Origin of the sequence: Streptomyces guryensis (assembly GCF_021261325.1) — a bacterium.
Lineage (GTDB): Bacteria > Actinomycetota > Actinomycetes > Streptomycetales > Streptomycetaceae > Streptomyces > Streptomyces guryensis.
The window spans coordinates 227,627-285,297 of record NZ_JAJSBI010000007.1 but is presented as its reverse complement, the minus strand read 5'-3'; the positions used below and the strand labels follow the sequence as shown (position 1 = coordinate 285,297).

Below are 57,671 nucleotides of genomic sequence, written 5' to 3'. Positions count from 1 at the left end.
TCCAGGCCGTGCATGCCCTCAGCCTGGCGTTCCCCGCCCTCCTCAGCCCGGTCACCTGTTCCGCCTACGTGTACGGCCTTTCGCACCCTGCGGTCGGCGCTTCCGCCCGGCTGCTCTCCAGACTCGGCCTGCCCGACGTGACGGTCATCAACTCCAGCCTCGGCAAGGCGGTCCAGGTCGACGAACTGATCCCCGGAAGCACCGTGCGAGCCTGCCGCATCAACGCCGGCGACGAGGACCTGACCTTCAACGACGAGGTGCGCAAGGGCGCGTCCTCGATGCCGCAGGACCTGATGTCCGTCACCCAGCACGAGGACCCTCGGGAGAACGTCGCCGCGGCGATACGCGTACTGGCAGGCCATGACACCAGTCAGGCGCGGAACGCGGTCGCCCTCAACGCGGCTTTGCTCATGGTGATGTCCGAGGCGGTGCCCACCGTCCAATCCGGCATCGACACGGCACTCACGATCATCGACGCCGGCGCGGGTCTGGACACGTTGCAGCAGTTCGTACGCCTCACCGGCGGTGCCCCGGACAAGCTCCGCTCGCTCCTGCGGCCCGTCTCCCCGACAGCCCTCCTGGTCAGCCCTGGCAACAAGGAGAAGGCCCCATGCTGACGCACGACGAACTCGCGATCGTTCACCTGGTCCTCAACACCGACTGCAACGCCTGGGACCTGGCCCCGACCAGCGCCTCACCGGGTGTGTGCCGGTTCTGCTACCGGGAGCGCAACCGGGTCAAGACAGACCCGGACACCGTCCGGAGGGTCATCGACCAGGTCCGCACCGAGTCCGAAGCCCACCGGGTCGTGTTCACCGGCGGCGACCCCGTGATGCCCTACGACAACCACCTGGAGGTCGCCCTCCGGCACGCACGGGAAGCCGGCTTCGAAACCAATCTGCACACCAACGGGCTGCTCCTGAGCGACCGTTACGCGGGGATGCGCGACCACGTGACCCTCTACTCCCTGGCCATCGACGGTCCGGAGGCGGACTCGGCCGACTGGTTCCGCGGGCAGGGCTACTTCGAACGGTTCCGGTCCAACGTCGAGTTCCTCGTCGCCGACCGGCGCCGACTCGCCTTCAACACGTTCACCACGGCCGCGTCCGTGCGGGAGCTGCCGCGGCTCGCGGAGTTCGTCACGGGCATCGCTGACCGCACGGAGGTCGAGTACTGGCTGATCTCCCAGTACAGGCCCATCGGCCGTGCCAGCGCGGGCAAGGCGGAGCTCTACGGCTTCGAGCGGGATGACTTCGTCCGGGCCGTGGACGGGGTGCGCGACGCCGTCGCCCCGGTGGAGATCTTCGCCCAGCCCACACGGGCGCCCGAGGACCCGTACCCGTTCCGCGTCTGGGTCCTCGCCGACGGAACGGTCACCGCAGACCTTGGCAGCGTGGCCGCGCCCCGCAACGCCGTGATCGGGGACCTGCTGGCCGACGGCTTCGAGCCGCTGGTCCGCCGGGCCTTCGCCCTACGAGAGCAGCCTCAGTTGGAGGGGATCGCATGAAGTTCGACACCGCGTACTACGAGAGCGTCATCGACCAGCACCAGTACGAGCACCTTGGCCTCGGCACCATCGACTTCGCCCTCGCAGGGATGAGCCCCGGCGACCTGCACACGAAGTGGGTGTGCCACACCGGTGCGCGGGAGTTCGCGGACGCCGTCTCTGAAGGTCGGCCGGCGATCGTCACCACTGGCGTCGGGCTCGGCGGCCCGCCGCACGCCGGCACCCTCTTCCAGCTGCTGCGCGCGGTCAAGCTCCAGCAGTGCGGGCTCGACGTGCAGATCGTGCTCGGCGACCTCGACTCCTACAACGCGCGTCGCACGCCGCTGGACGCGGTACGCCGCCTGGCCGACCAGTACGAGGAGTTCGCGCTTGGGCTCGGCTTCGACCCGGGGCGCGGTGTACTGCGTCGGCAGGAGGGCGAGACCGATGTCATGGCCACCGCGTTCCTGCTCTCGCGCCATCTGGACGACGACGACTTCCAGTGGGCCGAGGAGGACCTCGCCGGGCTCTACCGCAACCACGGCGTCTTCGACCACCTCAACTACGGCATGAAGCAGGCCACGTTGCTGATGGCTGCTGACTTCGTGCACCTGCTGCGCGAAGGCCGGCACGTGCTGGTGTCCCTGGGCGTCGACGAGCACAAGTACGTCGCCCTCGCCCGGCGCGGGGCGGAACGCTGGGGTCTGCCCGCAGACCGGCTGGCCGGCATCTACACCAAGATGATCCCGGGCCTCGGGGGCCTGCCGAAGATGAGCAAGAGCATCCCCGGCTCCGGAATCGACGGCTCCATGCCCGCCGAGGACATCAGGGCCCTGCTGGCGGCGGACACCGACTCGGCACCCCCCGACGACGGGTCGGCCCTGCTCCAGATGTACGCGTGTCTGCCCGAGGTCGGCCAGGCGGAGTACGACCGCGCCTCCGCCGCGCGGCGCGCCGGAGACCGGGAGTGGCGTGTGATCCGCGAGGAGCTCGTCGAACGACTGATCACGCTGTTCTCCCACTGGCCGAAGTAACCGGCCCCCTCCGGGGGAGCGCTGAACCCGCGGCCGAAGCAGGCCGTGCGCCCTCTGCTGCACCACACACCCGAGCAAGCAAGGAGACTGATTGTGCACGCGGATACCACGACCACCACACAGCCCCTGACCGGCCCCGATGCCCCGCAGCTGCTGGCCCTCTCCGAGTCCTCGCAGCCGATAGGCGGCCCCGAGACCTTCTTCATTCGCCGCGGCTATCGCAGCCGGAGCGAGGTCGAGTACTTCCTTGACGAGACGGACGACACCGTCACCTGGCAGCCCGACGTGTACCCCTACGCCGCCGAACGGGCCAAGGAGCTCGGCCGTGACGTCGTGATCGACATCGGCTGCGGGCAGGCGGGCAAGCTGGCCTCGCTCGCCGCCGAGCACCCCGACTGGACCTTCGTCGGCGTGGACTTCGGGGACAACCTGCGCTGGTGCCACGACAACCACCCCTTCGGACAGTGGATGGAGGCGGACCTCGAATCGGCAGAGCGGCTGCCGCTCGACCCGGACCTCGTTCGCCGGTCGGTGGTGATCTGCTCCGACGTGATCGAGCACCTGGTGGACCCGGCCCCGGCCCTGTCCCTCATCCTGGCCCTGCTACAGGAGGGCAGCGCCGCTGCCGTCCTGTCCACGCCGGCCCGTGAGTGCCGCAGCGGCTACGACACCCCTGGACCGCCGCGCAACCCCAGCCATGTTCGGGAGTGGGCAAGCGACGAGTTCCAGGCGCTGCTGCGGGCGTCCGGATTCGAGATCCGCTACGCGGGCCTCACCCGAAGCGACGACGCCTCCAACGGTCTGTCCACCCAGCTGCTCCTCGTCGGTGTGGGAGGGACGGAGGTGGGAGAGCAGTGACGGCGGTTCCCCGGTCCCGGGGCCTGCGTGTCGTTCACCTGCCGGCTCGTACCCCGTACGCGTGGAAGCTCCAGAGCCCTGACTTCCACATCCTGAACGGGACAGAGATTCCCACGGGCGAGACTGTGCCAGAGACGGTCAGCGCCGCATGGCTCCTCGAACACGGCCCTCTCACGTGGCTCGACGTCCTGCACCTGCACCACATCGACTTCGAGGACATCGCCACCCTGGAGCGCCTGCTCGACGCGTGCCTGGGCTACGGGGTCAACGTGGTCTTCACCGCCCATGACACCCGGCCCATGGTCGGCAACGCCGAAGGCTTCGTGGAGCGGCTGCGGCTGCTCCGATCTGCCGAGGTCAGCTGGGTCTGTCTCACTGAGGGATCCGTCACGAAGCTGACGGAGGTCCTCGGTGAGCGGGTCACTGCAACGGTCATTCCCCACGGATACGTCGCTGCCCCGGAGTCGCTGGCTGACCTGGAGCGCGAGGCGAGGGGCCCGGGGGCCAGGTACCTCACGTTCGGTGCCTCCCGGGCCAGCCGGGACCAGTTGTCCACCATGGCCAACTGGAGCCTGGGGATCACGGATCCCCACAGCACGCTCCACGTCCTCCTGCGCGCGTTCAGCCCTGCGGACTTCGCTGACGCCGGCCGTGCCCCGCTGCTCCTGGAGACGGCCCGGCACGATCCCCGTATCCGCCTCACCATGCGCCCGTATCCCACGGACGACGAAGTGGTCAGAGCCGGGCTGGCTTCGGACTCCCTGCTGCTGCCGTACCTCTGGGGGAGTCACTCCGGGCAGCTGGAACTGGCCTTCGACCTGAACCTGCTTCCGGTCTGCTCCCTCACAGGGCACTTGCCCGAGCAGTACGAGCGGCACAAGGGGCTCGTCGAGGAACCCGAATGGTTCGATTGGTCGCAGGGGCATCCCAACCTCTTCGGAGAGAAGTTCCTGACCGCGCTGGAGAAAGCGGCAGCACGGCTCGGCTCCAGGCCCCGCCGGCTCGACCGCGAGTTCCTCGACTACAGGACCCAGGAACACAGGACGATCCTGGACGACTACGCCCGCCTGTACGGGGGTGACCGGTGAACGCCACTCCGCGTATTTCGTGCGTGATTCTGTGCCACAACTACGGCCGATATCTCGACCAGGCCATAACAAGCTGTCTAGAACAGGAGCCCGGAAACTTCATCCTTCACGAAATCATCGTCATCGACGACGGATCCAACGACGAAACTGAGGAGGTATGCCGTCGTCACGAAAAGAACGTCAAGGTCATCCGGAGGAGCCAGCAGGGTTTCGGCCAAACCCTGACCGACGCCTTTCTCCTCAGCACAGGCGACTGGGTGGCTCCGCTCGACGCCGATGACTGGTTCCACCCATCGAAGCTCCGTAGATGCGCCGAGGCGATGACGGGTGAAACGCTGTTCATCGAGCACTGGGAGAACGTCGTCGACTCCAACGGAAACCCCAAGCTGAAAGACCCGCACCCGGGCGGAAACACGAGCACGTTGGTGGTCCATCGCGAGGCTGCTCTCAGCCTCCTGCCGGTGAGCAACGAGATCTTCTTCCACGCGCTGCGCGAGGCCGGCCGCGGTGCCGTCCTCCAGGACCCGTTGACCTTCTATCGGGTCCACTCGCACAGCATGACCGACCGAAGTACGCCCGGCCTGTCGCAGGATTATCGGGCCGAGGTGTGTCTGGGGCTCTCGGATCGGCTCCGCATGATGTACGGGAACCCTCCCACCTGGGCGACCTCTCGCCAGCTCAAGAGGATCTCCCAGCATTTCCGCGTACTCGCTTCCGGGCACAGAGTGGAATCCGCCCTGCAGCGAAAGAAGCACGTCCCCGCCATGATCTTCCTTCCGGGGATGCTCATCGCCACGCTCCGAGCCCGAGACCCAATAGCCCCGTGGCTCCGCTCCCTCTCCAGCGCGACCGGGGGCCGGCCGCTGGTACAGCTCTCGACGACCCAGGGAGAGCGGGCTGAATCGTGATCATTTCGGTGATGCGACGGGGGCGACGATGATAAAATCGCCGCTTCCAATCCCTACTGGTCAGGCCAGTTGTCCGACCCAGGAGCGTATAAGCGCCATGAGCCGTTTGAGCGAGTCTGTCACCCGTGTCATGCACATCCTCGATGGAGCGGACCTGGGCGCGGACTATACGGCCGCGCAGCTGCTCAGCGAGACAACAGCACGGCGCTCCCTGGACCTCTCCGACCTCTCCCCCGAGGAGCAGGCCGCACTGGTCGAGGGGCGTGCGAACCACCTGATCCCCTCGGCCGCGGTACTCGCCGAGAAGATCGAAGCCGCGCAGGCCGCCGGACGCCCGTTCGTCGTCAAGTACGGCATCGACCCGACCTCGCCCGACGTCCACCTGGGCCACGCGGTACCGATCATCATCGCCAGCCGGTTCCAGCGGATGGGCCACCACGTCGTCTTCATCATTGGTGACGTGACGGCCAAGATCGGTGACCCGTCGGGACGGTCCTCGGATCGACCGCCCCTCACCGACGAGGACATCGCCCGCAACCTGAGCGGCTACCAGCAGCAGGTCACGCCGTTCATCGACTTCGAGCGTGCCGACCTGCGCTTCAACGGCGAGTGGCTGAACAAGGTCACCCTGCCGGAGCTCGTCGGCGTTCTTGCCCGGGTGCCGGTCTCCATGTCCCTCCAGCGCGAGGACTTCCGCACCCGGCTGGCCGACGGCCATGGGCTGTCCGTCGCCGAGTTCGTCTACTCCGTCGTCATGGCCTGGGACTCGGTGGCCATCGACGCCGATGTCGAACTCGGCGGTGTGGACCAGCTGTTGAACCTCCAGATGTGCCGCAAGGTCATGGAGATCTCGGAGCAGGACCCCGAGGTCGTCATCACCACCCCACTCATCGAAGGCACCGACGGCACGGGCACCAAGATGAGCAAGAGCAAGGGCAACTACGTGGGCCTGACGGCGTCGCCTGATGACGTCTACGGCCGGCTGATGTCCATCCCCGACCACCTGACCGAGCCGTACCTCCAGTTGCTCACCGAGTGGACGGACGACGAGATCCGCGTGGTCACCAAGCGTCTGGAGGAGGGGACCGCGCACCCTATGGCGATCAAGCGCATCCTCGCCGGCGAGGTGGTGGCCGCCCTCCACGGCCTGGACGCTGCTGCCGCCGCTCGCGCGGAGTTCACGGCGCGCTTCTCCAAGCGCTCTTTCGCGGACACCCAGAACCTTCCCGTCATCTCCCTGAAGGACCACGCCGAGGACTCGCTCGGGGCGCTGATCAGCCGCACTCTGGACTTCGCTCCCAGCATCTCCGCGGTGCGCCGCGTGGCTCAGCAGAAGGGCCTCCGTCTGATCCTTGAGGCGGACGGAGAGCAGGCACCTACGCCGCTCACCGAGGCGTCCGTGCAGCAGACGCTCGGTGAGGTCGTGAGCGAGGTAGGGGCACTCGAAGGTGCCGAGCTGTACCTCAAGGTCGGCCGTAAGGTCGCCCGCATCGACGTCTGAGGTCAGGCGCGGCGCCGACTCACCATCGTGAGTCGGCGCCGTTCTGCTTGCGCTCGATGCGACCCGCCAGCCGCGCGATCAGGCCACGGGGCAGGGGTTCTGACTCACCTCGCTGCCAGCGCCAGTTCGGAAGCGAACCCCAGAGCTGGGTCTGTACACGGCTGAGAACGGATAGCACCCTCATCGGCGTCGGCCCCGAGCGAGATCATCGGTGCCATGCTTGGGCCGCTCGAAACGGATCATGAAGCCCAACCGTGGCTCAGGGGAAGCTGGCCGGCCTGGTGCGCGTCGCGCTGCTCGGTGATCCACTGCGCGACCTGGTCTATGGATTTCGTGACTGGTTGGTCGGTGGTGTCGATCCGTTGAGTGCACCATCGGGGGTCATCAGCTTGCCAGCTCGTCCAACGGTGCCAGGCCATCTCGGGCCAGCTGTTGTCGATGATGACGTCGGGCCGGTATTGGAGGTCGAGGGCGTGCTTCCGGTGCCATGCGGCCCAGCCGAGGAAGGCGTCGACTGCCGGAGCATCCCACCGGCCGGGGTCTCGCTCGGCGAGTCGAGTACACCGGACCTCGTCGGCGACATCAACCAGGCACATGGCGATGCCGTCCAGTAGTGGCGCGGAGGGCACGGCGAGGACTTCACCCAAGGGCGACTGCCCGCTGAGCAGAAGGTCAATGCCGCGATCCTGGTACTCCAGCGCGCGTCGCACCCACATCTCGGTCATCCGATGACGCCAGTGCAGATCGGCGCCCTCCGGCACCCCGAGCTCATCGGAGTCGTGCACGACGATCTGCCGGAGCCTGCCGGCCGCAGCGTTGGCGAGCGTCGTCTTGCCCGAGCAACTGGACCCGGTGAGCTTGAACAGCATCGCCCCAGAGTGCCAGTGCCTCAGCGCCTCTCTCGACCCGTTTCTTCGCGCTACTGAACTTGATTGGGCAATGTCGGGTAATCGCCTGACAGTCGAGGGGGGTCCCGTGAGGCCGCCCCTGTGATGGACCTGTGCCGCGCCTCCTGCTCGGTGTGCCAGCAGGGGCCCATACTGGTGAGCTCGCGTATTCAACTGTCGCCAGTTCCCCGAGGAGCCCAGCCCACTGGAGACCGTGTGTGATCTCCGGCGGCGTATCGACTCCGGGTGAGCTGCTTGTGCTGGTCCGGGGGCGGTGGCGTTCAGCGGCGCTCGGCGAGGACCTGCCGCCGAGGTCCTCCGGCGCCGCCGGGGCCGCTTGAGCCTCGACCTCGGGCAGCCGTGATTCAGCGGTACTGCTCCGGAATTTCCATCTCGTCTGAACCATCGGAGATGTACTCCACCCCCGGGTTCGCGACCTCGGCAACGACGATCCAGGGTCTGTGCCCCTCCACTTCGCAGACCGCGTGCAGGCGCAGTTTCGCCTCCCAGTACCCGTCCACCCAGTCTCCCGGGTCTTGGAACCAGCTCGGCGGCTCGGAGTTATCCATCTGCCGGTGCACGAAGTTGCCGCGCTCCAGGCTCCGGATAATGCTCTGGCGGCCGGGCGCGGCAACCCCGTCGGCCCTGGGGCTGAATCGGGCAGGCCCCCAGATCACCGACGGCAGCTCCGTACGCATAGCTTCGTCGTAATGCGGTCTGGCTGAGTGATCCCGTCCGGCCTCGTCGCGCACCGTGAGGGTGATCGTGTCGAGGTGATCCAGACCGACGGGGCCGGCGAGTGTGGTGGTGAGCCTCAGGCGGTTGGATCCCACGCGGATCAGGCTGAAGGTCAGCTCAGGAGTCAGCTCGCGGTGCCAGCGGTCGCGTTCGATCTGCGCCACCTCTCGCGCAGTGTCAGCCGAGTCTGCGGCGGCCGCCGCCGCTTTGCGGGTCGTCCAGTACGCCATGACCGCGGAGACCACCACCCCGACCGCGGCAACAATGGCACCGAACCCCGTCCAGTCGTCAGTGTTCATGGCGCCGGACCGTAGCAGCGGCGGCGGCCGGAGAACTACTGGGACCCCAGCAGAGGCGCGACGGACAGCGGGTCAGCTGGTTCCTGCCGCCTCCGCCGTGAGGCGGGACCGCTTCTCGGCACGGGGTTCGGCTTTCCAGCCGGGCAGGAACGCCGACAGACCTGGGTCGCTTTCGATCTTCTGTTGAGTGGACCGCATGCCTTCGTCGATGAGCGCGTCCCACTTCTCCGTGGCGAACTCGACGCGGCAGGGCAAGTCCTTGATGATCTTCTCGTCCAGGGTCAGGTAGTTCGACGCACGCCCCCTGGCGCCACGGGCCGCAGGCACGTACGCGTCGTCGCCGGCTTGGTCGGGAAGCAGGGAGATGAGGACCGCGTCCCCGTCCTCTGCGATCCTTCGGGCCGCCTTGTTGGCTGCCGAGATTTCTGCCTTGGAAGGATCCCGTTCCAGCATCTCGATCAGAGTGCTGCGAATGCTCACCGTCTTCCGGCTGGCCAGCGCAGTCTGCAGGGCCTGGCGGAAGGTCTGCGTCATCGATGTCATAGCGGCGATTGTTGCGAATGGCTGCCCCAAGGCCGCGCGCTTGAGGACGGCGCTCGGTGCGTGTTCCCCCGTACGGCAGACGCACGGGGCGTGGTCCCAGCGCGCTCACCCCTCACAAGTAGATTCGCTGCCACAAAGGCCGAAACCGCTGGGTTCACTGTCAGACGCGGCGATCGAATGGCCTAGGGAAAGCAAGTTCGCCGGGGGCAGACAGGAAAGATCTCGCAAGGGCTGGTGTGCTGCTGCAAACCATGCCAACGTACAACCTCCAGACGAAACCTTCCCCCTGATCCCACGGAGGCGCCCCTGCACCCGCACCACCCCAGCGAACCCTCCGATCCCGACTCGCCGGACCCGGTGTACTGGGTCACCCCGCGCCATCTGGCGGGTGACGACGGGGCCCTCGCCGAACGGATCGGCGGCACCCTGGCTGGCCTCGGCTGGCGCATGTGGCCTACCTCCCGTCACACCCTGCTGTACGTCAGCCCAGATGAGCTGCGCGGCGCCGAATGGATCCTCGCGGCCTACCCGTTCGAACTGGGCGGTCTCCCGGTTGCCTGGCAGTTGAGCGCCCGCCCGGATGCCACCTCCGTGGTGCCGGCGTGGAACGCGTACTTCACGGCCGGCGTCCCGTACGAGGCGATCACCGATCTCCTTGTGGCGATCGACGCCCGCGAGGCGCCCGACCTCGGCTCCGGGGGGTCGGAGACGGTCCTCAACACCCTGAGTGCCCGAGGCTGGATCCGCGATGTGGACCGCCCCCGCACCACCGCCACGGACCCCGGCTTCTCCTGCAACGTCTCCTTGGAGATGCTGCCGCCGCTCATCCAGGACGCCGACCCGCGCCCCGACCTGGCGGGCTGGCAGGCATGGGCGGAACCCATCGTCAGCGCCCCCTATTTGTGGTGTGCCAGCTTCAGCACCAGCGTCCCCCATGAGCTGGTGGCGGCGTTCGTCGCCTCGCTCGCCTCACCGGCTCCGGTGCCCCGCCGAACCGTACCTGCGAGCGCCGAAGGGCGGCTCACCGTGGTCCGCCGCAGCTAACGGCGCCCGCCCAGAGGAGCCGCTCTTGTAAGCGGCTCGTCGCCAATCTCCCGAGTGGTAGCAGGTCAGACGAGGCGTGCCCCGCGCCCGACAGATGACAGAGAAGGAGAGAGCCTTGTTCTTGTTCCGACGCGCTCGCGAGGACCGCGCGTTCCGTGAAGCCCAACAGGCGGGCCAAGCGCTGCTCCTGCGGCTGCAGGCCACGCAGCCGTGGCCCAACTTCCCCGAGCCGACCCCGCAGGCCCCCGCCGCAGGGGAAGCGGTTGTGCCCGACTTCCTGCCGCCGGAGCTGCGGGTGCCGGCGCGCCAGGAGGTGGCCGGAGTGATGATGCGCTGGCTGCAGCCGCTCGTCGTCGACGGCGAGGTCCGTACATGCCCCGAGTGCGGCATGTACCGGGACTGGATCGTCTTCTGCATGCGCGACGACTCCATATGGCTGCGCTGCCGGGCCGGCCACGAGACGAAGGAGCCCGGCCTGGATGCGGTCTGGTTCAACCGCAACTCCGGTCCCGTCGACCGGTTCCACCCCACCCTCGAAGAGGGCGTGCGCCACCTCGGCCATTGACCTCCCGAAACCCCCGCTCCCCTTCGTACTGCCGGCGCCCGGAGGGCCGGCCTGGTCAGACCGTCCATTTCGCAGGCCACAACAGGCCACAAAGGGGTTTCCTATGCGCCTTCACGCCACGACCGTCCGCGGCCTCAGCGCCCTCGCCATCTTCGCCCTGGCGGGCTGTTCCCAAGGCAGCGCCGCCTCCTCCGGCCCGATGTCCTCCCCGACCGTCCCGGTGCACCCGGACGGCGAGAGTGCATTGGCGCTCGCTCCGTTGTCTTCGACTGCGCTGGCGAAGCTGCTCTTGGACGAGAGCGACCTCGGCGGGGACTACACCCGCATTCCGCAGCGCGCGGCGGCCCACGACGACGTGACCGTGAGCTGCCCGGCGCTGGAGAAGCTCGGCGGCGACGCCGCGACCGGCACAAGCCTCGCCTTCCCCCGCAAGGCGAAGGCGTCCTTCACCTACGCTGGTGGCGGCAACTCCGAGCTGGCCGAGGAGTTGTACAGCGACACCGCGGCGAAGTTGTCCAAGGGCATTGGGGAGATCTTCGATGCGATGGTCTCCTGCCCCACGTACCAGGTGGTGTCGGGCAGCACCGTCGTCACCGTGGGCACGCAGGTGACGCCCGCCCCTGACCTGGGCGACGAGCAGTGGAGCCAGCTGCTCACCTACTCGATCGGTGGGCAGCGCAGCGTTGTCAAGCAGACGGCGATCCGGATCGGCAACGTCCTTGTGCTCGTCTCGGGGGCGCCGGGACTTGTGGATGCCAACCTGGAGAGGGCGCTCGACAAGGCCGAGGCAGCCTTGTGACCTCCCTGTCGGCGTCGTTAGGCGCCGGCGCGCATGACTTTGTCGCCGTGTTCGCCGATTCCCTCAGTCCAGTGCGCTGGTGCTGTGCCGGGTGCTGTCGGAGAGCACATTCGACCGGCTCCTGGACGCTCCAGCAGTTCCAGGGCCTCCCACACGGTGAAGCCGGGCCTCCCAGTTGGGGGAGCCCGGCTTCGTGCTGCGGTGCCTTGTTCTGGCGTCTCCCCGCGCGTCACCGCCCGCAGCTGAGATCGTGATCAGCGCCGCCGTGCCTGTGACGGCTGCGGGGCGGGGGCGGCTGCTGCCGTGTGTTCTGGAGTTTCGGGGCGCCGTGCTGCGCTGTCGGCCCAGGCTGGGCTGTCGGCCCGTGCTGGGCTGTGGGCTTGTGCTGCGCGGGCTTGTGTGCTGGATGCCGGCCTTTTGCTGAGGCGTTGGATGCGCCAGGTCAGGACTCGTGCGGGGCGGCGGGCGTCGTTCAGGGCGCGCTGGTCGGCGACTTGCTGGAGGAGCTGTTCCGGGTCGTGTCCGGCTGCTTCTGCCTCGGCGAGGGCGGTGGTGAGAGCCGCGAAAGCGGGGTCTTCGATGATCTGCTCGGCGTGCTCGGGCACGGCCTGGCGTAGGCGGCGGATCTGCCGTTCCACGGTCTGCTGGGGTGGCTGGCGCTGCGCGAGGGCGGCCAGGGGTGCGGCTGCGGCTTGGTCGTAGGCGGCCTGGAGGTGGAGCAGTGTCTGCTGGGCGGCGGCGACCTGCTGGTCGTGGTGACGGAGCTGGTGCCAGCGGGCAGCGGCAACGACCACGAGGATTGCGGCGTCGAGGAACACGGCCAGGGCGGCGCCGTCCTTGGGGGCGGGCTCGCGGAGCATGGCGCGTACGGCGCCGCGCAGGGCGCGGGCGTGGTGGTGTTCGGCCCGGATGCGAGAGCGGGTGGCACGCTCGAACGCGGTCGCTGCCTCTCGGAGTTGGGGGCGCAGGGTCTGGGGTGCGAGGAGGGGGAGGGCGTCGAGGGCTTCGCCGAAGGCGGCGAGGTGGGCCTGGGAGGCTTCGTCGTCCGTCTGGTCGAGGTGGTGGGGGATGCGTTCGGCGGCGGCGGTGGCCTGGTGGAAGGGGTTGGGCCTGCGCTGGCCTGGCTGGTCGGCGGACTGTGGGTCGATGTTCTCCAGGCGCTTTTGGATCTTGGGGAAGGAGAGGTCCGGGGCGAGTTCGGAGCCGGAGAACCAGACGGGCTCGTGGTCGGCGGTGGTGGTGTCTTCGCTGGCGACCTTGTAGCCGCGCACGTCACCCGAGGGGAAGTGGACGACCTCGACGAGCACGCCGTCGAGGTGGTTGAGCAGGTGGACGAACTCCTCCACGCTGGTGGCGGCGGCCACGGCGGTGCGCACGGTGGCGCGCAGCCGTTCGCGGGCGGGCTTCTCCTGGCCGGCGCGGCGGGCCTTCTCCTGCTCGGCACGGGTGGTCCGCTTTGCAGCGGTGCGGTCACCACGGACGACTTGGAGCAGGCCGTATTCCTTCTCGATGGCGGCGAGTTCACGGTCGGCGGTGTGGTAGTCGTTCCAGTGGCGTGCTGTGCGCAGGTCCGCCCGGACCTTGGTGGCGGCGATGTGGATGTGGTCGGGGGCGTGGCGGACGGCGACCCAGCGGCATCCGTCCGAATCGCCTTGCGGTGCTATGCCGGTGGCCGCCACAACGCGGCGGGCGATGTCGGCCCACTCCTCGTCGCTGAGGATGCGGTCACTCTCGGCGGCGCGGATCGAGCAGTGCCACACGTGCTGCTCGGGCGCGCGGCCCAGCCGCCGGGCCTGCTTGACGTGCAGGTCCAGGTCGGCCACGAGGAGCCTCCTGGTGGCGTCGAAGTCGTCGGCGCGGCCGGGGTCGGGGGCGAAGCCGTCCCAGGAGGCGACCAGATGGGGGTCGGTGTGGTCCTTGGCCTTCTTCGTGTCGAACAGATACCGAATCAATCCGGCGGTCTCCTTGCCGCTGCGGATCTTCGCGATCACCAGGCCGCCTTCTTGGCGACGGCCTGGTTCGCGGCTGTGGCGATGTGGCGGACGGTGGTGCCGACCGCGGTCAGGGTGTGTTCGCCCTGGGCCAGGACGACGGTGTCCACAGGTTGTGGATGGCCGCCGGAGTTGAGCTTCTTGGCGATCTGGTTGATGTTGTGGCCGATCTTGGCGACCTCGCGGCGCAGGGCGGTCAGCTCGTCGATGTAGTCGTCGAGCGGGGTGCGCTGGCCGGGCAGGGCGAGGTCGCCCTGGACGTGGGCCATGACGACGGCGCCGACGTAGTGGGCGCCGGCGATGTTCAGCGACCGCGCTATGGCGAGGATCTCGGTTTTCTCGTCGACGCTGTAGCGGGCGTCGACACGCTGCTTGCGCTGGCCGTTCGGGTCAGGCTTGCGACGTCGGGCGACACGGTGCAGCGCGGCGGCTTCGGCGGCGCGCGGCAGCTGGGCGGCGACGGTGTCGGCGGACTGCTCCTCCTCGGGTGCCCCCTGGCGCCCGAGGTCCTCCGCCACCCCCGGGGCGGAGGATTCCCCGTTGCGGCCGTCCTTGGACGGTCCAGCGGGATACCTTGCTGGCGCGCTGGTGGCTGGGGTGGTGGTCATCTGCTGCTGGTGCGATGGGGGTTCGTGGTGCTGGTTGTGCATGAGGTTGTTCTCCATGGGGTGTTGATGGCTGGTCAGTGACCGGTCGGCCTCGTCCCATACCTGTCAGGGCGAGGACGGGTGGAGCGGCGGTGTCGGGTTGACTCGTTGCGGTGCGGTCGCTCGTCCCCGCGGATTTGCGCGGGGACGAGCGATGCGAGTTGCGCCGGAGCGATGGGAGCGCGGGGGCTCAGGGAGCGCCAGCGGGGGTCATGCCGAGGTCGTCCTGCCGCTGAGAGGTGGCCTCATCGAGTTCGGCTTGCAGGACGTCCTTGAGCTTTTCCGCGTCGGCCCTGCCGATCGGGAGGCCCTTGCCGCGGATCGTCGCTTCGATGTGGCGGCGCGAGGCACGGTCTCCGCGTCCCAGTGGCGCGGTGCGGGCAATCGCGAGGTACTCGTCGGACACAGCGCTGGGCTTCTGGTCTTCCGGCTCGGCGGAAGACTGCGGGGTTTCCGTCACAGTGGCGGCGCCCTGCGCCACCTCGGCAGCACCCCGAGCCACGTCGGCCTGACCGTCCGCCACGTCGAGACCGGCTGGCTGCGGGAGACCGTTGTGGCGTTCGGTGGCGTCGGGTGGGTCTGCGACGAGCTGGTGGATCTGCCGCATCAGGACGCCGAAGGCCAGCAGCGCGGCGGTCGGGGGAACCGCGGCGACCACGTAGTCGAGGAGAGGCACGGCGCCGGCGTTGCCTGTGCCGTTGACCCCGGCCACGTTGAGGGCGATGGAACCGATCGATCCGGTGGCGGTGAGGGCGATGGCCCAGCCGTCGGCGATGCGGCGCAGACCCGCGCGGAGCATGAGGAGTTCACCCGCGACGATGAAGGCGTCCAGGGTCGCGGGCCAGGCCCACTGGCGGACGGGGGAGTTCTTGAGGCCGTGCTGTCCGGCGACCTCGGCGAGGTGCGCGTACGACAGCCAGAATCCGCCGGCGGTGAGCGCCACGATGACAACGCCCGCCGCGACGAGCGCGTACCGCTCAGCAGCCTGCTTGCTCGTCATCGGCCGTCCTTCGCCAGGGCGATGGTCCCGGTGGGTGGGTGTGGAGAGGGTGGTCAAGCGGGGTTCTCCTGGGGTGGTGGCGTGGTCCGTCTTTGCCGTCTTGGCCGTTGCAAGCGCAGGTCAGGACCGGTACGGCAGAAGGGTCGATGTTCCGTCCTGGCGGCGTCGGAGCGTCCTGGGGGCACACACGGGCGGCGGGTGCTGCGGTTCGGTGGCCGCGGACGGTTCGCATCCGTCTTGCCGTCCCGGCCGCATGTGCTGTGACCTGCGGTGATACGGCGGGGACGTCCGGGACGGCACAAGACGGATGTGGGCGGCGTCCCGGCGGGCAGCAACGCCGGTCATGATCGCGTTGCCGTCCTGACCCCGGTTGCCGTCTTGCCTGCATGCCGTTTGACCTGCGGGATTACGGCAGGGACGGCAAGGACGGCAACCGGGGACTGGGAGGCTCAGCCCTCGCTGCGCGCGGGGCCGGTGTCGACCGGGTGGACGGTCGGGCAGTAGCGCCGCCATGCGTCGAGGAACTTGTTGCGTGTGTAGCCCTTGCGCTGGGTTCCGTCGGCAAGGCGGACGTTGCCGGGCCTGATGTCGAAGGCGCGCAGCAGCGAGCCGAGCTCACGCGGGCCCAGTCCCTTGCGACCCCACTCCGCCCACGGGCCTTCCAGGTCCTGGCGCAGGTGGTGCAGGAGTTCGTCCGTGGAGAGGCTGTCGACCTCGCGCTGGGCTACGAAGACCCGGCGGATATCGGCCAGGATCCGCGCTGAGCTGGGGTGGTCCTCCTCGGCCTCCGCTTCGGCCCTGACCATCTGCGCGCACGCCGCGCGGGCGAGGCGTGGCCAGGGCCCGGCGGCCAGGTCGGCGACGATCACCAGGGGTTCCCAGGTATCGGCGGCTCGGTCCTCCACCGGCATTACCGGTTCCATGTCGGCGGCCTCGTCCAGCAGCGGCCGTGTCCATGCGGCGATGCGGTCGCGCAGGTCGTGCAGGGCCGGGGTGTCACGGCGGGAGCGGAAGGGCTTGACGCTCTCGCCCTCGGCCCGGCGGCGCATCCGGATCACCACCGACCGGTCCATGATCGTGTCGGGCAGGTCGCCGATCCCGGCCAGGGCGGCCATGGCGAAGGTGGCGAACCGGTGCGGGATGTGGTCGTTGCCTACGACGCGGGTGACGTACCGGTTGCGCTGGTGGCCGGCGTTGAGCAGACCACGCATCTCCTCGTTCTTCTCCGCCTGCTTCGGCGTGCCGAAGATGGTGTCGGCCTCGTCCACCAGCAGGGTGGGCGGTTCGTCGGTGATGGAGCGGAAGATCGCCGCGGGCGTGGTGTTGATGGTGAGCATCGGCTCGTGGACCGTCTCGGTGAGCACGTCCAGGAGCCGTGACTTGCCGCACCGCTTCGCCGGCCCGACCACCGCCAGGCGCGGTGCGTGCTGCCACGCGGGCTGCAGGTGCGTCGCCGCCACCCACAGCGTGACCGCGTGTAGCGCCTGCTGGGAGGGCAGGATCACGAACTGGGCTACCTGGGACCGCAGTTCGTTCAGCAGCTCGGAGCCGTACGTCGGCTCCGCGTCCGGCACCGCCTCCTCGGCGGGCTGATTTACCGCAACCGTATCCGGCGCCCCGCCGTCGGCCGCCGGGGCGGCTTCGGGCGCGTGCCCGGGCCGGCCGGGCACCGCGACCGTCGGCCATACCGCTTTGCCGGGTGCGGAATAGGGCTCGGGTGTCGTAGGTTGCACAGGGCAGCTCCTTTTCCGGTGACGTCGGGCATGCAGGCCCGACTCACGCAGGTCGTTCGTTGGTATGCGGGCAGTGGAGTGTGCGGAGCCTCCGGCGTTGGCGCGCCGGGGGCTTTCTCGCTTCCCTGACCGGGGCGAGGGAACACGGACAGTACGTCCACGCCCCGACACAGTCCAGCGTTTCTGTGTCAGCTCAGCGCAGAAGCGTCTGCTATGAGCTCGGGTCGTCATGCGGCCAGGCCGAGCAGGTTCAACAGGTCGGCGGTCACGACGCGGTACGCCTTGCCCAGCCGCAGGACCTTGCACGGGTACTGACCGCGCTTGGCCAGCTCGTAGCCCTTGCTCCGCCCCAGGCCCAGCGCCCGGTTGCCGGTGTCCAGGTCAACAGCAGCGGGAAGCTCCAGTAGCTCCTCTCGGCTCATACCCTTCGCCCGGCCGGCGGGTTCGTTCTCACGCATACGCACTCCATCCATGACTGAGCCCTCGGCGAACACGACGATCGCGCTCGTCTCCAGGTCATGGAATCAACGCTAGGCAAGTTAATGTGTCTTCATGACACAACGCCGTTCCGACCATGGATACGAGGAAGACACCGAGGCCGACGACCTCGAATGGGAGGACCACGTCATGGCCACCGTGGCCGGCGAGGTCCGCAGACGACGGAGGGAACTGCGGTGGAGCGCACAGGATCTCGCCGACAGGTGCGAGGAGATCGGCTACCCGATCCCGCGCAACGTGATCGCCAACATGGAGTCCGGCCGCCGCGCTGTCCTCCCCCTGGTCGAGGTCATGGTCCTCGCGAAGGCCCTGCGCATGTCCCCGATCAGCCTGATCTACCCCGTCGGCTACGTCGACGACATCCGCCAACTCCCCTACCAAGACCCGCAACCGGCCTGGGACGCCCTGCAATGGTTCACCGGCAACTCTCCGGCCGAAGACGCCACCGATCACATGCTCGACCACTTCCTCGCCCATGACCTCGAACTCCGCTCGGCCCTGGCCGCCGTGGAGAGCGAGGACTACGAACGCTGGAAGGTAAAGACCGCCCCCAACCGCGTCCAACGGGAAGCAGCCGAGCGCGCCTTGGCCCGGTACGCCGACCAGGCCGCCAACGCCAAGCACGAACTACGCCGCCACCGCGACGCCATCCGCGAAGCCGACGGCACCCCACCCCACCTGCCCTCGCCGCTCGCCGACGTCGACCCGCCACCCGATACCGACCCCACCGAGGAGAACGACCTTTGAAGGGTTCCACCCACCGCCGCTGCTACTGCCGCGACCCCCACACCGGCAAGCCGCTCGGCAAGCAGTGCCCGAAGCTCTCCAGCCGCAAGCACGGCTCGTACTCCATACGCCAGGAGCTCCCGCCCCGCGAAGACGGCACCCGCCGCTCCTTCAGCCGCGCCGGCTACGAGAGCCTCAAGGCCGCCCAGGCCGACCTCGACCACATACGCGCCCTGCTCGGCCTCGCCGACACCGACGACCCCGAGGGCATGACGCTGATCGCCGCCATGCTGGAGGAGGTCGGCGACGAGAAGTCGCCACTGCCGGATGTCGAGGAGACCCGCCGGCGCCTGAAGTCCGGTCAGGACCTGATCGGCCGCCTGACCGTCGGCGAGTGGCTCGACCGGTGGCTCGACGGCAAGCGCATCCGCAAGTCGGGACTCAGCCGCTACGAGACCGATATCCGGTTCCACTTGAAGCCTCGGATCGGCCACCACCGTCTCGACCGGCTGCGCGTGAGCCATCTCAGCGACATGTTCACGGCCATCTCCGACGCCAATGCCGAGATCCTGGAGCAGAACGCCCAGCGCCGGGCCGCGGTCGAGGAGTTGGCCACCGTGCCGTGGAAGGGCCTGGACAACCGCGCCCGCCGCAAGGTGATGAAGACGGCGATCGACGCCATGCCGCCGTTCCGGCGTGTGACCGGCCCGGCTACCCGGCTGCGTATCAAGGCCACGCTGCGGTCTGCGTTGAACGACGCGATCGGCCAGCAGATCCTCACCTTCAACCCGGCCGCCCACGTCGAGCTCGACCCCGTTCGCAAGCCGAAGGCCCTGGTGTGGACCGACGCGCGGGTCGCCAGGTGGGAGCAGACGGGCGAGAAGCCCTCCCCCGTCATGGTCTGGACACCCGAACAGACCGGCGCGTTCCTCGACTTCCTCGCGGAGGACCGGCTGTACGCGATGTGGCACCTGATTGCCTTCCGCGGCCTGCGGCGGGGCGAGGCATGCGCGCAGCCCTGGTCGGAGACCAACCTTGATGACCACTCCCTGACCGTCTCCGCCCAGCTCGTCCAGGACGGGTGGGAGGTCGAGACCTCCGAACCCAAGACGGACAGCGGCTTCCGAGTGGTCGCGCTCGACGACGACACCGTCAACGTCCTGAAGCGGCATCGCGAACAGCAGGATGCGGACCGCGAGGAATGGGAATCAGCCTGGGTCGAGACCGGCATGGTCTTCACCCAGGAAGACGGCTCCTGGCTCCACCCCGGGAAGATGACCGACCTCTTCGAGCGCCTCGTCGCCGCCTCCGGGCTCCCACCGATTCGGCTCCATGACCTCCGGCACGGCGCGGCCACGCTCATGCTCGCCGCCGGCATCGACGTGAAGATCGTGTCGGACACGCTCGGGCACAGCGACACCCGGATCACGCGGGACATTTACCAGAGCGTCCTGCCGCAGGTCGGCAAGAACGCCGCCGAGGCCACCGCCAAGCTGGTCCCGCTTCAGCGGAAGACCGAGGCGGAGGAGGCCGCCCGCAAGGCCGCCAAGAAGGCCAAGGACAAGGCGAAAGCCGAGGCCAGGGCCAAGAGGAAAAGCAAGCGGAAGAAGCCCAAGAAGTAGGGCACCGGACCGCTCCGCTCACGCATCGCTCACGCAAGCCATCTCGCGGCATCCCGGCCGTGTGACGCGTCATGCCCCGAGCAACACAAAAGGCCAGGTCACGGGCTATGTGACCTGGCCTTTGCCGGAGCCGCCTTCGGGATTCGAACCCGAGACCTACGCATTACGAGTGCGTTGCTCTGGCCATCTGAGCTAAGGCGGCGCGCCGTCCGCACTATGGTGCGATCAGCAACGTCGGTAAGTCTACACAGTTTCGAGGGGTGCTCCGAACCAGCCCCGGGAGGCGGCTCCACGGGGCTGGCAGCAGGCTATGAGCAGCGCTTGCCCTTGGTCGGAGGGGTTCCGCGGAGCAGGTATGCGTCGATCGTGGAGTCGATGCAGGAGCTGCCGCGGCCGAAGGCGGTGTGGCCGTCGCCCTCATAGGTGAGGAGGCGGGCCGAGGTGAGCTGGCGGGACAGGGACTGGGCCCAGCGGTACGGGGTCGCCGGGTCGCGGGTGGTGCCGACCACGACGATCGGCGCCGCCCCCTTCGCCTTGATGCGGTGCGGGGCGCCGGTGGGCTGCACCGGCCAGTACGCGCAGTTCAGGGAGGCCCAGGCGAGGCCCCTGCCGAAGACGGGGGATGCCTTCTCGAAGGACGGGAGCGCCTTCTCCACCTGTTCCGGGCCGACGAAGGCACCCGGGAGGTCCAGGCAGTTCACGGCGGCGTTGGCGGACATCAGGTTCGTGTAGCGGCCGTGCGCGTCGCGCTCGTAGTAGCTGTCGGAGAGGACCAGCAGGCCCGCGCCGTCGTTCTCCTTCATCGCCGAGGTCAGCGCCTCGCGCAGCTGCGCCCACTCGCCCTGGTCGTACATCGCCGCGATCACGCCGGTGGTGGCGAGGGCCTCGCCGAGTCTGCGGCCGTCGGCGTCACCGGTGGGGATGGGGTGTGCGTCCAGCTTCTTGAAGAAGGCGCTGAGGTTGTCACCGACCTGGGCGGGAGTCGTGCCCTTGCGGCCGAGCGGGCAGTCGGACTGCTGCACGCAGTCCTTCGCGAAGGACTGGAACGCCGTCTCGAATCCCGCAGTCTGGTCCAGGTTGAGTTGGCGGCTGCTCAGCGAGGGGTCCATCGCGCCGTCCAGCACGAGTCGGCCCACCCGGTCCGGGAAGAGCCCGGCGTACGTCGCCCCGAGGAACGTCCCGTACGACGCCCCCACATACGTCAGCTTCGAGTCTCCCAGCACGGCTCGCAGGATGTCCATGTCGCGGGCCGCCTCGACCGTGGAGACATGCCGCAGCAGCTGCGCCGAGTGCTTCCCGCAGCTCTCCGCGAACTTCTGGTACGCGTCGACGAGTTCGTTCGCCTCCTTCTGGTTGTCGGGCGTGGTGTCCGTCTGTGTGTACGTGTCCATCTGCCGGCCGTCGAGGCATTCGACGGGCTCGCTGCGGGCGACGCCGCGCGGATCGACCGCGACCATGTCGTAGCGGGCGCGGACCTTCGCCGGGTAACCGACACCGGCGTACTGCTGCAGGTACCCGATCGCCGAGCCGCCCGGCCCGCCGGGGTTCACCAGCAGGGAACCGAGCGGCTTGCCCTTGCCCGTGGCCTTCTTGCGGGCGACGGCGAGACGTACGTCCCCGGCGTCCGGCCTGGCGTAGTCGAGCGGTGCCTTCATCGTGGCGCACTGGAAGCCCGGGGCACCGCAGCTGCGCCAGCTCAGCTTCTGCCCGTAGTACGGCGAGAGAGCGGACGGTGTCGACTGCGGCAGCGCCGCCAGCACCGCATCCGCGGCATTGCCACTGGTGCTCGCGGGGCCTCCGGAGGAGCAGGCGGAGACGAGCAGTGCGGCCGCGGCGAGGAGGGTGGCTGCGGTTCTGGGACGACAGGAACGGAAGCTGCGCCTGATGTACATCAGGCGAGCGTAACTCTGCGCAGCCATGCAGATGCTTTCCGTGCACACCGTGGCTCGTAAGAATTACGTCGTCAACTTCCCGTTGATCACCGGCCGACCGGTTGATCACTTGGGTGGGCCGATCGACCGGCGAGCGGGACTTGCCGAACAGCGGGCGGACCCGCCGAACAGCGGGCGGACCGGTGACCTGACCGCGTGCCCCGCACGCGGTCAACCCGCTCTGAGGGCCATCGTCATCGCCTCCACCGCCAGCAGCGGAGCCACATTGCGGTCCAGGGCATCGCGGCAGGCCGCGATCGCCTCGATGCGGCGGAGGGTGGATTCGGGGGAGCTGCCGCGGGCGAGGCGCTCCAGGGTGTCCTCGGCGTCCGCGTTGGCGATGGCCACGCGGGTGCCGAGCTGGAGGGCGAGGACGTCGCGGTAGAAGCCGGTGAGGTCGGTCAGGGCGAGGTCGAGGCTGTCGCGCTGCGTACGCGTTCTGCGCCGCTTCTGCTTGTCCTCCAGGTCCTTCATCACGCCGGCCGTGCCGCGTGGCATCCGGCCGCCCTGGGAAGCGCCCAGCGCCGCCTTCAGCTCCTCGGTCTCCTTGCCGTCCCGCTCCTCGGCGAGTTGCTTGGCATCCTCGCCGGCCGCGTCAACGAGCTCCTGGGCGGCCTTGAGGCAGCCGCCGATGTCCTCGACGCGCAGCGGGAGCTTCAGGACAGCGGCGCGGCGCTCGCGGGCGGCCGGGTCGGTGGCCAGGCGGCGGGCGCGGTCCACGTGCCCCTGCGTGGCGCGGGCCGCCGCGGCGGCCACGGGCGGTTCGATGCCTTCCCGCCGTACGAGCATGTCGGCGACGGCGTCGACCGAGGGTGTGAGCAGGTTCAGATGCCGGCAACGGGAGCGGATCGTGGGCAGGACGTCCTCGATGGAGGGGGCGCACAGCAGCCAGACCGTACGCGGGGCGGGCTCCTCCACCGCTTTGAGGACGGCGTTGGCCGACTTCTCGTTGAGCCGCTCGGCGTCCTCGACGAGGATGACCTGCCAGCGGCCGTTGGCCGGCGAGGTGAACGACTTGCGGACGGTGTCGCGCATGTCGTCGGCGAGGATCTGTGTGCCGACGGCGGCGACGGTGGTGACGTCCGCGTGCGTGCCGATGAGGGCGGTGTGGCAGCCGTCGCAGAACCCGCAGCCCGGGGCTCCGCCGAGCGCGCGGTCGGGGCTGACGCACTGCAGCGCGGCGGCGAACGCCCGGGCCGTCTGGGTCCGGCCGGCGCCCGGCGGCCCCGTGAACAGCCAGGCGTGCGTCATCTTCGATGCCTCGGGCGGCGGTGCGGCGGCGGTGGCGGCCGTGACCAGCGCATCGGCGTCCCGGGCAGCGGCGCCGAGCTGCTCGGCCACCTTTTCCTGGCCGACGAGGTCGTCCCAGACGGTCATGCGCTCACCCCGCCCTTTCGTCACGTTTCACGTTGCGGGATCCATTGTGCGGGGCGGCACTGACAACGGCGGCCGAGCAACCGGTGCCCCTCGGGCGACAACACCGCTCCGGCCGACTTCAAGCCTTGGCGGCCGCACCGAGCCCCGAACCAGCCGGCCCCACATCCTGGCATCGACGCCGCCCAGTTGATCACCGCGGTCTGCCCGGACGGCAGGACGCCCTGGGCACTCGCCCTGTTGTCCCCCGGCCTCTCGAACGCCGACTGTGCACCGGCGACGGTGACCTCATCGGTGGGCGCGGCGGGCGCCTTGGCTGCGTCGCGGAGCCGACAGGCGGCCCCGCACGACCGACCACCGTACCCCGGCACCGACGCCAAGCAGGGCCGGCCCCCTGCCCCCGCGATCGCGCGCCGGGCAACGAGCCGGATCGGCCTCAGCCCCGACGCCCCCCGCCGCGCCGCCCCCGGCCCGCGTCGTCGTCGTACTCGTCCTCGCGCGGGCCCAGCAGTTCGTCCGCCAGCGTCGGCAGGTCGTCCAGCGGTGTCTCCTCGGCCCAGTCCGAGCGCGACCGTCTCCGGGGCTCGCCCTCGGCGTCGAGCTGGGGCATCTCCCGCGTACGGTCCTCGGTGCCGTCCGGTCGCGCGCCCGCGCGCTCGTCGCGGAAGAGCCCACGCGGCACGCGATGCGCAGGGTCCTCGCCCCGCACGGGAGGCAGCAGAGCGGTCTCGTCCTCGGCGCCGGAGGGCACCTGCGGCAGCACAGCCGTCTCGTCGGCCGCCCCCGGCACGACCGGCGGCAGTACGGCCGTCTCGTCAGCCGCCCCCGCCGGAGCCGGCGGCTGCGGCAGCTGCGCCGTCACCTCGGACTCGGACTCGCCGGCCGTGCGTTCACCTGTGCGTGCACCGCCCGGCTGCTCCTCCCGCACCGGCCGCAGCACCGCCGTCTCCTCGGCCGGACCGCCCGACGCGTTCGTCGGCGTCACCACCGGTGTCGGCACCGTCGACGCCTCCGCCGGCACCGCGGGTGCCGTCGGTCGCCTGGGGCCTGCCTCCGCGGCGGCCGCGGCCTGCTCGGCGAGCCGCCTGGCCTCCTCGGCCCGCAGCAGCGCCTCCTCGGCCTTGCGCTGCTTCTCCAGGCGCCGCGCCTCGGCCTCGGCGTGCAGCCGGGCCTCTTCCTCGGCCTGCTTGCGCCGCCGGTCCTCGTCGGCCCTGCGGCGGGCCTCCTCCTCGGCGCGGGCCTTCTCCTCCGCGAGGAGACGTGCCTGCTCCTCCTCGGCGCGGCGGCGTGCTTCCTCGGCGCGCTGCCGGGCCTCCTCCGCCTGCCGTTCGGCCTCGCGGCGCTGCGCCTCCTCAAGCTCGCGCCGCTTGCGCTCCTCCTCCTCGGCGCGCAGCTTGGCGAGCTGCTCCTGGCGCTCACGTTCCAGCCGCTCCTCCTCGGCCTTGCGCGCGGCCTCTTCCTCGGCCTTGCGGCGGGCCTCCTCCTCGGCCTTCTTCCGCGCCTCCTCCTGGGCCTTCACCTCGGCCTCGGACAACGGCAGCATCTGGTCAAGGCGGTGCCGTACGACAGTGGTGACGGACTCGGGCTCCTGGCCCGCGTCCACCACCAGGTACCGCCCGGGGTCGGCCGCGGCGAGCGTGAGGAAACCGGACCGCACGCGCGCGTGGAACTCGGCCGGCTCCGACTCCAGCCGGTCCGGCGCCTCTGTGAACCGCTCGCGCGCGATGTCCGGCGAGACGTCGAGGAGCACGGTCAGATGGGGTACGAGTCCGTCCGTCGCCCAGCGGTTGATGCGGGCGATCTCGGTCGGCGACAGGTCACGCCCCGCCCCCTGGTAGGCCACCGAGGAGTCGATGTAGCGGTCGGAGATGACCACCGCGCCCCGCTCAAGCGCGGGCCTGACCACGGTGTCCACGTGTTCCGCACGGTCCGCCGCGTACAGCAGTGCCTCCGCCCGGTGGGACAGTCCCGCGCTCGACACGTCCAGCAGGATCGACCGCAGCCGCTTGCCGACCGGCGTCGCCCCCGGCTCGCGCGTCAGCACGACCTCGTGGCCCTTGCCGCGGATCCACTCGGCCAGCGCCTCGGCCTGAGTGGACTTGCCGGCCCCGTCGCCGCCCTCCAGGGCGATGAAGAAGCCGGAGTCCGTGGGCGCCTGCACCGGGTCGTCACCGCCCAGCAGCGCGTCCCGCAGGTCGTGCCGCAGCGGCACGCCGGAGCGGTCGTCGACCTTGGCCAGCACCAGCGCGGCCACTGGCAGCAGCAGCGCCCCGACCAGCATCAGCGTGAACGCGGCGCCGCCGTGCGCGAACACGAACTTGCCGTTCTCCAGGCGGTGCGGCCCGATCGCCGCCGCCACCACCGGCGCGATCACCGCGCCGAGCGCCACGCACACGCGTACGACCGCGTGCAGGTGCTCCGTCGTGCGCGCCCGCCGGTAGTCCTCGGCCTCCTGGTCGAGCAGGGTGTGCCCGGTGTTGGCGGCCACGCCCGCGCCGATTCCGGCCAGCAGGACGATCAGCAGGACCGTGGTGACGTCCGGGACGAGCCCGGCGGCCAGCAGTGCGACGCCGGTGAAGGCGATCGCCAGCGCGAGCAGCCGGCGCCGCGACAGGGTCGGCAGCACGGAGGGCGCCGTACGGATGCCGACGACGACACCACCCGTCAGCGCGAGCACCAGCAGCCCGTATGTCACCGGGCCGCCGCCCATGTCCTTGGCGTGCAGCACGCAGACGGCGACGGCCGCGGAGACCGCGCTCGCGACGGCGGCGGCCGAGAGCACCAGCAGTGGGATGGCGCCCGTGCGGCCCTTGTCCACGCCCGTGCCCGTCTTGGGCCGGCGCAGCCCCTCGAGCGGCGAACGCGCGCGCGGGGTGCGCGTGTCGGGCAGCTCCAGGAAGGTCACCACGGACAGGGACGCGGCGAACAGCCCGGCCGCCACGTACGAGGCGAGGGCCGCCTGGTGCTGGTCGAACCAGTCGAGCCCGGTGCCGAGAAGGTTGTTGAGCAGCCCCGCGACGACGAGCGCGGCAGCAGCCAGGGGGATCGCCACGAAACTCGTACGCAGCGACAGGCGGCGCAGAGCGTCCATGTGGTCCGGCAGCGGTCGTACCGTCGCGCCCTCCGGGGGCGGGGCCGGCAGCAGGGCGGGCGCCGCGCTCTCGCGGCAGACCGTCCAGAAGCGCTCGGCGACCCCGGTGACGAAGGCCGTGACCAGGAGCACGGCCGGCGCGTTGCCGGGCGTCCAGTCGATCCACAGGGGCGCGACGATGAGCGCGGCGACCCGTACACCGTCTGCGCCGACCATGGTCCAGCGGCGGTCGAGCAGGCCCTCCTGCGAGGTCAGCGAGGTCAGCGGCCCGAGGAGAACGGCCCCGAAGAGCAGCGTCGCCAGGATGCGCACGCCGAAAACGGTCGCCACTGCGAACGCGACGCCCCGGTACCCACCGCCGAACGAACCCTGGTCGATCGCCGCCTGGAGGGTGAGGAGCACCAGTACGAGGAGGGCGAGGGTGTCCCCGACTCCGCCCACGAGCTGTGCGCTCCACAACCGCCGCAGCTGCGGTCGGCGCAGCAGGGCGCGGACGGCGCGCTCGCGGGAGTCCGCGACAAGGGCGTCGTCGGGGGCCGGCTGGTGGGCCGTTGGCTGCTCGGCTCGCGTCATGCTTTCAGCCTATCGGGACCGACTGACAGCCCGGGGCGCGCGTCCGGCCGTGCGCACGCCCCGACACCAAAGCGATATCGGGGCGTTCGTTTTGCGAAGCGTCCGTGGAGAAAGACGCTTCGGCTCAGTCGGGTTGACGCAGCCGGGTTGACCGAGTCGTCCCGACTCAGTCGCCCCGACCTAGTCGCCCTGACCAGTCGCCCTGACTCAGTCGTCCGACGCCGTCTTCGAAGCGGTCGCCTTCTTCGCGGCGGTCGTCGTCTTCTTGGCGGTCGTCTTCTTCGCAGCCGTCGTCTTCTTGGCCGCCGTCTTCTTCGCGGCCGTCGCCTTCTTGGCCGGAGCCTTCTTCGCAGGCGCCTTCTTCGCCGTCTTCTTGGCGGGCGCCTTCGCCCGCTTCTCGGCGAGCAGTTCGAACCCGCGCTCCGGGGTGATCTCCTCGACGCTGTCGCCGGAGCGCAGGGTCGCGTTGGTCTCCCCATCGGTCACGTACGGTCCGAAACGGCCGTCCTTGACCACGACCGGCTTCTCGCTGACCGGGTCGGTGCCCAGCTCCTTCAGCGGCGGCTTGGCGGCCGCGCGACCGCGCTGCTTCGGCTGGGCGTAGATCGCCAGCGCCTCTTCGAGCGTGATCGTGAAGAGCTGGTCCTCGGTCTGAAGCGAACGCGAGTCCGTGCCCTTCTTCAGGTACGGCCCGTAACGCCCGTTCTGCGCTGTGATCTCCTGGCCCTCGGCGTCGGCGCCGACGACGCGCGGCAGCGACATCAGCCTGAGCGCGTCCTCCAGCGTCACCGTGTCCAGCGACATCGACTTGAACAGCGAGGCCGTACGCGGCTTGACGGCGTTCTTGCCTGTCTTCGGGGTGCCCTCGGGGAGCACCTCGGTGACGTAGGGGCCGTAGCGCCCGTCCCGGGCGATGATCTGGTGGCCGCTCACCGGGTCGGCACCGAGCTCGAAGTCCCCGCTCGGCTTGGCGAGCAGCTCCTCCGCGAGCTCGATGCTCAGCTCGTCCGGCGCGAGGTCCTCGGGCACGTCGGCCCGCTGGTGGTTCTCGGAGTCCTTCTCGCCGCGCTCGATGTACGGGCCGTAGCGGCCGACCCTGAGCACGATGTCGTTGCCCACCGGGAACGAGGACACCTCGCGCGCGTCGATCGCTCCCAGGTCGGTCACCAGTTCCTTGAGGCCGCCGAGGTGGTCCCCGTCGCCGTTGCCGGCGTCGGACGCGTCGCCGTTGCTGGTGCCCTCGCCGAAGTAGAAGCGCTTCAGCCACGGCACGGACTGCGCCTCGCCGCGGGCGATGCGGTCGAGGTCGTCCTCCATCTTGGCGGTGAAGTCGTAGTCGACGAGCCGCCCGAAGTGCTTCTCCAGGAGGTTGACCACGGCGAAGGACAGGAAGGACGGGACGAGTGCCGTGCCCTTCTTGAAGACATAGCCTCGGTCGAGGATCGTGCCGATGATCGACGCGTACGTCGACGGGCGGCCGATCTCGCGCTCTTCGAGCTCCTTGACCAGGCTGGCCTCGGTGTAGCGGGCCGGGGGCTTGGTTGCGTGCCCGTCGACCGTGATCTCCTCGGCGCTCAGCCGGTCGCCCTCGCTGACCTGCGGAAGGCGGCGCTCGCGGTCGTCCAGCTCGGCGTTCGGGTCGTCGGCGCCCTCGACGTAGGCCTTCAGGAAGCCGTGGAAGGTGATCGTCTTGCCGGACGCGCTGAACTCGACGTCCCGGCCGTCGGCCGCCGTGCCGGCGATCTTCACCGTGACGGAGTTGCCGGTCGCGTCCTTCATCTGGGAGGCGACGGTCCGCTTCCAGATCAGCTCGTAGAGCTTGAACTGGTCGCCGGTCAGGCCGGTCTCGGCGGGGGTGCGGAAACGATCACCCGAGGGGCGGATCGCTTCGTGCGCCTCCTGCGCGTTCTTGACCTTTCCGGCGTACGTCCGCGGCTGCGCAGGCAGGTAGTCGGCGCCGTACAGCTGCGTGACCTGGGCACGGGCGGCACTCACGGCGGTGTCGCTCAGCGTCGTGGAGTCCGTACGCATGTACGTGATGTAGCCGTTCTCGTACAGCTTCTGCGCGACCTGCATGGTGGCCTTCGCGCCGAAGCCGAGCTTGCGGCTCGCCTCCTGCTGCAGCGTCGTCGTACGGAACGGGGCGTACGGCGAGCGGCGGTACGGCTTGGACTCGACGGAGCGGACGGAGAACTGCGTCTGCTCCAGTGCGGCGGCCAGTGCGCGGGCGTTGGCCTCGTCGAGGTGGAGGGTGTTCGCGCTCTTGAGTTGTCCCAGGGAGTCGAAGTCGCGGCCCTGCGCGACCCGCCTGCCGTCGACGGTCCCCAGGCGGGCGACCAGCGACGACGGGTCCGAGGAGTCCCCCGCACGGCCGGTCGCGAAGGTGCCCGTCAGGTCCCAGTACTCAGCAGAACGAAACGCGATGCGCTCGCGTTCCCGCTCCACCACGAGTCGTGTGGCGACGGACTGGACGCGGCCGGCCGACAGACGCGGCATGACCTTCTTCCACAGGACCGGCGAGACCTCGTAGCCGTAGAGGCGGTCGAGGATACGGCGGGTCTCCTGGGCGTCGACCATGCGCTTGTTCAGGTCGCGCGGGTTGGCGACGGCCTCGCGGATCGCGTCCTTGGTGATCTCGTGGAACACCATGCGCTTGACCGGGACCTTGGGCTTGAGCACCTCCAGGAGGTGCCACGCGATGGCCTCGCCCTCGCGGTCCTCATCGGTGGCGAGGAAGAGCTCGTCGGATTCGGCGAGCAGGTCCTTGAGCTTCTTGACCTGGGCCCTCTTGTCAGCGTTGACCACATAGATGGGCTGGAAGTCGTGTTCGACGTCCACACCGAGGCGGCGGACCTCACCGGTGTACTTCTCCGGCACCTCCGCGGCACCGTTGGGAAGGTCGCGGATGTGCCCGACGCTCGCCTCGACGATGTATCCGGGGCCGAGGTAGCCCTTGATCGTCTTCGCCTTGGCGGGCGACTCGACGATGACGAGTCGGCGGCCGCCGTGTGCGGTCTCGCTGGTCGGGGACAACTTCGCTCTTCTCTCCGGTCGACGCTGGGTCCTCCCCGGGGGTTCTCGATCCCGGAGGCGGGTCATGGTGACGCTGCGGAGTGTGACGGTACATCCCGCCCCCGTGTCAAACGGGAAAAGCCCGCAACGGCCACTCGAACGGTAACCCGACTACCGCCATTCCTGCCGCCCGGAGTACCCACCGGCCTTTTCGAGCCTGTCCGGAGGGTCACCCCTCAATTTACGGAGCCGCAGCTCCGGGGCGGCTTTCAGACCCGGGTCAGGCACCATGTTCCGAGGGCCAGCATGATCACCGAGGCAAGGCTCGCGAGGGCCGCCGATGCGACGGGGTTCACACCGTGGGCGACGGGTTCGCCGTGCCTGACCCGGGTCACGGTCCATGTCAGCAGCGCCCCTCCGAACAGGGCGAACACCCCTCCTGCGAGGATCGCAGGTCCGCTCTCCATGGCTTTGCGTGCCCCTTTTCTCCCGTTCGCGAGTGCCCAGCCCGGGGAGACTGACACGCGTGGGCGGCGCACGGGCGAACCCGGGGTGAACGCCGAGCAGGCCGACCTGTGGACTCATCCGGGCCTCGCCCGGCCTCGGCCGCAGCCCCCGGCCGTCCCGGTACGCCGTCCCGCCGCACTCGATGCGCTCGGAACACGGCTTCCAGGTCGACTCGAATTAGTTGCTGCACAGCTTGTTCCCGCACGGCTCGTTCGCTTTGCAGATGACCTTCTCGTGGCTCAATTCGCCGGGCGCGAAGGGCCCCTGCGACCGGCCGCTGTGACCGGCCCGCAGATCCGTGCCCGCTTCCCGAAAACGGCCCACTTCGCCGCACCCGCACCTACGCCGGTTCGAGGAATCCCTGCTCCACCAAGAGCCTGATCTGCGCCGGCGTGCGGTCGCGCAGCAACACCGGGTCCTCGCCGACCAGTTGGGCGATCGCGTCCAGGATGCGGCCCGCGCTCAGCGAACCGTCGCAGACGCCCGCGAAACCCGCGCCCACCGTGTCCACCTTGGTGGCCCGGCGCATGCCGCGGTTCTGGCGCAGCACGACGTGCTCCGGGTCCTCGGCGCCGGGCAGCCCGACCTGCTCCTGGACGACCTCGGCGACGAGCCTGAAGTGCCCTTCCAGCAGCGCCGCGTCGTCATGCGCGCGCAGATAGTCGAGACGGTCGAAGTGCGCCCGTACCGTGTCGCCAAGAGGCTGCTCGACCGGGTGCGGCCACTCCTCCGCGGTGATCGCGGGCACGGCGGCCGCCGTCCTGCGCAGGGTGATCCAGCCGAACCCTACGGCCTTCACCTTGCGCGCCTCGAATTCGTCCAGCCACGCGTCGTAGCGCGCCTGGTACTCGGCCGGGTCGCCCCGGTGGTCACCGGCGTCCCTGAGCCACAGCTCGGCGTACTGTGTGACGTCCTGCACCTCGCGCTGCACGATCCACGCGTCGCAGCCGCGCGGCACCCACGACCTGATCCTGTCCTGCCAGTCCTCCCCCTCGACGTGCTGCCAGTTGGCGAGGAACTGCGCGAACCCGCCCTCGTTCAGCCGCTCCCCCGCCTGCTGAACGAGCGTGCGGCACAGATCGTCCCCGCCCATCCCGCCGTCCCGGTACGTCAGCCGCGCGCCGGGCGAGATCACGAAGGGAGGGTTCGACACGATCAGGTCGTACGTCTCGTCGTCGCGCACCGGCTCGAACAGCGAGCCCTCGCGCAGATCGGCCGCCGGGGCGCCGGACAGCGCCAGCGTGAGCGCGGTGATGTGCAGCGCGCGCGGGTTGAGATCGGTCGCCGTCACGCGCGTGGCGTGCTGCGCGGCGTGCAGCGCCTGGATACCGGAGCCGGTGCCGAGGTCGAGGGCGGCGGAGACGGGCATACGGACGCTGATGCCGGCAAGTGTGGTGGACGCGCCGCCGACGCCGAGGACGACGCCTTCGTCACGGCTGCCGATCCCGCCCGCTCCGCCGACCGCACACCCCAGGTCCGACACGATGTACCAGTCCTCGCCGCCGGGCCCGCCGTACGGCCGTACATCCACGGTCGCGGCCACCTCGTCCCCGCCGGCCCGAACCAGCCAGCCGCTCTCCAGGCAGGCCTCGATCGGCAGAACGCCGGCCACGCGCGCGTGCGGCACTGGTTGCTGCAGCAGGAACAGCCGTACGAGCACCTCCAGCGGCGTGTCCCCACGGGTCGCCCTGAGCGCGGGCACGGTCTCGCTGCGCGCCAGCGCCGCGTACGCGGGGGCACCGAGCAGCTCGAGCAGCCCGTCGGCGGTGAAGGACGCCCCCAGCAGGGCGTCCCGCAGCCGGGCGGCGACGTCGGAGGGGCCGGAAGCAGGGGCAGCGGGCAGGGCGGGCAGACCGGAGATACTCACGCCCCCATTGTGGCGGGGCCGAGAGGTCGGCTGCAGCTCCGGCTCAGCTCGTCGCCGGCGAAGGGGCCGTGGACGCGCTCTTGCAGCTGGCCTGCTTGGCCATGGCCTTGCCGACGTCGCCCGCCTCAAGGTTCTTCAGGGCGTCGTTGCCGCTCGTGCTCAGCTTGTCCAGCGAGGTCGCGATGCCCTTGAGGCCGTCGGCGAACTTGGCCTGGTCCTTGACGTCGAGCGTGTCGACCTTCTGCTTCAGAGCGGCGTACGACGAGGCGATGTCGTCGAGCTCCTTGACGGCGTCCGTCTGCTTCTTCGCACCGTTGTCGACATCGGGCGCGCCGGCCTTCTGGACCGCGTCGCCGATCGCCTTGTAGGCGTCGGACATGTCCTGGAAGGCCTGCGCATCGGTCTTGCGGACCGCATCCGGTGTGCTGTTGTCCGAGGTCTGCTTCTGGATCGCGGCGCTGGCGGCCCCGATCTTCTTGGCCTGCGGCTGCACCGCGTCGCAGACCTGCTTGGCCCAGGCATCCAGCTTGTCGTTGCCTTTGCTGCTGCTGGTGCATCCCGACAGCGCCAGTACCAGTACCGCACCGCCGGACAGTGCGGCCGCGAGCTTCTTGTTCACCGGATTGGTCCCTTCCATGGCTCTCGGCCCCGGAACATACACGCAGGGCGGGCTCCGGCCGCATGCCGAACGTCGATTATGACCCCTTTTGTGACTAATGACACCAGGCGAGAGAAGGCTCACGGTGAGGGTGTGAAAACACGAGACGGGCGGGCGACGCGTCAACACGCGCCTCCCGCCCGTCCTTTGAGCCGGGCCTCGTGCGGCCGCCTACGAAACCACCGCGGGATCGGCCGACTTGGCCACCCGCTCGGCGCCTGGCTCGTCGCCCACGGCGATCCCGCGCCGCTTGGAGACGTAGACCGCCCCGACGATGACCAGCAGCGCGAGGATCGCGATCGTGATCCGTACGCCCAGGTTCTTGTCGTCGCCGTAGCTGAACTTGATCACCGCGGGTGCGATGAGCAGCGACACCAGGTTCATCACCTTCAGCAGCGGGTTGATCGCGGGGCCCGCGGTGTCCTTGAAGGGGTCGCCGACCGTGTCGCCGATCACCGTGGCGGCGTGGGCCTCGCTGCCCTTGCCGCCGTGGTGGCCGTCCTCGACGAGCTTCTTGGCGTTGTCCCAGGCCCCGCCGGAGTTGGCGAGGAACACCGCCATCAGCGTGCCCGAACCGATCGCGCCGGCCAGGAACGCGCCGAGCGCGCCGACACCGAGCGTGAACCCGATGGCGATGGGCGCCATGACCGCCAGCAGACCGGGCGTCGTCAGCTCCCGCAGGGCGTCCTTGGTGCAGATGTCGACGACGCGCCCGTACTCGGGCTTTTCGGTGTAGTCCATGATCCCGGGGTGCTCACGGAACTGCCGCCGCACCTCGTAGACCACGGAGCCCGCCGAACGCGACACCGCGTTGATCGCCAGCCCCGAGAAGAGGAAGACGACCGCCGCGCCCGCGATCAGGCCGACGAGGTTGTTGGGCTGCGAGATGTCCATCATCAGGCTCATCGGGGCGCCCGCTCCGGAGAGCTTCTCGCCGACGTCCTGCGCGCCGGTCGTGATCGCGTCACGGTACGACCCGAAGAGCGCCGACGCCGCCAGGACCGCGGTGGCGATGGCGATGCCCTTGGTGATGGCCTTGGTGGTGTTGCCGACCGCGTCCAGGTTGGTGAGCACCTGCGCGCCCGCGCCCGTGACGTCGCCGGACATCTCAGCGATGCCCTGAGCGTTGTCGGAGACGGGCCCGAAGGTGTCCATCGCGACGATCACGCCGACGGTGGTGAGCAGGCCGGTACCGGCCAGCGCCACCGCGAACAGCGCGAGCATGATCGACGTACCGCCGAGCAGGAACGCCCCGTACACGCCGAGGCCGATCAGCAGAGCGGTGTAGACGGCCGACTCCAGACCGACCGAGATACCGGCGAGGACGACGGTGGCCGGGCCGGTCAGCGAGGTCTTGCCGATGTCCATGACAGGACGGCGGTTGGTCTCGGTGAAGTAGCCGGTCAGCTGCTGGATGACTGCGGCCAGCAGAATGCCGATCCCCACCGCGACCACCGCGAGGATCCGCGGGTCGCCGTCCTTGGCCCTGATGGCGGCATCGGTGACGCCGTCGAGGTCCGAGTACTTGGCCGGGAGATAGATGAAGACGGCCACCGCGACCAGCACGAGCGAGATCACCGCGGAGATGAAGAAACCGCGGTTGATCGCGGACATGCCGCTGCGGTCCGAACGGCGCGGGGCCACGGCGAAGATTCCGATCATCGCGGTGAGCACGCCGATGGCGGGCACGAGCAGGGGGAAGGCCAGTCCGGCGTCGCCGAAAGCCACCTTGCCGAGGATCAGCGCGGCGACCAGGGTGACGGCGTACGACTCGAACAGGTCGGCCGCCATGCCCGCGCAGTCGCCGACGTTGTCGCCCACGTTGTCGGCGATGGTCGCGGCATTGCGCGGGTCGTCCTCCGGAATGCCCTGCTCGACCTTGCCGACCAGGTCGGCGCCGACGTCGGCGGCCTTGGTGAAGATGCCGCCGCCGACACGCATGAACATGGCGATCAGGGCGGCCCCGAGGCCGAAGCCTTCGAGCACTTTCGGCGCGTCGGCCGCGTACACCAGCACCACGCAGGAGGCGCCCAGCAGACCGAGCCCCACTGTGAACATGCCGACGACGCCGCCCGTACGGAAAGCGATCTTCATGGCTTTGTGCGAGACGGTAGTGAGATCCTTTTCCGGCTCACCCTCCGCCGGGGTCGCTTCCCGGGCCGCTGCGGCGACACGGACATTGCTGCGTACGGCGAGCCACATACCGATATAGCCGGTGGCTGCCGAGAACGCCGCGCCGATCAAAAAGAAGATCGATCGTCCGGCGCGCTGATTCCAGTCGTCCGCGGGCAGCAGCATGAGCAGGAAGAACACGACCACGGCGAATACGCCGAGCGTGCGCAACTGCCGGGCCAGATAGGCGTTCGCACCTTCCTGGACCGCTCCCGCGATCTCCTTCATGCTGTCTGTGCCCTCGCCCGCCGCGAGCACCTGGCGCACCAGGATGCCTGCGACCACGAGCGCGGCCAGCGCGACGACCCCGATGACCATCACGATGATCCGGTTGTCGTCCGTCAGTACCGCGGCTGCGAGGGTTGTGGGTTGGTCAAACTGATGAGGGGTAGAAAGCCCCGCCATTCGTCCTCCTTGACGCTTGGGCTGAGCTCAAGATGTGGACGGATTCTAGGTACCCGCACCTGATCAAAACAGAGCACGGTAAACGGAATTAGCCTTCACATGCTCTTCAGCAAATGATCGACGCCGTGCCACAGAACCCAAAAGAAGTAATGCCTCAAAGGCATTGACGCCTGCATTGACGCTTGATCGAATTATCACGTGATCAGTCACGCGATTGATCGTGAATTCCTTCACTAATTCCGGGAAGGCCGGAAAAACACCAAGGGCCCTGCTCAGCAGGGCCCTTGGACGGTGTACGGGGGTGAGGTCAGGAGATGACCGCGGTGGTCGGTGTGGTCGGCCAGGTCATGCGGATCTGCCCGCCGTGCTCGCCGGCGGTCACCTCCACATCGTCGACGAGGCCGCTGATGACCGCGAGGCCCATCTCGTCCTCCTCGGTCTCCACGTCCTCACCCGCCGAGCCCGATGCCCCTCCTCCCGGGGAGGAGCGCGGTGCCTCGTCGCCGACCTCGATGGAGAACTGTTTCTCCTCCTCCACCAGCTGCACCTTCACCGGTGCGGTGATCCCGGCGCTCTGGTGCAGTCCGACGGCACGGCTGCAGGCCTCGCCGACGGCGAGTCTGACCTCGTCGAGGACGGCCTCGTCCACCCCGGCCCTGCGCGCCACCGCTGCCGCCACCAGTCGGGCGGTCCTGACGTGCTCGGGCAGCGCGCTGAAGCGGAGTTCGACGGTGGCCATGCATCCCCCTCGGAACTACGGGCGTGCGGTCGGGGGGCCGGGCTGCCGAAAGCCCGGACCCCCTCATTGAACTTCTTCCGCCTCGGGAGCGGTCCTTTCCCGCTCCGTGCGGCGGTGGTCAGTCGGTGGCCGCCACCGCTTCCTCGACCGAGGTGTGGATCGGGAACACCTTGGTGAGGCCGGTGATACGGAAGATCTTCAGAATGCGCTCCTGGTTGCAGACCAGGCGCAGCGAGCCCTCATGGGCACGCACCCGCTTCAGGCCGCCGACCAGCACGCCGAGCCCGGTGGAGTCGAGGAAGTCCACGCCCTCCATGTCGACGACGAGGTGGAAACTCCCGTCGTTCACCAGCTCGACCAGCTGCTCGCGCAACTTGGGCGCGGTATATACGTCGATTTCTCCACCGACCTCGACGACCGTACGATCGCCGACGGTACGGGTCGACAGGGACAGGTCCACGGATCCTCCAGCACCTTGCTAATCGAGCGGTCGCCCCTCGGGACACCTCGGCAGAGCCCCCGGAACGGTTCGCCAGCCGCGATGGCATTCAATCACTTACGGCAGGCGTGCACGACGCCTTGGTCCCATTGTCCGTCACGCCGGTGACACACTCGGTGCCGATGGCCAAGAATCACCGATCCGATCGATCCCCGGCGGACCCCGTGTCCCGGCTCGCACCGGGCACGATCCTGGGCCGGCTCGCCTCCGGGCCGAGCCGGGCTTCGCGCATCACTCATACGGAGCACTTGCCCCCGCGCGAGGGCCGTCATGCCGTCTGGCCTGACCGGATTCGCTCGGAAGTCGTCGCCGCGGTGCAGGCCTGCGGTATCGAACATCCCTGGGCCCATCAGGCACGGGCCGCCGAGCACGCGCTGGACGGCGACTCGGTGGTCGTCGCCACGGGCACCGCGTCCGGCAAGTCCCTGGCGTATCTGGTCCCGGTGTTCTCGACGCTCCTGGACGGCTCCGAGGCCCCGAACGGCCGCGGGTCGACCGCCCTCTACCTGGCCCCCACGAAGGCTCTTGCGGCGGACCAGTGCCGATCCGTGAAGGAACTTTCACAACCTCTGGGAAATGCCGTACGTCCTGCGGTGTACGACGGGGACACGCCCTTCGAGGAGCGCGAATGGGTCCGCCAGTACGCCAACTACGTGCTGACCAACCCGGACATGCTGCACCGCGGCATACTCCCGTCCCACTCCCGCTGGTCCTCCTTCCTGAAGTCGCTGAAGTACGTCGTCATCGACGAGTGCCACACCTACCGCGGGGTGTTCGGCTCGCACGTCGCCCAGGTGCTGCGCCGTCTGCGCCGCCTGTGCGCCCGCTACGGCGCCTCCCCGGTCTTCCTGCTGGCCTCCGCGACCGCCGCCGAGCCCTCGGTCGCCGCCCGCCGCCTGACCGGCCTCCCGGTGGTCGAGGTCGCCGACGACGCCTCACCGCGCGGTGAACTGGTGTTCGCCCTCTGGGAGCCCCCGCTCACCGAGATGCAGGGCGAGAAGGGCGCCCCTGTCCGCCGTACCGCCACCGCCGAGACGGCCGACCTGCTGACCGACCTCGCCCTGCAGGGAGTCCGGTCGGTCGCCTTCGTGCGCTCCCGGCGCGGCGCCGAGCTGATCTCGGTGATCGCCCAGGAACGCCTCGCCGAGGTCGACCGCGCCCTGGCCCGGCGTGTCGCGGCGTACCGCGGCGGCTATCTCCCGGAGGAACGCCGCGCCCTCGAACAGGCCCTGCACTCCGGTGAACTCCTCGGCCTCGCCGCGACCACCGCCCTCGAACTCGGCGTCGACGTCTCGGGGCTGGACGCCGTGGTGATCGCCGGATATCCCGGCACGCGCGCGTCCCTGTGGCAGCAGGCGGGCCGCGCCGGACGCTCCGGGCAGGGAGCGCTGGCCGTCCTGGTCGCCCGCGACGACCCGCTGGACACCTTCCTCGTCCACCACCCGGAGGCGCTGTTCGACCAGCCCGTGGAGTCCACGGTCCTCGACCCCGACAACCCGTACGTCCTGGCCCCGCACCTGTGCGCCGCCGCCGCGGAACTCCCTTTGACCAACGAGGACTTCGAGCTGTTCGGCCCCGCCTGCGAGGAGCTGCTGCCACAGCTGGAGGCCGCGAAGCTGCTCCGCCGCCGGACGAAGGCCTGGCACTGGACGCGCCGGGAACGGGCCGCCGACCTCGCCGACATCCGCGGCGAGGGCGGCCGACCGGTGCAGATCGTCGAGTCCGGCACGGGCCGCCTGCTCGGCACGGTCGACGCGGGGGCCGCCCACACGACCGTCCACGAGGGCGCGGTCCACCTCCACCAGGGCCGTACGTATCTCGTACGCTCCCTGGATCTGGAGGACTCGGTGGCCCTGGTCACGGAGGCGAGCCCCTCGTATTCGACGGTCGCCCGCGACACGACGTCCATCACGGTCCTGGAGACGGACACGGAGATCCCCTGGGGCGACGGGCGCCTGTGCTACGGCTCCGTCGAGGTCACCAACCAGGTTGTCTCCTTCCTGCGTCGTCGGCTCATCACCGGTGAAGTGCTCGGCGAGACGAAACTCGACCTCCCTCCTCGGACGCTGCGCACACGCGCGGTGTGGTGGACGGTCACCGAGGACCAGCTGGACGAGGCACGGATCAACCCGGAGATCCTCGGCGGCGCCCTGCACGCCGCCGAGCACGCGTCGATCGGCATGCTGCCCCTCTTCGCGACCTGCGACCGCTGGGACATCGGCGGCGTCTCCGTCCCGCTGCACCCGGACACCCTCCTCCCGACGGTCTTCGTCTACGACGGACATCCGGGCGGGGCGGGGTTCGCCGAGCGCGCCTTCCACACCGCCCGCGCCTGGCTCACCGCCACCCGCCAGGCCATCGCCTCCTGCGAGTGCGAGGCCGGCTGCCCGTCCTGCATCCAGTCCCCCAAGTGCGGCAACGGCAACGATCCGCTGCACAAGAGGGGGGCGGTGCGGTTGCTCACGGTGCTGTTGCGGGGGGCGCCGGAGGAGAAGGCCGAGGCAGAGCCCGTTCCGCGGGAACCGGCTGCCCCGCAGGCCCCGCCCGTGCCCTGACCTCCGCCGCGAACGGCCCCCGTCCCGAGGCCGCCGTCACGTCCGAGATCTCGCCGACGACCACGCACCGCACCAGCCGCGTGCCCTGGGCCCGGGCGACCCGGCCGGCCCGGCCACAGGCCGCCGCGGTGCCGTCCGCCCAGTGGTCCGCAGCCGCGAGTGCCGCGAGGTCCGCACCGCCGGCCGCACGGTGCCGGACCACGACGGCCTGCCCCAGGGCGAGCACGGCCCCGAACACCACGCACAGCACAGCGATCGCACCGACGCTCCAGACGGTGGCTGAACCACGGTCCCCGCCCCCGGCGACGGCCCACCGGCGCCCGAAGAAGCAGCCGGTCACGGCCCCACCCCCACGGTCTCCTCCGCCGCGGCCACGGCCTCCTCCCGTACGTCGAAGGGCAGACCGCGCAGCACCGGTGGCCGGGCCACCACGACCACGCGGACCTGGGCCCCCTCCCGGTCGACGGTGACCTTCGCGCCGCGCGGGGCGGCCTCCCGGGCCACCCGGACGACCTCGTCGCCGGGGTCCTGGCGGGCCGCCGCACGCGCCCCGGTCCGGGCCGCGTCCACGCACTGGATCTGCGCGGCCACGACCAGCAGCCCCCACACCAGTGCCATCGCGAACATCACCAGCACAGGCAGCACCATCGCCGACTCCGCCGTGACGAACCCCCTGTCGCCGCCCTGCTCACATCTGCGCATCGAGCGCCCTCTTCACGATGGCCTGCAGCTCCGCGCTGACCTCGCCGCTGGTCACCACCTTGTAGAGGACCACCGCGAACGCCACGGCCGCCACGATCCCCATCGCGTACTCCGAGGTGACCATCCCCGCGTCCCTGCGCGCCGTACGCGCCCTGCACACCAGGGCACGCAGCCGCGCCCATACCGCCTTGCACATCTCAACCCCCGTGAGGTTCAGTCCCGTTGACCATTCACTGCTCGATGCCGGCTCATGGCCCGACGCCGGCTCGTTGTCGGCGTCCGAGCGCCCTCCGCCCCGCCCCGTCAGCCACCACCCCCTCCGAGCACCCCACCCGCGAGCCCGATCACCACGGGCAGTACGCCGACCGTGATGAACGCGGGCAGGAAACACAGGCCCACCGGCGCGGTGACCATGACGGCCGCCCGCCGGGCCCGTGCCGTCGCGGTGCGGGACCGGTCGGCGCGGACGTCCGCCGCCAGCCTCGCCACCGGGGCGGCGGCGGGGAGCCCGGACACGTCGGCCCGTTCCAGCAGCCGGGCGAGAGCTCCCGCGTCAGGCAGAGCGGCCAGCCGCCGCCAGGCCTCGGCCGGTTCACCGCCCAGCCGTACCTCGGCCGCACCCCGCGCCAACGCGTCCCCGACAGGGCCGCCCAGGGCCTCGCCCACGGCCTGCGCCGCGACCACCGGCCCGGCACCGGCGGCGATGCAGGCGGCCACGAGATCGGCTGACAGCGGTAGTTGACGGACCACCTCTCCCGGGTCGTACCCCTCCGCGCCGCTCCCGGCCGGCTGCCGTCCGCGCCACCTCCACAGCCCGCCCGCGACGAGCAGCCCCGCCACGACACCGGCGAGGCCACCGAGCAGTACCCACCCGGCGCACACCACCCCCGCCGCGGGCAGCCACCGCCGCGCCGCATCCCGTACCTCGAAGCGCGGTCGGGCCCGCATCGCCTCGACGTCGGCCACCAGCTCGGCCAGCCGCCGCCGCACTCTCCGCTCACGCCGTACGGTCTCCAACCGGCGCAGCAGCCACCCCAGGACGAGCAACATCCCCACGGCCGCCCCCAGCCTGTGGACAACTTCCGTGCTCACGCCGCCTCCGCTCGCCGCACGATCCGCATCGCCCACCACATCCCGAGGCCTTCCAGCAGACCGCCGACCAGCAGGCAGCAGAGCCCGGCTCCGGTGTGCAGCAGCACGTGCAGGGGGTCGGCCCCGAGGGCTGTTCCCAGGGCGAGGCCCAGGGCCGGCAGCCCCGCGAGCATCACCGCCGTGGACTTCGCTCCCGCCAGCTGCGCGCGCAGATCAGCGCGTTGGTCCCGCTCGGCCCGCAAGGCCGCTTCGAGGCGGTCGAGCCCGGCGGCGAGGCCCGCGCCCTGGTCCACGGCCACCCGCCAGCACGCGGCGAGGCCCAGCAGCCCCTCGGCGCCCGGTTCCCGTGCCGCCGTCGCGAGCGCACCCGGCACATCGCCGCCGAACCGTGCCGCCGCCAGCACGGCGGCCTGCGCACCCCCGAGCCCGCCGGAGTCCCGCGCGGCACGCGGCAGCGCCTGACCCGGCTGCCAGCCGGCCCGCACCTCCCCGGCTAGCGCCCCGCACAGCGCGATCACGGCGTCCCCGCGGCGCTCCCGGACCTTGCGGGCCTCACCGGCCAGCCGTACCCGCCGCAGCAACGGCACCCCGGCCGCCCCCGCGGCGACCGGCAGCACCGACGCACCCAGCACCGCCAGCACCACCCCGACGGCCAGCGCCCACCACTCGGGCCGCAGCCGCCCGCGGATCCGCAGCAGCCGGGCGGCGGCCTCCCGCCAGGCCGACGGTCCGGTGCTCACCACCCCGCCGCCCGCGAGCAACAGCTGCGCCCGCCGCGCCCCGGAGTGCCACCCGCCCATCAGCAGGGCCGCCGCACCGGCACACAGCACGGCCGCCCCCATCGCTGCCTCACCCATGACGTCCCCCTTCGAAGGACCCGCCGGACCCGCCGGACTCACCGGACTCACCGGACTCACCGTGGAGCAGCCCCCGCAGCCGCTCCCATCCGCGCTCGCGCACGAACGCCTCAGCGCCCCACCGCAGCGCCGGCACCGTGCGCACCAGCCCTGACGGATCCCGCTCCAGTACGTGCACCTCGGCAATCCGCCGCCGCCCGGACCGGTCCCGTACGAGGTGAATCACCACCGAGAGCGCCGCCGCCAACTGGCTGTGCAGCGCGGCCCGGTCGAGCCCCGCCGCCGTACCGAGCGCCTCCAGCCGGGCCGGCACGTCCGCGGCGGCATTGGCGTGGACGGTGCCGCACCCGCCTTCGTGGCCGGTGTTCAACGCGGCCAGCAGATGCACCACTTCGGGCCCGCGCACCTCGCCCACGACCAGCCGGTCGGGCCGCATCCGCAGCGCCTGCCGCACCAGGTCCTGGAGCGTGACGAGGCCGGCGCCCTCCTGGTTGGCGGGTCTGGTCTCCAGTCGAACGACGTGCGGATGGTCCGGCCGCAGCTCCGCCGAGTCCTCGGCGAGCACGATCCGCTCGGCGTGCCCGACCAGCCCCAGTAGCGCGCTCAGCAGGGTCGTCTTGCCACTGCCCGTCCCACCGCTGACCAGGAAGGACAGCCGCGCCCCGAGCAGCGCCCGCAGCACCCGGTCCCCTCCCGGCGGCACCGTGCCCGCCGCGACCAGCTCGCCGAGCGTGAACGCCCGGAGCCGTACGACGCGCAGCGACAGACAGGTGCAGCCGACGGCCACCGGCGGCAGCACCGCGTGCAGCCGCGTCCCGTCGGGCAGCCGGGCATCGGCCCAGGGCCGCGCGTCGTCGAGGCGCCGTCCGGCCACCGCGGCCAGGCGCTGCGCGAGACGTCGTACGGCAGCGGCGTCCGGGAAGAAGACCGACGTCAGCTCCAGTCCGCCGCCCCGGTCGACCCAGACCCGGTCCGGCGCCGACACCAGCACGTCGGTCACCGACGGATCGGCGAGCAGCGCTTCGAGCGGCCCGCTGCCGACCAGTTCGGACCTCAACTGCTCGGCCGCACCGAGGACTTCGGCGTCCCCCAGAACCCGCCCCTGCTCCCGCAGAGCCTGCGCCACGCGCGCGGGTGTCGGCTCGGCCCCGCTCTCGACCAGCCACTGCCGTACGCCGTCCAGCAGCCCGGAGGGCGTTTCTGGGGCGCCGTCCGCGGAGGCCGAATCGCCGCCCGGCCGCCGTTGCCCCGCCGAACGGGGGCGCGGCACATCGCCCGGCCGACCAGCCGTCTCCGAGGACACGCCCGGCCCGGCCCACGACGGCACGCGCGGCCCGTCGCCGCCCGGCCGCCACACCGCTGTCGAAGATCCTCGCACCGATGCGAGCACGGAGCTGCCCGCCTCTTCGCCTCCCGCATACGTGCTCACGCGCTCCTCGCCTCCGTCAGCGCCCGCTCCCAGAACTCCTTGCAGAAGCGCGCCAGGGGTCCGCGGCCGTCGGCGGCGGGCGGCGTCCGGCCCTCCCCCGGGCGCAGCAGCCCCGACTCCACGGGGAGCTCGCCGGCCAGGGGCAGTCCGAGCAGCCGGGCCACCTCGCGGTCGTCCAGTCCCGGCGCGTACGGCCCTCGTACCGCGACCCGCAGATCGCGCAGGACCATGCCGACGGCGGACGCCACCCGCCCGGCAGCAGCCACGGCGCGCAGTTCGCCGGGGGCGACCAGGAGGCCGAGATCGAGCTGGGCGAGGGCCTCTGCGACCCCGTCGTCGATGCGGCGCGGCAGGTCGACGACAACGGTGCCGCCCCGCCGTCTGGCCGCCGCGAGCACCGCCCGCACGGCCTGGGCCGGGACGGCGATGCGGTCGCCGCGGTCCCAGCTGAGCACCCGCAGGGAATGGAGCTGCGGCAGCGACTCCTCCAGGGCGCCGCCGCCGACCCGGCCGCGGGAGGCGGCGAAGGCGGGCCAGCGCAGTCCCGCAGCGCTCTCGCCGCCGAGCAGTACGTCGAGTCCGCCGCCGAGCGGATCGGCGTCCACGAGCAGGGTCCGCAGCCCCTCGCGTGCGGAGGTGACGGCGAGGGCGCACGCGAGCGTGGACGCCCCGGCCCCGCCGCGTCCCCCGATGACGCCCACCGTGAGGGCGGGCCGGCCCACGCCCTCGGCCACATCGGCGATGCGGTCGACCAGCCACTGTTCGCCGTCCGGCAGAACCAGGACGTGGTCGGCGCCGATCTCGACGGCCCGGCGCCAGACCCCGGAGTCGTCCTGGTCACGGCCGACCAGCACCACTCCTCGTCTGCGCGTGGCCCCGCGCACCCGCCGCGCGGCATCGTCGCCGACCAGGACGAGCGGTGCGGCCTCCCAGCCGCCCGCGCGCTCCGGCACCGAGTGGTGGACCTCGGGTGTCGCTCCCGCCGCGGCGCACAGGCGCAGCAGGTCGTCGAGCAGTTCGGCGTCCTCCGTGACGATCAGTGGTCCGGCCTGCCGCCCCGAGGCGGCGGGCGGCGGTTCATGTGTGACGGCTCCGGCCACGGTCTCCGTCCCCCTTCGCTGCATCTCTCGCGCAGCCCCTGCGGCCCCGCGATTCCCAAACGTGTGAAGAACCGGCAACCGGTCTCCCTATGAGCGGCCGATACGAACCGGCCAAACCCGCCCGGCAAACCGGAACCGGTCATGAACCCGGCGCGAGCGGGACGCGTTTGAATCACGGTGCAGCGATCCCGGAAACCGTGTGGATCATGGTCGATAACTGTGGACGAGACAGGGGTTGTGAATAACGCCGTCACCCATACCGGTGACCCCTGTGCCCACGCGTGCTCGACTTCCACAGAGCAGCCTGACGGCTACACACAGTGACGGATCACGGGCACGCGAATGAGGCGGCCGCAGCCGCCTCATGACGGCCGTACAGCCGCGCCGGGGAGAGGGAGAAGGGGAAAAACCCGTCCGGACATGCGACGACCCCCACCGGGGGGGAGAGTGGGGGTCGTCTCCACGGCCGACTCGGGGGGGGGAGGAGCCGGACCGGGTTAGCACGGTCGCGAACGATCCGTGACTTCCATGGTGTACCCGAGACCCTTCTCAGGCAAACCCACGCGCCCCACCTTACGCCGAATGGGCTGCGCCTATGCTCGGGGCGTGGAAAACCACTCCTTGCCCCGCACAGCGGCCTTCTTTGACCTGGACAAGACGGTCATTGCGAAGTCGAGCACGCTCACGTTCAGCAAGTCCTTCTACCAAGGCGGGCTGATCAACCGCAGGGCCGCCTTGCGTACCGCATATGCCCAGTTCGTCTTCCTCATCGGAGGCATGGACCACGACCAGATGGAGCGGACACGCGAGTACCTGTCCTCGCTCGTCCGCGGCTGGAACGTCCAGCAGGTCAAGGAGATCGTCGCCGAGACCCTGCACGACCTGATCGATCCGATCATCTACGACGAGGCCGCCTCCCTCATCGAGGAGCACCACACCGCCGGCCGCGACGTCGTCATCGTGTCGACGTCGGGCGCCGAGGTGGTGGAGCCCATCGGTGAACTGCTCGGCGCGGACCGCGTGGTGGCGACACGCATGGTGGTGGGCGAGGACGGCTGCTACACCGGCGAGGTGGAGTACTACGCGTATGGCCCGACGAAGGCCGAGGCGATCAAGGAACTGGCCCGGTCCGAGGGGTACGACCTCGACCGCTGCTACGCCTACAGCGACTCGGCGACCGATCTGCCGATGCTGCGGGAGGTCGGCCTTCCGCATGCCGTGAACCCGGACCGCGCGCTGCGCCGCGAGGCGCTCGCGCGCGGGTGGCCGATTCTCGATTTCCACCGGCCGGTCCGGCTCAAGCAGCGGATCCCGGCATTCTCCGTACCGCCCCGCCCGGCCCTCGTTGCGGCCGCGGCAATAGGCGCCGCGGCCGCCACTGCGGGTCTTGTCTGGTACGCCAGCCGACGGCGCGCGACGGTCGTCTGACCTGCCGATTCGGCGACACCAAGCCCCAGTTCGACATAGCGATGACCGTTTACATCCCTTTTGCTACCAAAAGTAAAGAAGTGCAGCTGGGGGTTCCGCTTGCTTCGGACCTGGAGTACAAAGGGGTTAACGGCCCGCGAGACCAAGGACATCCGAAAGGATCACCTTAATAACGCATTTGGCCACACGGACCGATGCATGAACATCGAGCACCCACGCGACGTCGACCCGTCGATTACGGGCCAGCCACACCAGGTGACGGGCAAAGTTCCCGACCTGATGGGCAATACATCGAGGACGCTTGGTAACCCGGTGAGCATGCCAGCGGCGGTACGAGTCCTCGTACCGCCGCAACCCTTTTCCGGAGCCTGTCGAGCTCCCTACGCCGCCCCGCGCTGCAGCGCCTCGCACACGGCCGTCGACTCGCGCACACCCAGCTCGACCGCCCTGCCGCAGTGGGCGATCCAAGCGGCCATGCCGTCCGGCGTGCCGGAGACGTAGCCCTCGAGCGCCGCCAGATAGGCCGCGCGCCCCAGCTCCGCGTGGCCGACCTCGGCCGGGCAGACGGACTTCGGGTCGAGGCCGCTGCCCACCAGGACGATGCGCTCGGCGGTGCGCGCGACCAGGCCGTTGCGGGACGCGAAGGGACGCAGTGCGAGAAGTTCGCCGTGGACGATGGCGGCCGTCACCAGGGCGGGCGCGGAACTGCCGGTGATGATCAGCTCCGACAGGCCCTCCAGCCGGCCGTGCACCTCGTCGGCGCCCGGCAGCGGCAGCTCGATCAGCGGCTCGTCGACGGGCTCGCCCGCCAGCCGCGGCCGTCCGACCTCGTCCCCGTTGGTGGCGGCGGCCACGAGGTGCAGCCGGGCGAGCACCCTCAGGGGCGACTGCCGCCAGACCGACAGCAGCTGGCCCGCCTCCGCGGTCAGCCTGAGGGCCGCGCCGACCACGCGCGCGTCGTCGTCACCGCTGAAGTCGGTACGCCGGCGCACCTCCTCCAGGGCCCAGTCGGCGCCGGACAGCGCCGCGGAACCGCGGGCGCCGCGCAGCGCCGCCTCGGAGGTGATCGCGTTGCTGCGGCGCCGCATGACCCGGTGCCCGTAGACCCGGTCCACGGCCTTGCGCACGGATTCCACGGACTCGGCCACCCCGGGCAGCGAGCCCAGGGCCGCGAGCGGATCGGCGTTAGCCCCTGTCGTACTCATGAGTACGACACTAGCCATCCCAGGGGCGTGCCCCACGATTGAGTGGTCTTCTTCACGCCCGTCTGCCACGTACAGCTATCGCCCGACTACCCTTCGTGAACATGAAAATTGCTTTCGTCGGGAAGGGCGGCAGCGGCAAGACGACCCTGTCCTCCCTGTTCATCCGTCATCTCGCAGCCGCCGGAGCGCCGGTCGTCGCGGTGGATGCGGACATCAACCAGCACCTGGGCGCCGCGCTGGGCCTCGACGAGGCGGAGGCCGCCGCGCTGCCGGCGATGGGCGACCGACTGCCGCTGATCAAGGACCATCTGCGCGGCAGCAACCCACGCATCACCTCCACCGAGACGATGATCAAGACCACTCCGCCCGGCGAGGGCTCGCGGCTGCTGCGGGTGTGCGAGGACAACCCGGTCTACGAGGCCTGTGCCCGGCCGGTGGAACTCGACGGCGGCGCCGTCCGTTTGATGGTCACCGGCCCCTTCACCGACGCCGATCTGGGGGTCGCCTGCTACCACTCCAAGACCGGAGCGGTGGAGCTGTGCCTGAACCACCTGGTGGACGGGCCCGGCGAGTACGTCGTGGTGGACATGACGGCGGGCTCGGACTCCTTCGCCTCCGGCATGTTCACCCGCTTCGACATCACGTTCCTCGTCGCCGAACCGACGCGGAAGGGGGTCTCCGTCTATCGCCAGTACAAGGAGTACGCCCGCGACTACGGCGTCGTCCTGAAGGTCGTCGGCAACAAGGTGCAGGGGCAGGACGACCTCGACTTCCTCCGCGCCGAGGTCGGGGACGACCTGCTGATGACCGTCGGGCACTCGGACTGGGTGCGCGCCATGGAGAAGGGCCGGCCGCCCCGGTTCGAGCTCCTGGAGGACGCCAACCGCCGCGCCCTGCGCGTTCTTCAGGTCGCCACGGACGCGACGTACGAGCTGCGCGACTGGGAGCGCTACACGCGGCAGATGGTGCACTTCCACCTGAAGAACGCGGCGACGTGGGGCGACGCCCGCACCGGGGCCGACCTGGCGGCGCAGGTCGACCCCGGATTCGTGCTCGGGGAAGGTGTCGCCGCCTCTGCCTGACGGTTACTGCTTGGCGGCCGGCGCCCCGGGTGCGCCCTTCGGGGCCGGGGCGGGGTGGCCCGACAGGAAGGACGCCCAGCCCTGCTTGGGGGCCTGGCCGACCTTCAGGGTGCGCAGCTTCGCCAGGGTCTGCGGGTCCTGGGCGTCCAGCCAGTCGGCCAGCTGGTGGAAGGACACGCAGCGCACGTCGGGCTTGTTGCAGACGCTCTCGACGACCTCGTCGACGGCCCGCATGTAGGTGCCGCCGTTCCAGGACTCGAAGTGGTTGCCGATGACCAGGGGCGCGCGGTTGCCCTGGTAGGCACGGCGGAAGCCCTTGAGCAGGCCGTCGCGCATCTGGTCGCCCCAGTAGTCGAACTTGTCGGGGTCGCCCTGGGTCTGCGTGCCGGACTGGTTGACCATGAAGTTGTAGTCCATGGTGAGCTGCTCGTAGGAGTGCCCCGGGAAGGGCACCAGCTGCATCGACAGGTCCCACAGCCCTTCCCTCTTCTTCGGCCAGACCTGGTCGTTGACCCCGCTGGTGTCATAGCGGAAGCCCAGCTTGCTCGCGGCCTTCACGAAGTTCTTCTGGCCCTCCAGACAGGGCGTGCGCGCGCCGATGAGTTCCTTGTCGTAGTCGAAGGGCAGTGGAGCCGCCTTCTCCATGCCGGAGTTGGTCTTCCAGCTCTTCACGAACTTCTTGGCCTGGGCGATCTCGCTCATCCACTGCGCGACCGACCACTCGCCGACCCCGCCGTTCTTCCCGCAGAAGTGGCCGTTGAAGTGGGTTCCGATCTCGTTGCCCTCCAGCCACGCCAGACGCAGCTGCTTCACGGTGTCGGCGATGCCCTGCTCGTCGTTGAAGCCGATGTCCGAGCTGCCCTCCGAGTGCTCCGGGGGCTTGTAGAGGTCGCGTTTCTCCTCCGGCAGCATGTACACGCCGCTGAGGAAGTACGTCATGGTCGCGTGGTTGGCCTTGGAGAGCTTGCGGAAGTGGGAGAACAGCTTCTGGCTGTCCTCGCCGGCGCCGTCCCAGGAGAAGACGACGAACTGCGGGGGCTTCTGGCCGGGCCGCAGACGCTCGGGTCTGGGCAGGTGCGGCTGGGCTCCGGTGTACGCGGTGGAGCCGTCGCCGATCAGGCGGACCGCGCTCCCGTGCGCATGGACCGGACGGACCTTCTGCGGACCGAGAGCACCTGTCTTGGAACCGTTGGAGCCGATCGCACAGCCGGCGACCCACGCGGCACAGGACGCGGTGATCACGACGCCCACGGCGATCCTCTGGGTGGCGGTCATGTTCCGCTCACCTTCTTCCTTCTCTCAGGCCAACGCCGATGAGGGCGTTTTCTGGTGGTATGCCGGGGCAGCCCGACAGCGCCGCCAAGGTCGCACGGGACTGAGTAGGAATTAGTACGACAAGCCGATGAAATGACCGCTTCACTCATTAGAGTGAGCTGATGCCCCATTTGCCAGGAAAGTCTATGCCTGGCCTTTACTCTGGATTACGATCCATTTACCGAGCGTTGATTCATCCCGCCGCTGCACGCCGTGACCCACGGCCGCGACCGACCCCCGCCCATCGACGGGGACGACCTGATCCGCGACCGCGCCGCCCGGAGGAGACGGGAAACATGTCAGCCTGCGCCCCCACCCGCGCCACCGACCCGAGCCGGTCCCAGTCCGGCCAACCCCACAGCCCACCGCCGAACCCGCGCCGCCGCTTCCACATCGCCGGCGCCGATCTGTCCGCCTCCGTCGCGGTCTTCCTGATCGCCCTCCCACTGTCCCTGGGCATCGCCCTCGCCACCGGCGCCCCGCTCCAGGCCGGCCTGGTGGCCGCCGGGGTCGGCGGGCTCGTCGCCGGCCGGATCGGCGGATGTCCGCTCCAGGTCAGCGGCCCCGCAGCGGGCCTCACGGTCGTCACCGCCGACCTCATCCACCGCTACGGCTGGCGTACGACCTGCGCCGTTACGGTCCTCGCCGGCCTCGCCCAACTGGGCCTGGGCTGCCTGCGTGTGGCGCGCACCGCGCTCGCCGTCAGCCCCGCCATCGTGCACGGCATGCTCGCCGGAATCGGCGTGACCATCGCCGTCGCCCAGCTGCACATCGTCCTCGGCGGCACCCCGCAGAGCTCCGTCCTCGCCAACATTCGGGCCCTGCCGGCCCAGTTGGCGAACCTGCACCCCGCCGCCGTGACCGTCAGCCTGCTGACCCTGGCCCTGCTGCTGCTCTGGCCTCGGACCCCCGGCCGGGCGGGACGCCTGCTGCGCAGGATCCCGGCCGCGCTCGTCGCCGTGGGGGGCGCCACCGCTGCCGCCACGTTCTCGGGGCTCGGCGTGCCCAAGGTCGACCTGCCGTCCTGGAGCAGCCACGCACTGGCCGGTCTTCCGGAGGGCCCGGCGCTCGGCCTGACCGCGGCCGTGCTGACCACCACGCTGGTGTGCAGCGTGCAGTCGCTGCTCGGCGCGGTCGCCGTGGACAAACTGGTGGCCGCGAGACCGGGCCTGACCGCCCGTGTCGGACGCGCCGACCTTGACCGCGAACTGCTCGGGCAGGGCGCCGCGAACATCGTCTCCGGCGCGCTCGGCGGACTGCCGGTCGCCGGTGTCGCCGTAAGAAGTTCGGCGAATGTGAACGCGGGAGCCGTGAGCCGGAACTCCACGATGCTGCACGGCGTTCTCGTAGTGTTCGCCGCGCTGCTGATGGTCCCGGCCCTGGAGCTCATCCCGCTCGCCTCGCTCGCCGCCCTGGTGATGGCCGTCGGCATCCGGATGGTGTCCCTGCACCACATCCGCACGGTGACCCGCCACCGAGAAGTGCTGGTGTACGCCATCACCACACTCGGCGTCGTGTTGCTCGGTGTCCTGGAGGGCGTGACCCTCGGGATCGCCGTGGCCGTCGCCGTCGCCATGAACCGCCTCGCCCGCACCCGCATCACCCACGAAGAGCAGGAAGGAGTCCATCACGTACACGTCCGGGGGCAGTTGACGTTCCTCGCGGTGCCACGGCTCAGCCGGACCCTGCATCTCGTTCCCCAGGGCGCCCACGCCGTCGTGGAGTTGGACGGGTCGTTCATGGACCACGCTGCGTACGAGTCACTGCAGGACTGGCAGAAGACGCACACCGCGCAGGGCGGCTCCGCCGAGGTGACCGGCCGCCGGACCGGTACCCGGCCCCCCACCGACCCCTTGCCGCTCACCGTGGAACACGGCGAGTCCTCCGTCGGCTGCCGCTGCCGTCCCTGGACGCCCTGGCGCAACCACCAGTGCGAACAGCCGCAGCCCGCACCGGACTCGGATGTCCCCGGCGCTCCCGGCGGGCCGACCGGCCCGAGCGGGACGAGCGGGTCGACCGGCCCGAGCGGGACGAGCGGGTCGACCGGCCCGAGCGGGACGAGCGGGTCGACCGGCCCGAGCGGGACGACCAAGCCCTACGGCCCCGGCGGCCCGAGCGGACACCAACTCGCGCGTGGCATCAGCGCGTTCCAGCGCAACACCGCACCGCTCGTCCGGGGCGAGCTGGCCCGGCTGGCCCGGGAGGGACAGCGGCCGTCCCAGCTCTTCCTCGCCTGCGCCGACTCACGGCTCGTCACCTCGATGATCACCTCCAGTGGCCCGGGCGATCTGTTCGTGGTGCGCAACGTGGGCAACCTGGTTCCGCTGCCGGGCGAGGAGAGCGGCGACGACTCGGTGGCGGCGGCGATCGAGTACGCGGTGGACGTGTTGAAGGTGCGGTCCATCACGGTGTGCGGGCACTCCGGGTGCGGGGCCATGCAGGCGCTGCTCGACGCCGAGCCCGGCGGCGCCCGGACACCGCTGAAGCGGTGGCTGCGGCACGGGCTGCCGAGCCTGGAGCGCCTGGCCGACGGGAGCCGGCCGTGGGCCCGGCTCGCGGGCCGGGCGCCGGCCGACGCGGTCGAGCAGCTCTGCCTGACCAATGTGGTCCAGCAGTTGGAGCACCTGCGCGCCCACGAGTCGGTGTCCCGGGCCCTGCGGGACGGCGCGCTGGAGCTACACGGGATGTACTTCCACGTCGGCGAGGCACAGGCGTATCTGCTCGCGGGGGCGGGCGGGGACGAGGTGTTCGACCACGTGGAGGCGGCAGACCGGTCCGCCTGACCGGCACCGGTCCACCACGGGTGTGCGGCTCCGACCGGGGCGGGTCGCACACCCGTGGCGCGTCCGGCACCGGGCCGCCCCGACACGCCCGGGCCGCAAAAGACGTGACCGTCTCCGTGCAGCACCGATGCACTGGGCCGTGAGAGGCGTTACACCTGCTGAACTCCGCCCCGCCGGCGTCCGTGGGTACGGATGACTCCGGGCGTCTCAGCACCCCACCCACAGGTCTAAACCAATTTACGGTCGGCCCTTGTCATCGGCCCCCCGGGTCTGATGAGCTGTGGCCTGGGACACAACGGACACCCTGGGAAAGGGAGATGTCGTGAGCAACGAAAGCCTGGCCAACCTCTTGAAGGAGGAGCGACGCTTCGCGCCGCCGGCTGACCTGGCCGCCAACGCCAACGTCACGGCAGAGGCGTACGAACAGGCCAAGGCTGACAGGCTCGGCTTCTGGGCCGAGCAGGCCCGGCGGCTGAGCTGGGCCAAGGAACCGACCGAGACGCTGGACTGGTCGAACCCGCCGTTCGCCAAGTGGTTCAAGGACGGCGAACTCAACGTCGCGTACAACTGCGTCGACCGTCATGTGGAGGCCGGCCACGGCGACCGGGTCGCCATCCACTTCGAGGGCGAGCCGGGCGACAGCCGCGCCCTCACGTACGCGGAGCTGAAGGACGAGGTCTCCAAGGCCGCGAACGCCCTGCTGGAGCTGGGTGTTCAGGCAGGCGACCGGGTCGCCGTCTACATGCCGATGATCCCGGAGACGGCGATCGCGATGCTCGCGTGCGCCCGCATCGGCGCCGCGCACTCGGTCGTCTTCGGCGGCTTCTCGGCGGACGCGCTCGCCACCCGCATCCAGGACGCGGACGCGAAGGTCGTCATCACCTCCGACGGCGGATACCGGCGCGGCAAGCCGTCCGCGCTCAAGCCGGCCGTCGACGACGCCGTCGCGCGCGTGGACAACGTGGAGCACGTGCTCGTGGTCCGCCGTACCGGCCAGGAGGTCGCCTGGTCCGAGGGCCGCGACGTGTGGTGGCACGAGATCGTCGAGCGGCAGTCGGCGGAGCACACCCCGGAGCCGTTCAACGCCGAGCATCCGCTGTTCATCCTGTACACGTCCGGTACGACGGGTAAGCCGAAGGGCATCCTGCACACCTCCGGCGGCTACCTCACCCAGACCGCGTACACCCACCACGCCGTCTTCGACCTCAAGCCGGAGACCGACGTCTACTGGTGCACGGCCGACGTCGGCTGGGTGACCGGGCACTCGTACATCGTCTACGGGCCGCTGGCCAACGGCGCGACCCAGGTCATGTACGAGGGCACGCCGGACACTCCGCACCAGGGCCGCTTCTGGGAGATCATCCAGAAGTACGGGGTGACGATCCTGTACACGGCGCCGACGGCGATCCGTACTTTCATGAAGTGGGGCGACGACATCCCCGCGAAGTTCGACCTCAGCAGCCTGCGGGTGCTGGGCTCGGTGGGTGAGCCGATCAACCCCGAGGCCTGGATCTGGTACCGCAAGAACATCGGCGCCGACCTGACCCCGATCGTGGACACCTGGTGGCAGACCGAGACCGGCGCGATGATGATCTCGCCGCTGCCGGGCGTCACCGAGACCAAGCCCGGTTCCGCCCAGACCCCGCTGCCCGGCATCTCCGCGACCGTCGTCGACGACGAGGCGAACGAGGTGCCCGACGGCGGCGGCGGTTACCTGGTGCTCACCGAGCCGTGGCCGTCCATGCTGCGCACCATCTGGGGCGACGACCAGCGGTTCCTCGACACGTACTGGTCGCGGTTCGAGGGCAAGTACTTCGCCGGTGACGGCGCGAAGAAGGACGACGACGGCGACATCTGGCTGCTGGGCCGCGTGGACGACGTCATGCTCGTCTCCGGGCACAACATCTCCACCACCGAGGTCGAGTCCGCGCTCGTCTCGCACCCGTCGGTCGCCGAGGCGGCCGTCGTCGGCGCGGCGGACGAGACGACGGGCCAGGCGATCGTCGCCTTCGTGATCCTGCGCGGCACGGCGAACGCCGAGGACGAGGGCCTCGTCGCCGACCTGCGCAACCACGTGGGCGCCACCCTCGGCCCGATCGCCAAGCCGAAGAGGGTCCTGCCGGTGGCGGAGCTGCCGAAGACCCGGTCCGGCAAGATCATGCGGCGCCTGCTGCGGGACGTCGCCGAGAACCGCCAGCTCGGTGACGTGACGACGCTGACGGACTCGACGGTCATGGACCTCATCCAGGCGAAGCTCCCGGCGGCGCCCAGCGAGGACTGAGGTTTCCCCAGCTCCGAAGGGGCGCCCGGCGCGAGAACGCGCCGGGCGCCCCTTTTAGGTAAACTAAGCAAAGCCCCATAACAGCGTGACCCTCAAGGTGTGCCGGGAAGTCTGGTCGGCAAGCAGCACTCCCCTGCCCACCGACCGGAGGTCCCCGTCTTGTCCCCGCCCCGCACCCCCAGCCCCCGCAAGGTTCTCGGACGTCTGTCCCTGCCCGAGCGGACCTTCGTCGCGGAGGCGCTGCGCACCGAGACAGTCGGCGGTGTGCTGCTGCTCGTGGCCGCGATCACGGCGCTGATCTGGGCGAACATACCCGCGCTGCACGGCAGCTACGAGAGCGTCAGCCACTTCCAGTTCGGCCCCGAGGCCCTCGGCCTGCATCTGTCGGTCGCGCACTGGGCCGCCGACGGACTCCTCGCGGTCTTCTTCTTCGTCGCCGGCATCGAGCTCAAGCGTGAGCTGGTCGCCGGTGATCTCCGGGATCCCAGGGCGGCCGCGCTGCCGGTCGTCGCGGCCCTGTGCGGAATGGCCGTACCGGCGCTCGTCTACACCCTCACCAACCTGAGCGGCGGCGGCTCGCTGCACGGCTGGGCGGTCCCCACCGCCACCGACATCGCGTTCGCGCTGGCCGTGCTGGCCGTCATCGGTACGTCGCTGCCGAGCGCCCTGCGCGCCTTCCTGCTGACCCTCGCGGTCGTCGACGACCTCTTCGCGATCCTGATCATCGCGGTCTTCTTCACGGACACCATCAATTTCGCCGCGCTGGGCGGCGCGGTCGTGGGCCTCGCCGTCTTCTGGCTGCTGCTGAGGAAGGGCGTGCGCGGGTGGTACGTGTACGTCCCGCTCGCGCTGGTCATCTGGGCGCTGATGTACAACAGCGGCGTCCACGCGACGATCGCGGGCGTGGCGATGGGCCTGATGCTGCGCTGCCACCGCCACGAGGGCGAGTCGCACTCCCCCGGCGAGCACATCGAGCACCTGGTACGTCCCCTGTCAGCCGGCCTCGCCGTGCCCCTCTTCGCCCTGTTCAGCGCCGGTGTCGCCATCTCGGGCGGCACGCTCGGCGACGTGTTCACGAAGCCGGAGACGCTGGGTGTCGTCCTCGGGCTCGTCGTCGGCAAGGCGCTCGGGATCTTCGGCGGTACCTGGCTGACGGCCCGTTTCACCCGGGCCTCGCTCAGCGACGACCTCGCCTGGGCGGACGTGTTCGCGGTGGCGACGCTGGCCGGTATCGGCTTCACCGTGTCGCTGCTGATCGGCGAACTCGCCTTCGACGGAAACGCCGTGCTGACGGACGAGGTCAAGGCCGCCGTGCTGACGGGCTCCCTCGTCGCTGCGACCCTGGCGACGGTGCTGCTGAAGATCCGGAACGCCAAGTACCGCAGGCTGTGCGAGGTCGAGGAGCGCGACGAGGACCTCGACGGCATCCCGGACATCTACGAGGAGGACGACCCGGCGTACCACCTGCGGATGGCCGCGATCTACGAGAACAAGGCCGCCGAGCACCGCCGGACCGCCGAACGGAAGGCCGCCGAACGACGCGCGCTTGCCGAAGTGCCGGGCGGGGCAGGCGACGAGGACGGCCGTCCGGCATGATCTGACGAGACGGTACAAAAAGAGAGTGAGGGAGACCGCGATGAGCGCACCCGACGGCAGCCCGGTCGGCGCCGAACGCAGCATCGGCCAGCTGTTCGCCTCCGCGACGACCGAGATGTCGGCGCTGGTGCATGACGAGATCGCACTGGCCAAGGCGCAGCTCAAGCAGGACGTCAAGCGCGGCGCGACGAGCGGCGGCGCGTTCTCGGTGGCCGCCATGGTCCTGGTGTTCTCCCTGCCGATGCTCAACTTCGCGCTGGCGTACGGCATCCGGACCTGGAGCGACTGGAACCTCGCGATCTGCTTCCTGCTGTCGTTCGCGGCGAACGTGCTGGTCGCGGTCGTCCTCGTGCTGATCGGCGTGGTCTTCGCGAAGAAGGCGAAGAAGGGCAAGGGCCCGCAGAAGGTCGCGGCGTCGATGAAGGAGACCGCAGGGGTCCTCCAGAAGGCCAAGCCGCACCCGCGGCCGGAGCAGCCGGAGACCGCGGCGCTCGAGGACCGGGCCCCCGCGGCCATCGAGGCTGTGGCACGCTCGTCCTCATGACGGGCTCCTCCCCCTCTTCGGGGCAATCACCTTCGGCGCAACCCACCTCGGTCGTACGGCCGGACGCCCTGCCCGACGGGACAAAGGTGACCCATCGGGAGGTGGCCGCCAACGGCGCCCGCTTCCACATCGCCGAGGCCGGCGACGGGCCGCTGGTGCTGCTGCTGCACGGTTTCCCGCAGTTCTGGTGGACCTGGCGGCACCAGCTGACCGCGCTGTCCGACGCGGGTTTCCGGGCCGTCGCCATGGACCTGCGCGGCGTCGGCGGCAGCGACCGCACCCCGCGCGGCTACGACCCCGCGAACCTCGCCCTCGACATCACCGGCGTGATCCGCTCCCTGGGCGAGCCGGACGCCGCGCTGGTCGGCCACGACCTGGGCGGATATCTGGCGTGGACGGCGGCCGTGATGCGCCCGAAGCTGGTCCGGCGGCTCGCGGTCGCCTCGATGCCGCATCCCCGGCGCTGGCGCTCCGCGATGCTCTCGGACGTCAAGCAGACCCGCGCGGGCTCGTACATCTGGGGGTTCCAGCGCCCCTGGATCCCCGAGCGGCAGCTCACCGCCGACGACGGCGCCCTCGTCGCCGAGCTGATCCGGGAGTGGTCCGGGCCCAACCCGCCGGACGACGAGACGGTGGAGACGTACCGTCGCGCGATGTGCATCCCGTCGACGGCGCACTGCTCGGTCGAGCCGTACCGCTGGATGGTCCGCTCCATGGCCCGCCCGGACGGCATCCAGTTCAACCGCCGTATGAAGCGCCCCCTCCGGGTGCCGACCCTCCACCTGCACGGCTCGCTCGACCCTGTGATGCGGACGCGGAGCGCGGCCGGCTCCGGCGAGTACGTCGAAGCGCCGTACCGCTGGCGGCTGTTCGACGGACTGGGGCACTTCCCGCACGAGGAGGACCCG

General features: G+C 70.3%; 47 protein-coding genes and 1 tRNA gene (2 of these 48 running past the window's edge). 20 read left to right on the top strand and 28 right to left on the bottom strand.

Annotated elements, in window-relative coordinates:
* The 7 genes from LJ657_RS17070 to tyrS all read left to right on the top strand — a co-directional run.
* A protein-coding gene (locus LJ657_RS17070) for a hypothetical protein (RefSeq protein WP_232649463.1) crosses the window boundary here: on the top strand, positions 1 to 617 show its 3' portion. Its footprint begins 535 nt before the window's first position; 617 of the gene's 1,152 nt are visible here — the last part of the coding sequence; its start codon lies beyond the left edge, outside the window; it ends in the stop codon at positions 615 to 617.
* The gene (locus tag LJ657_RS17065) at positions 611 to 1,507 is read left to right on the top strand and encodes a radical SAM protein (protein WP_232649462.1); all 897 of its coding nucleotides are present in this window, start codon (positions 611 to 613) and stop codon (positions 1,505 to 1,507) included. The genes LJ657_RS17070 and LJ657_RS17065 overlap by 7 nt, the downstream gene beginning before the upstream one ends.
* The gene (locus tag LJ657_RS17060; RefSeq protein WP_232649461.1) at positions 1,504 to 2,520 is read left to right on the top strand and encodes a nucleotidyl transferase family protein; all 1,017 of its coding nucleotides are present in this window, start codon (positions 1,504 to 1,506) and stop codon (positions 2,518 to 2,520) included. Before LJ657_RS17065 ends, LJ657_RS17060 begins: the two co-directional genes overlap by 4 nt.
* Positions 2,521 to 2,613: 93 nt before the next feature.
* Positions 2,614 to 3,378 carry a class I SAM-dependent methyltransferase gene (locus LJ657_RS17055; RefSeq protein WP_232649460.1) on the top strand — a complete coding sequence of 255 codons (765 nt, stop codon included), beginning with the start codon at positions 2,614 to 2,616 and terminating at the stop codon, positions 3,376 to 3,378.
* A gap of 125 nt (positions 3,379 to 3,503) precedes the next feature.
* Positions 3,504 to 4,466 (top strand): hypothetical protein, encoded by a 963-nt coding sequence (locus LJ657_RS17050; RefSeq protein ID WP_232649459.1) that lies wholly within the window; start codon positions 3,504 to 3,506, stop codon positions 4,464 to 4,466.
* Entirely contained in the window at positions 4,463 to 5,374 is a 912-nt protein-coding gene (locus tag LJ657_RS17045; protein WP_232649458.1) for a glycosyltransferase family 2 protein, read from the top strand. The genes LJ657_RS17050 and LJ657_RS17045 overlap by 4 nt, the downstream gene beginning before the upstream one ends.
* Before the next feature lie 97 nt (positions 5,375 to 5,471).
* Positions 5,472 to 6,875 carry a tyrosine--tRNA ligase gene (gene tyrS, locus LJ657_RS17040; protein ID WP_232649457.1) on the top strand — a complete coding sequence of 468 codons (1,404 nt, stop codon included), beginning with the start codon at positions 5,472 to 5,474 and terminating at the stop codon, positions 6,873 to 6,875.
* A 239-nt stretch (positions 6,876 to 7,114) separates the two neighbouring features.
* On the opposite strand, the gene LJ657_RS17035 is transcribed toward tyrS, so the two are convergent.
* The 3 genes from LJ657_RS17035 to LJ657_RS17025 form a co-directional block, all read right to left on the bottom strand.
* Positions 7,115 to 7,744 carry a P-loop NTPase family protein gene (locus LJ657_RS17035; RefSeq protein ID WP_232649456.1) on the bottom strand — a complete coding sequence of 210 codons (630 nt, stop codon included), beginning with the start codon at positions 7,742 to 7,744 and terminating at the stop codon, positions 7,115 to 7,117.
* A 383-nt stretch (positions 7,745 to 8,127) separates the two neighbouring features.
* Positions 8,128 to 8,799 (bottom strand): hypothetical protein, encoded by a 672-nt coding sequence (locus tag LJ657_RS17030; protein WP_232649455.1) that lies wholly within the window; start codon positions 8,797 to 8,799, stop codon positions 8,128 to 8,130.
* Positions 8,800 to 8,871: 72 nt separating this feature from the next.
* Positions 8,872 to 9,333 carry a hypothetical protein gene (locus LJ657_RS17025; protein WP_232649454.1) on the bottom strand — a complete coding sequence of 154 codons (462 nt, stop codon included), beginning with the start codon at positions 9,331 to 9,333 and terminating at the stop codon, positions 8,872 to 8,874.
* A gap of 366 nt (positions 9,334 to 9,699) precedes the next feature.
* Here LJ657_RS17025 and LJ657_RS17020 point away from each other — a divergent pair, with 366 nt between their 5' ends.
* From LJ657_RS17020 to LJ657_RS17010, 3 genes are all read left to right on the top strand, one after another.
* Positions 9,700 to 10,386 carry an SPDY domain-containing protein gene (locus LJ657_RS17020; protein ID WP_232649453.1) on the top strand — a complete coding sequence of 229 codons (687 nt, stop codon included), beginning with the start codon at positions 9,700 to 9,702 and terminating at the stop codon, positions 10,384 to 10,386.
* A 115-nt stretch (positions 10,387 to 10,501) separates the two neighbouring features.
* Positions 10,502 to 10,951: a hypothetical protein gene (locus LJ657_RS17015; RefSeq protein ID WP_308117047.1), complete on the top strand. Its 450-nt coding sequence runs from the start codon at positions 10,502 to 10,504 to the stop codon at positions 10,949 to 10,951.
* Between the two features lie 103 nt (positions 10,952 to 11,054).
* Positions 11,055 to 11,750, top strand: a complete 696-nt coding sequence (locus LJ657_RS17010) for a hypothetical protein (RefSeq protein WP_232649452.1) — start codon at positions 11,055 to 11,057, stop codon at positions 11,748 to 11,750.
* 254 nt (positions 11,751 to 12,004) lie between these two features.
* Here LJ657_RS17010 and LJ657_RS17005 read toward each other — a convergent pair whose 3' ends face one another.
* The 5 genes from LJ657_RS17005 to LJ657_RS16985 all read right to left on the bottom strand — a co-directional run bounded on the left by LJ657_RS17005 (position 12,005) and on the right by LJ657_RS16985 (position 17,579).
* Complete coding sequence (locus LJ657_RS17005) at positions 12,005 to 13,741, bottom strand: relaxase/mobilization nuclease domain-containing protein (RefSeq protein ID WP_232649451.1); 1,737 nt, start codon at positions 13,739 to 13,741, stop codon at positions 12,005 to 12,007.
* Complete coding sequence (locus LJ657_RS17000) at positions 13,738 to 14,391, bottom strand: MobC family plasmid mobilization relaxosome protein (protein WP_232649557.1); 654 nt, start codon at positions 14,389 to 14,391, stop codon at positions 13,738 to 13,740. Before LJ657_RS17000 ends, LJ657_RS17005 begins: the two co-directional genes overlap by 4 nt.
* Positions 14,392 to 14,578: 187 nt before the next feature.
* A complete protein-coding gene (locus tag LJ657_RS16995; RefSeq protein ID WP_232649450.1) occupies positions 14,579 to 15,388 on the bottom strand; it encodes a DUF2637 domain-containing protein in 810 nt (269 codons plus the stop codon).
* Positions 15,389 to 15,837: 449 nt separating this feature from the next.
* A complete protein-coding gene (locus tag LJ657_RS16990; protein WP_232649449.1) occupies positions 15,838 to 17,121 on the bottom strand; it encodes a DUF3631 domain-containing protein in 1,284 nt (427 codons plus the stop codon).
* 227 nt (positions 17,122 to 17,348) lie between these two features.
* Positions 17,349 to 17,579, bottom strand: a complete 231-nt coding sequence (locus LJ657_RS16985) for a hypothetical protein (RefSeq protein WP_232649448.1) — start codon at positions 17,577 to 17,579, stop codon at positions 17,349 to 17,351.
* 94 nt (positions 17,580 to 17,673) lie between these two features.
* On the opposite strand from LJ657_RS16985, the gene LJ657_RS16980 reads away from it, so the two are divergent.
* Together LJ657_RS16980 and LJ657_RS16975 are read left to right on the top strand one after the other, a co-directional pair.
* A complete protein-coding gene (locus tag LJ657_RS16980; protein WP_232649447.1) occupies positions 17,674 to 18,366 on the top strand; it encodes a transcriptional regulator in 693 nt (230 codons plus the stop codon).
* A complete protein-coding gene (locus LJ657_RS16975; protein WP_232649446.1) occupies positions 18,363 to 19,967 on the top strand; it encodes a tyrosine-type recombinase/integrase in 1,605 nt (534 codons plus the stop codon). Before LJ657_RS16980 ends, LJ657_RS16975 begins: the two co-directional genes overlap by 4 nt.
* Before the next feature lie 128 nt (positions 19,968 to 20,095).
* Here LJ657_RS16975 and LJ657_RS16970 read toward each other — a convergent pair.
* The 11 genes from LJ657_RS16970 to bldG form a co-directional block, all read right to left on the bottom strand.
* A tRNA-Thr gene (locus LJ657_RS16970) sits at positions 20,096 to 20,169 on the bottom strand.
* A 106-nt stretch (positions 20,170 to 20,275) separates the two neighbouring features.
* Positions 20,276 to 21,859 carry an alpha/beta hydrolase gene (locus LJ657_RS16965; protein WP_232649445.1) on the bottom strand — a complete coding sequence of 528 codons (1,584 nt, stop codon included), beginning with the start codon at positions 21,857 to 21,859 and terminating at the stop codon, positions 20,276 to 20,278.
* Positions 21,860 to 22,069: 210 nt separating this feature from the next.
* The gene (locus LJ657_RS16960) at positions 22,070 to 23,275 is read right to left on the bottom strand and encodes a DNA polymerase III subunit delta' (RefSeq protein WP_232649444.1); all 1,206 of its coding nucleotides are present in this window, start codon (positions 23,273 to 23,275) and stop codon (positions 22,070 to 22,072) included.
* Positions 23,276 to 23,708: 433 nt separating this feature from the next.
* Positions 23,709 to 26,936, bottom strand: a complete 3,228-nt coding sequence (gene tmk / locus LJ657_RS16950; protein ID WP_232649443.1) for a dTMP kinase — start codon at positions 26,934 to 26,936, stop codon at positions 23,709 to 23,711.
* Between the two features lie 207 nt (positions 26,937 to 27,143).
* Positions 27,144 to 29,969 carry a type I DNA topoisomerase gene (gene topA, locus LJ657_RS16945; RefSeq protein ID WP_232649442.1) on the bottom strand — a complete coding sequence of 942 codons (2,826 nt, stop codon included), beginning with the start codon at positions 29,967 to 29,969 and terminating at the stop codon, positions 27,144 to 27,146.
* 248 nt (positions 29,970 to 30,217) lie between these two features.
* Positions 30,218 to 30,415 (bottom strand): hypothetical protein, encoded by a 198-nt coding sequence (locus tag LJ657_RS16940; protein WP_232649441.1) that lies wholly within the window; start codon positions 30,413 to 30,415, stop codon positions 30,218 to 30,220.
* A 380-nt stretch (positions 30,416 to 30,795) separates the two neighbouring features.
* The gene (locus tag LJ657_RS16935) at positions 30,796 to 32,322 is read right to left on the bottom strand and encodes a DUF7059 domain-containing protein (RefSeq protein WP_232649440.1); all 1,527 of its coding nucleotides are present in this window, start codon (positions 32,320 to 32,322) and stop codon (positions 30,796 to 30,798) included.
* A gap of 43 nt (positions 32,323 to 32,365) precedes the next feature.
* Positions 32,366 to 32,959 (bottom strand): small secreted protein, encoded by a 594-nt coding sequence (locus LJ657_RS16930; RefSeq protein WP_232649439.1) that lies wholly within the window; start codon positions 32,957 to 32,959, stop codon positions 32,366 to 32,368.
* A 192-nt stretch (positions 32,960 to 33,151) separates the two neighbouring features.
* Positions 33,152 to 35,557, bottom strand: a complete 2,406-nt coding sequence (locus LJ657_RS16925) for a sodium-translocating pyrophosphatase (protein ID WP_232649438.1) — start codon at positions 35,555 to 35,557, stop codon at positions 33,152 to 33,154.
* 307 nt (positions 35,558 to 35,864) lie between these two features.
* Entirely contained in the window at positions 35,865 to 36,296 is a 432-nt protein-coding gene (locus tag LJ657_RS16920) for an ATP-binding protein (RefSeq protein ID WP_232649437.1), read from the bottom strand.
* Between the two features lie 118 nt (positions 36,297 to 36,414).
* The gene (gene bldG / locus LJ657_RS16915) at positions 36,415 to 36,756 is read right to left on the bottom strand and encodes an anti-sigma factor antagonist BldG (protein WP_003975386.1); all 342 of its coding nucleotides are present in this window, start codon (positions 36,754 to 36,756) and stop codon (positions 36,415 to 36,417) included.
* Positions 36,757 to 36,917: 161 nt separating this feature from the next.
* Here bldG and sftH point away from each other — a divergent pair, with 161 nt between their 5' ends.
* The gene (gene sftH, locus LJ657_RS16910) at positions 36,918 to 39,350 is read left to right on the top strand and encodes a DEAD/DEAH box helicase (protein ID WP_232649436.1); all 2,433 of its coding nucleotides are present in this window, start codon (positions 36,918 to 36,920) and stop codon (positions 39,348 to 39,350) included.
* Here sftH and LJ657_RS16905 read toward each other — a convergent pair.
* From LJ657_RS16905 to ssd, 7 genes are all read right to left on the bottom strand, one after another.
* Complete coding sequence (locus tag LJ657_RS16905; protein ID WP_232649435.1) at positions 39,256 to 39,690, bottom strand: Rv3654c family TadE-like protein; 435 nt, start codon at positions 39,688 to 39,690, stop codon at positions 39,256 to 39,258. The two genes, sftH and LJ657_RS16905, sit on opposite strands and share 95 nt — an antisense overlap.
* The gene (locus LJ657_RS16900; RefSeq protein WP_232649434.1) at positions 39,687 to 40,052 is read right to left on the bottom strand and encodes a TadE family type IV pilus minor pilin; all 366 of its coding nucleotides are present in this window, start codon (positions 40,050 to 40,052) and stop codon (positions 39,687 to 39,689) included. The genes LJ657_RS16905 and LJ657_RS16900 overlap by 4 nt, the downstream gene beginning before the upstream one ends.
* On the bottom strand, positions 40,039 to 40,248 hold the full coding sequence (locus LJ657_RS16895) for a DUF4244 domain-containing protein (RefSeq protein WP_232649433.1): 210 nt from the start codon (positions 40,246 to 40,248) through the stop codon (positions 40,039 to 40,041). Before LJ657_RS16895 ends, LJ657_RS16900 begins: the two co-directional genes overlap by 14 nt.
* Before the next feature lie 107 nt (positions 40,249 to 40,355).
* Positions 40,356 to 41,144 (bottom strand): type II secretion system F family protein, encoded by a 789-nt coding sequence (locus LJ657_RS16890; protein ID WP_232649432.1) that lies wholly within the window; start codon positions 41,142 to 41,144, stop codon positions 40,356 to 40,358.
* Positions 41,141 to 42,001, bottom strand: a complete 861-nt coding sequence (locus LJ657_RS16885; protein WP_232649431.1) for a type II secretion system F family protein — start codon at positions 41,999 to 42,001, stop codon at positions 41,141 to 41,143. The genes LJ657_RS16890 and LJ657_RS16885 overlap by 4 nt, the downstream gene beginning before the upstream one ends.
* A complete protein-coding gene (locus LJ657_RS16880) occupies positions 41,994 to 43,187 on the bottom strand; it encodes a TadA family conjugal transfer-associated ATPase (protein WP_232649556.1) in 1,194 nt (397 codons plus the stop codon). Before LJ657_RS16880 ends, LJ657_RS16885 begins: the two co-directional genes overlap by 8 nt.
* 239 nt (positions 43,188 to 43,426) lie before the next feature.
* A complete protein-coding gene (ssd, locus tag LJ657_RS16875) occupies positions 43,427 to 44,530 on the bottom strand; it encodes a septum site-determining protein Ssd (RefSeq protein WP_232649430.1) in 1,104 nt (367 codons plus the stop codon).
* Between the two features lie 582 nt (positions 44,531 to 45,112).
* Between ssd and LJ657_RS16870 the strand changes: the two genes are divergently transcribed.
* Complete coding sequence (locus LJ657_RS16870) at positions 45,113 to 45,958, top strand: HAD family hydrolase (RefSeq protein ID WP_232649429.1); 846 nt, start codon at positions 45,113 to 45,115, stop codon at positions 45,956 to 45,958.
* 380 nt (positions 45,959 to 46,338) lie between these two features.
* Here the strand turns inward: LJ657_RS16870 and LJ657_RS16865 are convergent, their stop codons facing one another.
* Positions 46,339 to 47,163: a Fic family protein gene (locus LJ657_RS16865; protein WP_232649428.1), complete on the bottom strand. Its 825-nt coding sequence runs from the start codon at positions 47,161 to 47,163 to the stop codon at positions 46,339 to 46,341.
* Positions 47,164 to 47,264: 101 nt separating this feature from the next.
* Here LJ657_RS16865 and LJ657_RS16860 point away from each other — a divergent pair, with 101 nt between their 5' ends.
* A complete protein-coding gene (locus LJ657_RS16860; protein WP_232649427.1) occupies positions 47,265 to 48,245 on the top strand; it encodes an ATP-binding protein in 981 nt (326 codons plus the stop codon).
* Between the two features lie 3 nt (positions 48,246 to 48,248).
* Here LJ657_RS16860 and LJ657_RS16855 read toward each other — a convergent pair whose 3' ends face one another.
* Positions 48,249 to 49,520 carry a polysaccharide deacetylase family protein gene (locus LJ657_RS16855; RefSeq protein WP_232649426.1) on the bottom strand — a complete coding sequence of 424 codons (1,272 nt, stop codon included), beginning with the start codon at positions 49,518 to 49,520 and terminating at the stop codon, positions 48,249 to 48,251.
* A gap of 335 nt (positions 49,521 to 49,855) precedes the next feature.
* Here LJ657_RS16855 and LJ657_RS16850 point away from each other — a divergent pair, with 335 nt between their 5' ends.
* From LJ657_RS16850 to LJ657_RS16830, 5 genes are all read left to right on the top strand, one after another.
* Positions 49,856 to 52,342 (top strand): SulP family inorganic anion transporter, encoded by a 2,487-nt coding sequence (locus tag LJ657_RS16850; protein ID WP_232649425.1) that lies wholly within the window; start codon positions 49,856 to 49,858, stop codon positions 52,340 to 52,342.
* A 280-nt stretch (positions 52,343 to 52,622) separates the two neighbouring features.
* Positions 52,623 to 54,623 carry an acetate--CoA ligase gene (acs, locus tag LJ657_RS16845; RefSeq protein ID WP_232649424.1) on the top strand — a complete coding sequence of 667 codons (2,001 nt, stop codon included), beginning with the start codon at positions 52,623 to 52,625 and terminating at the stop codon, positions 54,621 to 54,623.
* A gap of 159 nt (positions 54,624 to 54,782) precedes the next feature.
* Positions 54,783 to 56,219: a Na+/H+ antiporter NhaA gene (gene nhaA, locus LJ657_RS16840; RefSeq protein ID WP_232649555.1), complete on the top strand. Its 1,437-nt coding sequence runs from the start codon at positions 54,783 to 54,785 to the stop codon at positions 56,217 to 56,219.
* 40 nt (positions 56,220 to 56,259) lie between these two features.
* Complete coding sequence (locus LJ657_RS16835) at positions 56,260 to 56,763, top strand: phage holin family protein (RefSeq protein WP_232649423.1); 504 nt, start codon at positions 56,260 to 56,262, stop codon at positions 56,761 to 56,763.
* Positions 56,760 to 57,671, top strand: partial view of an alpha/beta fold hydrolase gene (locus tag LJ657_RS16830; protein ID WP_232649422.1) — the 5' portion only. 57 nt of this gene lie beyond the right edge of the window; 912 of the gene's 969 nt are visible here — the first part of the coding sequence; the start codon lies at positions 56,760 to 56,762; its stop codon lies off the right edge, out of view. The genes LJ657_RS16835 and LJ657_RS16830 overlap by 4 nt, the downstream gene beginning before the upstream one ends.

Bases quoted from the DNA above. Each gene is read 5' to 3' on its own strand.
- LJ657_RS16860 (WP_232649427.1), top strand. From the start codon at position 47,265: ATGAAAATTGCTTTCGTCGGGAAGGGCGGCAGCGGCAAGACGACCCTG.
- LJ657_RS16855 (WP_232649426.1), bottom strand. From the start codon at position 49,520: ATGACCGCCACCCAGAGGATCGCCGTGGGCGTCGTGATCACCGCGTCC.
- tmk (WP_232649443.1), bottom strand. From the start codon at position 26,936: ATGACGCGAGCCGAGCAGCCAACGGCCCACCAGCCGGCCCCCGACGAC.
- LJ657_RS17035 (WP_232649456.1), bottom strand. From the start codon at position 7,744: ATGCTGTTCAAGCTCACCGGGTCCAGTTGCTCGGGCAAGACGACGCTC.
- tyrS (WP_232649457.1), top strand. From the start codon at position 5,472: ATGAGCCGTTTGAGCGAGTCTGTCACCCGTGTCATGCACATCCTCGAT.
- LJ657_RS16995 (WP_232649450.1), bottom strand. From the start codon at position 15,388: ATGACGAGCAAGCAGGCTGCTGAGCGGTACGCGCTCGTCGCGGCGGGC.
- LJ657_RS16920 (WP_232649437.1), bottom strand. From the start codon at position 36,296: ATGGCCACCGTCGAACTCCGCTTCAGCGCGCTGCCCGAGCACGTCAGG.
- LJ657_RS16835 (WP_232649423.1), top strand. From the start codon at position 56,260: ATGAGCGCACCCGACGGCAGCCCGGTCGGCGCCGAACGCAGCATCGGC.
- LJ657_RS16960 (WP_232649444.1), bottom strand. From the start codon at position 23,275: ATGACCGTCTGGGACGACCTCGTCGGCCAGGAAAAGGTGGCCGAGCAG.
- LJ657_RS16885 (WP_232649431.1), bottom strand. From the start codon at position 42,001: ATGGGTGAGGCAGCGATGGGGGCGGCCGTGCTGTGTGCCGGTGCGGCG.
- LJ657_RS16980 (WP_232649447.1), top strand. From the start codon at position 17,674: ATGACACAACGCCGTTCCGACCATGGATACGAGGAAGACACCGAGGCC.
- LJ657_RS17060 (WP_232649461.1), top strand. From the start codon at position 1,504: ATGAAGTTCGACACCGCGTACTACGAGAGCGTCATCGACCAGCACCAG.
- sftH (WP_232649436.1), top strand. From the start codon at position 36,918: ATGGCCAAGAATCACCGATCCGATCGATCCCCGGCGGACCCCGTGTCC.
- LJ657_RS16925 (WP_232649438.1), bottom strand. From the start codon at position 35,557: ATGGCGGGGCTTTCTACCCCTCATCAGTTTGACCAACCCACAACCCTC.
- LJ657_RS17000 (WP_232649557.1), bottom strand. From the start codon at position 14,391: ATGCACAACCAGCACCACGAACCCCCATCGCACCAGCAGCAGATGACC.
- LJ657_RS16865 (WP_232649428.1), bottom strand. From the start codon at position 47,163: ATGAGTACGACAGGGGCTAACGCCGATCCGCTCGCGGCCCTGGGCTCG.
- LJ657_RS16900 (WP_232649434.1), bottom strand. From the start codon at position 40,052: ATGCGCAGATGTGAGCAGGGCGGCGACAGGGGGTTCGTCACGGCGGAG.
- LJ657_RS16850 (WP_232649425.1), top strand. From the start codon at position 49,856: ATGTCAGCCTGCGCCCCCACCCGCGCCACCGACCCGAGCCGGTCCCAG.
- LJ657_RS17025 (WP_232649454.1), bottom strand. From the start codon at position 9,333: ATGACGCAGACCTTCCGCCAGGCCCTGCAGACTGCGCTGGCCAGCCGG.
- LJ657_RS17065 (WP_232649462.1), top strand. From the start codon at position 611: ATGCTGACGCACGACGAACTCGCGATCGTTCACCTGGTCCTCAACACC.
- LJ657_RS16965 (WP_232649445.1), bottom strand. From the start codon at position 21,859: ATGTACATCAGGCGCAGCTTCCGTTCCTGTCGTCCCAGAACCGCAGCC.
- LJ657_RS17010 (WP_232649452.1), top strand. From the start codon at position 11,055: ATGCGCCTTCACGCCACGACCGTCCGCGGCCTCAGCGCCCTCGCCATC.
- LJ657_RS16870 (WP_232649429.1), top strand. From the start codon at position 45,113: ATGGGCTGCGCCTATGCTCGGGGCGTGGAAAACCACTCCTTGCCCCGC.
- LJ657_RS16930 (WP_232649439.1), bottom strand. From the start codon at position 32,959: ATGGAAGGGACCAATCCGGTGAACAAGAAGCTCGCGGCCGCACTGTCC.
- LJ657_RS17030 (WP_232649455.1), bottom strand. From the start codon at position 8,799: ATGAACACTGACGACTGGACGGGGTTCGGTGCCATTGTTGCCGCGGTC.
- LJ657_RS16940 (WP_232649441.1), bottom strand. From the start codon at position 30,415: ATGGAGAGCGGACCTGCGATCCTCGCAGGAGGGGTGTTCGCCCTGTTC.
- LJ657_RS16985 (WP_232649448.1), bottom strand. From the start codon at position 17,579: ATGCGTGAGAACGAACCCGCCGGCCGGGCGAAGGGTATGAGCCGAGAG.
- LJ657_RS16895 (WP_232649433.1), bottom strand. From the start codon at position 40,248: ATGTGCAAGGCGGTATGGGCGCGGCTGCGTGCCCTGGTGTGCAGGGCG.